Genomic DNA, 57,671 nt, shown 5'->3' with positions numbered 1-57,671 from the left:
TGACCGCCGTGAGGGTTGGTTTCCGTGGTGGCGACCGCGATGGTGGTTTCCGTGGTGGTGACCGTCGTGAGGGCGGGTACCAGGGTGGTGACCGCACTCGCTCCGGCCCGCCGCGCGAGGGTGGCTTCCGCGGCGGCGACCGCGACGGCGGGTTCCGTGGCGGTGACCGCCGTGAAGGTGGTTTCCGTGGCGGCGACCGGGACAGTTCGCGTTCCAGCGCCCCGCGTGAAGGCGGCTTCCGCGGCGGCGACCGCGACGGCGGGTTCCGTGGCGGTGACCGCCGCGAGGGCGGTTTCCGTGGCGGCGACCGGGACAGTTCGCGTTCCAGCGCCCCGCGTGAGGGCGGGTACCAGGGTGGCGACCGCACTCGCTCCGGCCCGCCGCGCGAGGGTGGCTTCCGTGGCGGTGACCGCCGTGAAGGTGGTTTCCGTGGCGGCGACCGGGACAGCTCGCGTTCCAGCGCCCCGCGCGAAGGCGGTTTCCGTGGTGGTGACCGCGACGGCGGGTTCCGTGGCGGCGATCGCCGTGAGGGCGGGTACCAGGGTGGTGACCGCACTCGCTCCGGCCCGCCGCGTGAGGGTGGCTTCCGCGGTGGTGACCGCGACGGTGGCTTCCGCGGCGGTGACCGCCGTGAAGGCGGTTTCCGTGGCGGCGACCGGGACAGCTCGCGTTCCGGCGACCGCCGTGAGGGCGGGTTCCGGGGCGGTGACCGTGAGGGCGGCTACCGGGGCGGAGAGCGCACCGGCGGTTCCCGGGCCGACGAGCGGCCACGTCGCGAGGGGGAGTTCCGTCGGGACGACCGCGCGGGTGGCTCCGAGTCGTTCGAGGGCGGGCGCAGTTCGGCCCCGGCGTTGCCGGACGACATCGTCGCGACCGACCTCGACAAGGACGTCCGCGCCGAGTTGCTCTCGCTGAACAAGCCGGTCGCCGAGACGGTGGCCCGGCACCTGGTCGCGACCGGGCAGTTGATCGACGAGGATCCCGCCGAGGCGTTGGCGCACGCACTGGCCGCCCGGCGGTTGGCGTCGCGCATCTCCGCCGTCCGTGAGGCGGTCGGTCTGGCCGCGTACCACGCGGGGGAGTGGCAGTCGGCGATCGCCGAACTGCGCACGTACCACCGGATGAGCGGGTTGCAGAGTCACCTGGCCGTGCTCGCGGACTGCGAGCGGGCTCTCGGCCGGCCGGAGCGGGCCATCGACCTGTTCCGGGGCGCGGACCGGGAGAAGCTGGACCAGGCCGTGGCGATCGAACTGTTGATCGTCGCCGCTGGGGCACGGGGCGACCTCGGGCAGAAGGACGCCGCGGTCGCGATGCTCCAGGTCCCGGACCTCACCAGCGAGGCCACCGTGCCGTGGACGGCCCGGCTGCGGTACGCGTACGCCGACGCGCTGCTCGCGGTGGGTCGGCGCGACGAGGCCCGCGAGTGGTTCTCCCGCGCCGCTGACGTGGACACCGAGGGCGAGACCGACGCCGCCGAGCGGCTGCTCGAACTCGACGGTGTGGTCATCGAGGGTGACGACGAGGACGAGGCCGCCGAGGAGATCGCCGCGGGCCCGGGGGCTCCCGGCGCGGTGCCGGCCCGACCCGACGCCGACCTGACCGGTGACGACGAAGACGACGACGACGACCAGGACGACGACGACGACCAGGACGACGACGAAGACGACGACGACCAGGACGACGACGAAGACGACGACGACGAGGACGACGCGGACTTCGACGACGACGAGGACGACGCCGCTGTCAGCCGTCCCGGCGACGACGAGGACTTCGACGACGAGGACGAGGACCGTCACCCGAGCGGAAGCGGCAACGCCGACGCGGGCACCGCTGGCGACAGCGGTGTGACGTCCGGCGACGCGGACGGGGACACAGCGGACGGGGACACGGCGAACGCCGCCGGGACCGTGCCGGCCGAGGGCGACGAGTCAGGGTCGACGCGGCGGTGAGCGCGGGCGTGGGGGAACGGCTGGTCGACGGGTACACCCTGGTCGTCTTCGATCTGGATGGCGTGATCTACCTGATCGACCGGCCGATCCCCGGCGCCGTCGAGGCGGTGGCCCGGCTGCACGCCGAGGGACGGGCGGTGGCGTACGCGACCAACAACGCGTCCCGCCGCTCCAGCGAGGTCGCGGACCTGCTGACCGGAATGGGTGTGGCGGCCCGGCCGGAGGAGGTCCTCACCTCCGCCGCGGCCTCGGCCGAGTTGCTGCGTGACCGGCTGCCCGCCGGCGCGTCGGTGCTGGTGGTCGGCGCGGAGGCGCTGCGCGCGGAACTGCGCGCGGTCGGTCTGACCCCGGTCACCCAGGCCGACGAGAAGCCGGCGGCGGTGGTGCAGGGGTACGGCCCGCAGGTCGGCTGGGCCGAGTTGGCCGAAGCGTCGATCGCGGTGCGGGCGGGTGCCATCTGGATCGCCACCAACACCGATCGGACCCTGCCCAGTGGGCGGGGTCCGTTGCCGGGCAACGGTTCGCTGGTCGCCGTGCTGCGGACGGCGCTGGAGCGGGACCCCGACGTGGTGGTCGGCAAGCCGGAGCCGGCGCTGTTCGAGACCGCCGCTCGCCGCAGTGGCGGTGGGCGGAGCCTGGTGGTGGGTGACCGGCTGGACACCGACATCGAGGGCGCCTGTCGGGCGGGTTTGGACAGCCTGCTCGTGCTCACCGGCGTGCACGGCGTACCGGATCTGCTGGCCGCCGAGCCGCAGCGGCGTCCCACGTACGTCGCGAGGGACCTGGCGGGGCTGTTCGACCCGGCTGCCGCCGTGCGGGTCCCGGGCCCGGCGGACGCCGGCGGCTGGTCAGTGACCGACCGGGACGGCACGCTGGAGCTGGCGGGGACCGGTCGACAGCTGGACGCCCTGGCGGCGCTCTGCGCGGTGGCCTGGTCGGCGCCGGTGCCGGCGCTGCCGAAGATCCGTCCGGTGGGCCCGGACGCGGCCCAGGCGATGGAGAGCTTCGGTCTGACCGCTGCCGAGTGACGGCAACAGTTCAGAGCAGCTTGCGCAGCTTCAGCAGGTCGAACGGGTTGGCTTTGATCGACACCCGGCGGGAGGTCACCGCGTTGGTGACGTCCAGGTCGCCGCGGACCAGGGCGAGCAGGTCGTCGCTGGACGTGCTCAGCGCGATCTTGGCCTTGGGGTCGTCGCCGTCGGTCAGCTCGACCAGCCGGCCACCGGTGATCCGGCCGTGAAACGCGGTGTCCAGGTCGGTGATCCGGCAGGCCAGCGTCCGGTCCAGGTCGATCCGTTCGCGTACCGTCTCGGCGTTGCGGTCCAACCGGGCGGCCAGCTCCTGCAACGCCTGGCGGCACTCGTCCACGCTGGCCACATCTCCCCCTCGCTGATCGCCACGCCGTCCTCGGCACCGTACCGCACGGACCGGTCCGGGGTGCCCGGTAGCGTGACACCTGCACACCCCGCCCCGTGGAAGGACTCAGGCATGCAGGACGCGTGGCGCGCCTACCTCGAGCTGGCCATGGGCCTGACGGAGGCGCCCCGGAAGAAGGCCCAGGACGTGGCACGTCGCCTCGTCGGCTCCGGCGGCGCGACCGCCGCCCAACTCCAGGCCCTCGGCGAGGAACTGCTCACCACCAGCGCCGCCAACCGGGAGGCGTTGACCAAACTGGTCCGCTTCGAGGTCGACCGGGCCCTCGGCGCGGTCGGTCTGGCCACCGCCGACGAGGTGGCCGAGCTGACCCGACGGGTGCACGACCTGGAGCGGCAACTGCGGGAGGCGCGGTCCGTCGACGCGTCGACCGCCGGCCCGACGGCAGCACCCGACCCGACTGCCGCCGCGCGGCCCGGCACCGGCCTCGTGCCGTCCGACGCCCCGGCCGGTGCGCCGGTCTCCGCGCCGGTGGCGAAGAAGGCGGTGGCGAAGAAGGCGGTCGCCAAGAAGGCCATCGCGAAGAAGCCTCCGGCGACGGTCAGCCGGACCGCCGACGAGGACGTTCCGACGCCGGCGGCGATGCCCGCCAAGAAGGCGGTCCGCAAGCAGCGGCCGGACGACGCCGAATGACCCGGCCCGGCCCACCGGCGGGCGGCTCTTTCCCGGCCCGGCCCGGCCCACCGCCCGGCGGGTCTTTCCCGGCCCGGCCCGGCCCACCGGCGGGCAGCTCCTTCCCGGCCCGGCCCGGGCCGCCGGCGGGTGCCCGCCCCGGGCCGCCAGCGGAGTTCGGGGACGACGACGACACGCGACACCCGGCGGTGGACGCCGCCGTGCAGTCCCTGGCGAACGCGGCAACGCTCGCCCCCGCCGACCAGATCGCCCACTACGAGGCGGCCTACGAGACGCTGCGGGAAACCCTCGCCACCATCGACCAGACCTGAGCGGGACGACCAGGCCTGAGCAGACCGGAGAACCACCCATGGCACGTCGTAACCGGCTGGACGCCGAACTCGTCCGGCGCGGTCTGGCCCGCTCCCGTGAGCAGGCCGCCGCGTTGGTGGAGGCCGGCCGGGTCCAACTGCGGGGCGTGGTCGCCCGCAAGGCGGCCGCGATGGTCGACCCCGCCGATCCGCTCCTGGTGACCGGTGCGGACCCCGCCGAGGAGTACGTCTCCCGGGGCGGGCACAAGCTCGCCGGGGCGCTGGCCGCGTTCGCCCCCGGAGGGTTGCGGGTCGCCGGGCGGCGCTGCCTGGACGCGGGCGCGTCGACCGGCGGGTTCACCGACGTGCTGCTGCGCGCCGGCGCGGCCGAGGTGGTGGCGGTGGACGTCGGGTACGGGCAGCTCGCCTGGCCGCTGCGCACGAACGAGCGGGTCCGCGTTCTGGAGCGCACCAACGTTCGTACCCTCGACGCGGACACCATCGGCGGTCAGGTCGATCTCACGGTGGCCGACCTGTCGTTCATCTCGCTGCGGTTGGTGCTGCCGGCGTTGGCCGGCTGCACCCGCGACGACGGTGACCTGGCGTTGATGGTCAAGCCGCAGTTCGAGGTCGGCAAGGAGCGGGTCGGCGCCGGCGGTGTGGTCCGCGATCCGGAGCTGCGCGCCGAAGCGGTGCTGGATGTGGCCGCGGCGGCCGCGCGGCTCGGCCTCGGCCTGGCGGATGTGGCGGCCAGCCCGCTGCCCGGGCCGAGCGGCAACGTGGAGTTCTTCGTATGGTTGCGCCGGGGCGCACCACCGGCCGACCCGCAGCGGGTGCGGGCCGTGGTGGCGGCCGGGCCGGACGGCCCGACGACGACCGGCGACGTGCCGGACGGGGCGGCGGAGGAGGTCGCAGGGTGAACGCGCGCAGCGAGGGCACCGCGACGACACGCGGGTGTGGCGGGGCGACGGTGTCGCGGTGCCGCCCGGTCCAGGATGGGCGGGCGACCCGATGAGCCGGACCGCGCTGCTGGTGACCCACACCGGTCGTCGGCGCAGCACCGAGCACGCCCGGTCGGTCGCCGCCGACCTGATCGACGCGGGTTTCGAGGTACGGGTGGTCGCCGATGAGGCCGAGGACCTCGACCTGCCCGGCGTGGTGCCGGTCGGCGGCCCGCAGGCCGCCGAGGGCGCCGAGATCGTCTTCGCGCTCGGTGGGGACGGCACCTTCCTGCGCGCCGCCGAGCTGGCCCGGCCGGCGAAGGCGCCGCTGCTCGGCATCAACCTCGGCAAGGTGGGCTTCCTGGCGGAGGCGGAGATCGACGACCTGGACACCGCCGTCCGGGACGTCGTCGGCCGCAACTACACCGTCGACGAGCGGCTGACCCTGGACGTCACCGCCGAGTTCGACGGCGGGCCGACCATCGAGTCGTGGGCGCTCAACGAGATCAGCATCGAGAAGGGCGAGCGTGCCCAGATGCTGGAGCTGCTCGTCGACGTGGACGGCCGGCCGCTGTCCCGCTACGGCTGCGACGGTGTCGTCTGCGCCACCCCAACCGGCTCCACCGCGTACGCGTTCTCCGGTGGCGGTCCGGTGGTCTGGCCGGAGGTGGAGGCGCTGCTGCTGGTGCCGATCAGCGCGCACGCGTTGTTCAGCCGCCCGTTGGTCACGGCCCCGACGTCCACCTTCGTGATCACCGTGGACCCGTTCACCACCCTCGCCGTGCTCTCCTGCGACGGCCGGCGGGTCTACGACCTGCCACCCGGCGCCCGGGTGACGGTGCGCCGCGGCGCCCTGCCGGTGCGCATCGTGCGGCTGCGCCCCCGCCCGTTCACCGACCGGCTGGTGGCCAAGTTCGACCTGCCCGTGCACGGGTGGCGCGGCAGCCGCCGGTGACCGCGGCACACACTGTCGGTGGATGTGCGGTGTCCACCTGACGACATGTCGCCGCTGCGGCGGCTGGCGACTAGTGACCTGGTGACGCGCGCCGTCGCAGACTCCGATCGGCCCTCATCTACGGATGGTGGGCCTGGAGGAGTAGAGGAGCGCATCGCATGCACTGGTCCCCCCGCTGGCTCGCCGTCGGCGCGGTCGGCGCGTTGGTGGTCGGCGTCGCCGCACCGGCGTCCGCCGACCCGCCCGCCCGGCCCACCGGCCCGACGTCGGGCACGCCCGCCCAGCACGCACCCGTCCGCATCACCCTGATCACCGGCGATCAGGTCGATCTGGTCCAGGCGGCACCCGGTCGGGTCGCCGCCACCGTCCACCCCGGCCCGGGGCGCAACCGGATCACCTTCCAGACCGTCGAGGCCGACGGCGGGTTGCGGGTGCTGCCCAGCGACGTCGTGCCGTACCTCTCCGCCGGGGTGCTCGACCCCGACCTGTTCGACGTCCAGGAGTTGGCGGCCGACGGGTACGGCGACGCCGCGCAGGCCACGTTGCCGCTGATCGTGCGCTACCAGGAGCCGGCCGCCGGACGGGTCAGGCCGCTGACCGGCGCCACCGGCGCGCGTCCCCTGGGGAGCATCAACGGCGCCGCGATGCGGGTCGGCAAGGGCGAGCTCGGCGGTCTGTGGACGTCGCTGCGCGGCGCGCCCGGGCAGCGGGTCACCGCCGGCTCACCCGCCCGGCTCGGCGCGGGTGTCGCCCGGATCTGGCTGGACGGGAAGGTCCGCCCGACGCTGGAGCACAGCGTGCCGCAGATCGGCGCCCCGGCCGCCTGGGCCGCCGGCCGCGACGGTGCCGGCGTGACGGTGGCGGTGCTCGACACCGGCGTCGACGCCACCCACCCCGACCTGGCTGGTCGGATCGCCGAGGCGCAGGACTTCTCCGACAGTGGCAGCGCCCGCGACGGGCACGGTCACGGCACCCACGTGGCCGCCACCATCGCCGGCAGCGGGGCGGCGTCCGACGGGCGACGCAAGGGCGTCGCCCCGGGCGCGCGGTTGCTGGTCGGCAAGGTGCTCGACGACGCGGGCTCCGGCTACAGCTCGTCCATCATCGCGGGCATGGAGTGGGCCGCCCACTCCGGCGCGAAGGTGGTCAGCATGAGCCTCGGCGGCGACCCGACCGACGGCACCGACCCGATGAGCCAGGCGGTGAACGACCTGACCGCCGAGACCGGCGCGCTCTTCGTGGTCGCCGCCGGCAACTCGGGTGCCGCGCGTACCGTCGGCGCGCCCGGCGCGGCCTCGGCGGCGCTCACCGTCGGCGCGGTGGACCGCGCCGACAACCTGGCGGAGTTCTCCAGCCGGGGCCCGCGCCTCGGCGACAACGGCCTCAAGCCCGAGATCACCGCGCCGGGTGTCGGCATCATCGCCGCCCGGGCCGCCGGAACCGCCATGGGTACGCCGGTGGACGACGCCTACACGACCGCGTCGGGCACCTCGATGGCCACCCCGCACGTGGCCGGAGCGGCGGCGATCCTCGCCCAGGAACACCCCGACTGGTCCGCCGTGAAGCTCAAGGACGCGCTGGTCAGCACCACGAAGGCGAACCCGGCGTTGACCGTCTTCGAGCAGGGCGCCGGCCGGGTCGACGTGGCCCGCGCGCTCGGCCAGCGGGTGTACTCCTCCGCCACCGCCGACTTCGGTCGGCTCAGCACCGGTGGCGCGACGGTCGAGCGGACCGTGACGTACACCAACGGCGGCACGACCCCGCAGACCCTGCGGTTGGCCCTGGAGCTGCGCAACCTGGACACCCGCGCGGCCGAGACCGACGGGGTGGCGGTCGGCGGCACCGAGGTGACGGTGCCGGCCGGCGGCAGCGTCGCCGTGCCGCTGCGGGCGGACCCGGCGAAGCTGGACCGGGGGGTGCACGGCGGGTGGCTGGTGGCCACCGGCGCGGACGGCGTCGCGGTGCGTACCGCCGTCGCGCTGACCCTCAGCGGCCCGCTGCACACCGTCACCGTGAAGGCGCTGGACATGAAGGGTCAGCCGGGCCTCGCGTCGGTGCTCACCCTCTTCGGTGAGCAGCCCGAATCCGACTGGCTCGGCTGGGTCGGCGGCGAGGTGCAGCTCCAGGTCGAGGAGGGCCCCTACCTGGTCGAGGCGTTGATCGAGCACGGTGCCCCACTGGACGAGCAGATCACCCTGGTCACCGACCCGGAGCTGCTGGTCGACCGGGACCTCACCGTCGTGCTCGACCCGCGCAAGGGCACCCCGGTACGGATCGAGACGCCGAAGCCGACCGAGCAGCGGTCGACGATCAGCTTCTACGAGCACCGGGTCTTCGGCAACGGCCGGCAGGTCGACCACGGGGTGATGACCTACAGCACCATCCAGCAGGTCAACGTCACGCCGACCCGCCCGGTCCGTCAGGGCGAGTTCGAGTTCGCGTCCCGCTGGCAACTGGTCGCTCCGATGGTGGACGCGAAGATCAGCGGGGTGTCCGGACCGCTGGACATCAACCTACTGGGCTACTCGCCGGCGCCGGCCGACCGACGCAAGCTGCCGCTGGTCTGGGCCGGCACCGGCACCCCCGCCGAGCTGACCCGGGTACGCGGCGCCGCAGCGCTGCTCACCAGCAGCCCGGACGCCTCGGAGGAGGAGCAGATCGCGGCGGCGGCCGCCGCCGGCGCTGCCGTGGTGCTGATCGTCCGGCCGGCGGACTTCAGCGCGTGGACGGTGTGGCAGCCGCTCGGGGAACGGCTACCGATCCCGTCGATGGTGGTGGCCAACGACGACGGGCAGCGGCTGATCGCGGCGGCCAGGAAGGGCCGGGCGACGCTGGACCTGACGTTGACGGTGGACAGCCCGTACCTGTACGACGTGTGGCAGGTGTCGAAGGGGCGCGTGCCGGAGCGGATCACGCACACGGTCACCGGGAAGAACACGGCCGAGGTGACCGCCAGCTACGGCGACGTCGGCGGTACGCCGTGGGCCAGCGAGCAGCGGTTCGGCTGGCGTCCGTGGCAGGAGACCTCCTGGAACGACGACCAGCGCCCGGTGCGTACCGGCACCACCCGCCAGGAGTTCGTCAGCGCCGGGGACAACTGGTGGCAGCACCAGGTCCTGCACAAGGTCACCTGGTCCTGGGGGCGGCTGCTCGGCGGGCTCACCCAGCAGCCCCGGCAGTACGCCGCCGACGACCGGGTCGCCGAGACCTGGCACGCTCCGGTGATCCGACCGGCCGTGCCGGCCGGCGGCGGTGTCCCGGTACCGACCCGTACCGGGGACACCTTGAACCTGCGGGTGGCCGAGTTCGTCGACGCCGACGGGAACTTCAGGGAGGCCGGCGGCAGCGACGAGTCGGACACTGTCGCGATCCGGGTCAGCCGCGACGGGCAGCAGATCGCCGACCTCTCCGGCGGGTGGGCGCCGGTGCCCACCACCGCGAAGTCGGCCCGCTACCGACTGGACCTGACGACGCAGCGGTCCTCGGACGAGTGGCGCTACGGCACGCGGACCGACACCGCCTGGGAGTTCACCTCGGCCCGACCGGCGGGCGACGCCGCCACGCCGTTGTCGCTGCTGCAGGTGGACTACCGGGTGCCGGCCGACCTGTCCGGCACGGTCCGCGGCAACCGCTCACACCAGGTGGGGCTGACCCTGCGGCAGCCGGCCGGGGTGCCGGCGCCGACCGGCACCAGCGTCCGGGTGCAGGTCTCCTTCGACGGGGGCGTCACCTGGCGCACCGCGCCGACGAAGGGGTCGGGCACCCGGTACACCGCGACAGTGCCGGCGGGGCGCGGAACGGTGTCGCTACGGGTGCACGCCGCCGACCGGGCCGGGAACACCGTCGACCAGACCGTGCTCCAGGCGTACGGGCTGCGCTGACGCGGCGTGGGCGGGGCTGCCTGGCCGTCCCGCCCGGTCGGCGAGGGTCCGCCGTCGGGGTCGACGGCGGGCCCTCGCGGCGTCAGAGCCAGCCGCGGCGGGCGACCTGGAACGCCAACCCGGGCCGGGTGTCCACGCCGGCGGCGGCCATCAGGTCGGCGATGCGCCGTTGCACGGTCCGTCGGCTCACCCCGAGCTGGGAGGCGATGGACTTGTCCGGTACGCCCGCCACGAACAGCGACAGCAGCCGCGCCTCGTCGGCGTCGGGCTGGTAACCGTCGCCCGGATGGCACTCGGGCTCCGGCCGTCGACCCTCGGGGGCCGCGACGGCGAGCGGGTCGTCGAGCCGCAGCCGGGTGGCCACCCGCCAGTGACTCTCGAAGAGGGCGAGCAGGGCGTCGAGCAGTTGACTGCGCCCGATCACGGCGGCGCTCGGTTCGCCGCCGGCACGGTCGGGCACCAGCGGGCAGATGGCGGTGCGGGCGTCCACGATGGCCAGTCGGACCGGCAGCCGGTCCAGGACGCGGGCCTGCTCGCCGGCGGCGACGCCCTTGGCCAGGTCGGCCAACGCGCCCGGCTCCAGCAGCAGGTCACGCTCGTAGATGGCCCGGTAGCTCACCCCACGGGCCAGCGCGTCGAACTCCTCGACGTTCTCCGGGCCGGCCATGGCCAGGGGATTGGCCCGGCAGAACCAGAGCACCTCGGTACGCGCCGAGTTCTGCAGGTCACGCAGGCGGTCCCGGAGGACCCGGCCACCGGTGATCACCTCCACGAGGTGGTCGACGTGGTGCCGGCGCAGCCCGGAGCGGTACTCCTCGGCCAGTTGGGTGACCAGCCGGCGGGCCGCCTCCAGGTCCTCCTGGCGGCGCAGCAGCGTCCCGCCGAGGGCGACGTCCGGGGCGGTCGGGCGCAGCGGGGCGTCCGGGTCGTTGTCGGTGGGCTGCACGAGGCCCTTGCCGCGCAGCGCCTCGACCTGGGCGACGACCTGCTCACGGGGGCGGTGCAGGCGATGGACCAACTCGTCGATGCGGGCCGTGGTGAGCTGGAGCAGGCAGCGGTAGAGCTCCTCCTCAGCCGGGGTCAGGCCGATCACGTCCAACACGGGGCAGAACTGTACGTCGGCCGGGTGCGGGCCGTGCCCGGGCCCGTCGGCTGGTCAAGTGTCGGGCCTCGCGTCTACTGTCGGTGGCTGTGCTGGAAGAGCTGCGCATCACCGGGCTGGGCGTCATCGAGGACACCACGCTGCCGTTGACCGGCGGCATGAACGTCATCACCGGCGAGACCGGTGCGGGCAAGACGATGGTGGTGACCGGCCTCGGCCTGCTCTTCGGCGGCCGGGCCGACGCCGGGCGGGTCCGCGCCCAACCAGGCCGGGCGGTGGTGGAGGGGCGGTTGCGGCTGCACGGGCGGGTCGCCGACGCCGTGCACGCGCGGATCACCGAGGCCGGTGGCGAGCCCGACGAGGACGGCACGGTGCTGCTGAGCCGCACGGTCACGGTGGAGGGGCGCTCGCGCGCCCACGTCGGCGGCCGGAGCATGCCGGTGTCGATGCTCGGTGAGGTCGGCGAGCAGGCGGTGGCCGTGCACGGTCAGTCCGACCAGTTGCGGCTGCTGCGCCCGGCCGAGCAGCGGGCCGCACTGGACCGGTTCGCCGGCCCCGCGCACGAGAAGCTGCTCGACGCGCTGCGGGAGGCGTACACGGGGTGGCGTCGGGTGGTCGACGACCTGGCCGACCGGCGGCGCAACGCCCGTGAGCGCAACCAGGAGGCCGACCTGCTGCGGCTGGGCCTCGACGAGATCACCCGGGTCGATCCGCAGCCCGGCGAGGACGACGAGCTGAAGACCGAGGCGCAGCGGCTGGAGCACGCCGAGGGCCTGCGGACGGCCGCGCAGATCGCCCAGCAGTGCGTGGCCGGTGGCGCGGAGGCCACCGACGAGACCCCGGACGCGGCGGCACTGCTGGGCACCGCCCGGCGGACCCTGGAGGCGCAGTCCGGCACCGATCCGGCGCTCGGTGAGCTGGCGGCCCGCCTGGAGGAGGCGGCCACCCTGGTCACCGACGTGTCCGCGGAGCTGTCGACGTACCTGGCGACGCTGGACGCGGACCCGGCCCGGTTGCAGCACGTCTACGAGCGGCGGGCGGCGCTGCGCGCGTTGACCCGCAAGTACGCCGACGACGTGGACGGGGTGATCGCCTGGGCTGACCGGGCGCGCACCCGACTGTCCGACCTGGACATGTCCGACGACGTGCTGGACGAGTTGGAGCGGGAGGGTCAGCGGCTCGCCGTCGAGGTGGCCGACCTCGCCGGCCGGGTGTCCGCCTCCCGGCAGGAGGCGGCGATCCGCTTCGCCGACCAGGTCACCGTCGAGCTTGCCGGGCTGGCCATGCCGCACGCGCGGATCGAGGTGGCGGTGCTGCCCCGTCCGGCCGGTCGCGCGGAGCCGACGTTGGCGGTCAACGGCGTCGAGGTGGGTGTCACACCGGACGGCGGTGACGAGGTGGAGCTGCGGTTGCTGGCCCATCCGGGCGCGCCGTCGCTGCCGTTGCAACGCGGCGCCTCCGGCGGTGAGCTGTCCCGGGTGATGCTCGCCATCGAGGTCGTGTTCGCCGGCTCGGGCGGCCCGCCCACACTGGTCTTCGACGAGGTCGACGCGGGGGTCGGCGGTCAGGCGGCGGTGGAGATCGGCCGCCGGTTGGCGCGGCTGGCCCGCAGCCACCAGGTGCTGGTGGTCACGCACCTGCCGCAGGTGGCCGCTTTCGCCGATCGGCACCTGGTGGTGGCGAAGGACACCGGCGGCGCGGTGACGACGAGCGGGGTGCGGGTGGTGGAGGACACCGAGCGGGCCCGGGAGTTGGCGCGCATGTTGGCGGGTTTGCCCGATTCGGATCTGGGTATCGCCCACGCCGAGGAGTTGCTGGCGGTGGCCGCCAAGGAAAGGCGGTTGTGACGCCGCGTATTGTGAGCGCAAGCACACCGGCTTGTGCCGGTGTGTGCTTCCCTGGGTAGGCGGCCCTGCTCAGGCATGTCGCGACAGAAAAGCCTGCCTCACATGCCAGGATGGTCACGATGCGTCTACCCACGTTGCGCCGGAACCGGAACTCCGAACCGGGCAGAGTCCTCGGCACCGCGCGCCTTGATCGCCGGACGAAACGCCTGGTCGGTCGGCTGCGACCCGGTGACATCGCGGTCATCGACCACGTCGACCTGGACCGGGTGGCGGCCGATTCGCTGGTCGCCGTCGGGGTCGCGGCGGTGCTCAACGCCAAGCCGTCGGTCTCCGGCCGTTACCCGAACCTCGGCCCGGAGGTGCTGGTCGCCGCCGGCATTCCGCTCCTCGACGACCTGGGTGAGGGCGTCTTCGAGCGGATCCGCGAGGGCGACCAGGTGCGCATCGAGGGCAACACGGTCTTCGCCGGTGACGAGCCGGTGGCCCACGGCAGCCTGCAGGACGCCGAGACGGTCGCCAAGGCGATGGCTGACGCCCGGGAGGGTCTGTCGGTGCAGTTGGAGGCGTTCGCCGCCAACACGATGGACTACCTGCGCCAGGAGCGCGACCTGCTGCTCGACGGTGTCGGGGTGCCCGACATCGAGACCCAGATCCAGGGTCGCCACTGCCTGATCGTGGTGCGCGGCTACGACTACAAGGCCGACCTGGACGTGCTGCGCCCGTACATCCGGGAGTTCAAGCCGGTGCTGATCGGCGTCGACGGTGGCGCGGACGCGCTCGTCGAGGCCGGCTACACCCCCGACATGATCATCGGCGACATGGATTCGGTCACCGACGACGTGCTGCGCTGCGGCGCCGAGGTGATCGTGCACGCGTACCCGGACGGTCGGGCGCCCGGCCTGCCCCGGGTCAACGGCCTCGGTGTGCCGGCGATCACCTTTCCGGCCGCGGCGACCAGCGAGGACCTGGCCATGCTGCTCGCCGACGAGAAGGGCGCCTCGCTGCTCGTAGCGGTCGGCACCCACGCGACACTTGTCGAGTTCCTGGACAAGGGTCGAGGCGGGATGGCCTCGACGTTCCTGACCCGGCTGAAGGTCGGCGGCAAGCTGGTCGACGCCAAGGGGGTGAGCCGGCTCTACCGGCAGAGCATCTCCGGCTCGTCGCTGCTGCTGCTGGTGCTGTCGGCGATCGCGGCGATGGCGTCCGCGGTGGCCGTGTCGACAGTCGGGAAGGCGTACCTGGGCGTGGTCGCCGAGTGGTGGGACAATTTCGTGTTCCAGCTGTACCGGCTCTTCTAGTTCCCGACCGATCAAGAGGCTGCAAGCGTGATCAACTTCCGCTACCACGTGGTGTCCCTCACCGCGGTCTTCCTGGCTCTGGCGATCGGCCTGGTGGTCGGCACGGCCGCCCTCAACGGCCCGGTCGCCGACTCGCTCGAGGGGCAGGTCACCGGGCTGCGCAAGGACAACCAACACTGGCGCCAGACGGTCAGCAACATGGAGAAGCAACTCGCCCTGGAGGAGGAGTTCGCCGAGGAGATCTCCCAGGTCGTCCTGCCCGGCACCCTCACCGGGCGGCGGGTGGTGGTGCTCAGCCTGCCCAACGGCCGTGACCACACCGAGGGCGTGCTCAAGAAGCTCCAGCAGGCCGGGGCCACCATCACCGGTCAGGTCGACCTGCAGGACAAGTTCATCAACCCGGACAACAACTCCAACCTGCTGGAGTTGGCGGTCACCGCGGCCCGACCGACCGCGCAGACCACCGGCCTGCCGGGCAACGGGCACGGCGTGGAGACCTCCAGCGCGCTGCTGGCCAGCGTCCTGCTGGACCGGGCCCAGGGCGTCGCGCCGGTCAGTGACGCCGACCGGCGGGCGGTGCTCGCCGCGTACAACAACGCCGGTTACCTGACCACCGACAGCAACAAGGTCACCGCCTCGGCGGAGGCCGTCGTCGTGGTCAGCGGCCAGCCGTACGTCGACAAGGACTCCGACAAGCGGGACGAGTCGGTCGTCAAGATCGCCGAGCAGTTCGACCGCACCGGGTCGATAGTGGTGGCCGGCAACGGTTCCGTCGGGGGCAACCTGGTCGGCGTGGTGCGCGGCGACCCGGTGCTCACCCAGACCATCTCCACGGTCGACAACGCGAACACGGTGCAGGGGCAGGTGGTGACCACCCTCGCCCTGGTGGAGCAACTCACCGAGAAGAAGGCCGGACAGTACGGCGTCGGCGACAACGCCCCGTCGCTGCTGCCTAGACTGCCCCAGTGAGCGAACGACGTACCCCCGTGTCCGGATCCGACCAGGCGGCGCGTGACCGAGCGAGCGAGGTGGCGGCGTGAGCGCGCTGGGTCGGCTGTTGATCGCCGCCGCAGGTGCCGCGGCGGCCCGCTACGCGCTGCGTGAGGCGCGTACCTCACCGGCCGGGCCCGCGTTGGAGCGCACCAACTTCCGCGGCCGCACGGTCAGCCTGGCCGCCGGCCCGGCGCTCGCCGCCGGCGCTGCCGCCGCCGGCGCGTTCGGTGCCACCGGCGGTGCCGCCGGTGGTGCCGCACTGGTCGCCGGGCTCGGTGCGGGCGGCGTCGGGCTCTACGACGACGTGGTCGGCGCGCGCCCGGAGCAGAAGGCCGCCAAGGGTTTCGCCGGGCACCTCGCCGCGCTGCGTGAGGGACGCATCACCGCCGGTCTGGTCAAGGTCGTCGGGGTGGGCGCCGCCGGGCTGGGCGCCGCCGCGCTGCTCGCCGCCGACCCCCGGGTCGCCGCGCACCCGCGCCGGCAGCGGCACCGGGCGTTCGGCCGGGGGGTCGACGTGCTGCTCGGTGCCGGCGTGATCGCCGGCACGGCCAACCTGCTGAACCTGCTCGACCTACGACCGGGCCGGGCGATCAAGTCCGGTCTGCTGCTCGCCGCGCCGCTCACCGGCGGCCCGCAGGGTGGGATCGCCGCCGGTGCGGCCGGCGCCGCCGCCGGCCTGCTCCGCGACGACCTGGCCGAGGACGTGATGCTCGGCGACAGCGGCGCCAACGCGCTCGGGGCGCTGCTCGGCGTCGCGCTCGCCGCCCGCACCGGTCCACTGGGCCGCGCCGGTCTGCTCGCCGTCCTGGCCGGGCTGACCGCCGCCAGTGAGAAGGTCAGCTTCACGGCGGTGATCCAGCGGACCCCGGGGCTCCGCGAACTCGACGCACTGGGCCGACGCGCCGACTGACGTGAACAGACCGGCACCCCTCGCCGGCGCCGGCCGGCTGGCCGGGGCAGCCGCGCTCATCGCCGTCCTCACCGTGGCCAGCCGACTCGCCGGCTTCGGCCGTACCGCCGTGTTCACCTGGGTGGTCGAGCAGAGCGACCTCGGCGGCATGTACGTCATCGCGAACACGGTGCCGAACATCGTCTTCGAGATCGTCGCGGGTGGGGCGTTGGCCAGCCTGGTCGTGCCGCTGCTGGCCGGGGCGGTCGCGGCGCAGGACCGGCGGGCGGTGGCGGCGACCACCGGCGCCCTGCTCACCTGGACGGTGAGCCTGCTGGTTCCCCTCGCCGTGCTCGTCGCCGTGTTCGCCGACCCGATCATTTCGCTCATCAGCGAGGGACGATCGGCGGCGGAACTCGCCGCCGGCGCCCGGATGTTGCGCGTGTTCGCCCCGCAGCTGCCGCTGTACGGGATCGGCATCGTGCTCACCGGCGTCCTGCAGGCGCACCGACGTTTCGCCTGGCCGGTCATCGCGCCGTTGCTGTCCAGCCTCACCGTGGTCGTCGTCTACGTGGCCTTCGGCGCCGCCCAGGGGCGGGGGGTGTCGGTCGCCCAGGTCGGCCGCAGTGGCGAACTGCTCCTGTCCGGCGGCACCACGCTGGGCGTGGTGGTGCTGTCGCTCTCGCTGCTGATCCCGCTGCGGGGGCTGCGGCTACGGCCCCGGTTCGGGTACGCCTTCACCGATGACGCCCGGGCGCGGATCGGCGGACTCGCCACGGCCGGCGCGGTGACGGTGGCCGCGCAGCAGGTGGCGCTGCTGGTGGTGCTGAACCGGGTCTCCGGCGGCCCCACCGGCTCCCCGCAGGTGTTCAACCTGGCCCAGGCGATCTACCTGTTGCCGTGGGCGGTGCTCGCCGTGCCGCTGGCGGTGGCGTCGTACCCCACCCTGGCCACCGCCAGCGCCGCCGGTGACGAGGACGGCTACCGGCGGACCCTGTCCAGCGCGGTGCGGGGCGTGCTGCTCTTCAGCTGCCTGGGCGCCGCGGCGTTGATCGGTACCGCGCGGCCGGTCGCTGCCCTCTTCTACCCGGACAATCCGGCGTCCACCGCGGCGGCCATCATCGGATTCGCGCCGGGTCTGCTCGGCTACGGCGTGTTCGCGATCCTGTCCCGCGCGCTGTACGCGCGCGGCGACACCCGGCCGGCGACCGTGGCGATCACACTCGGCTGGCTGGTCGTTCCGGCGGTGGCGCTGCCGTTGACGGCACTGCTCCCCACCGCCGACCGGGTGCTCGCGGTGACGTCGGCGAACTCGGTGGGGATGCTGGTGCTCGGTGCCCTGCTGCTCCTGGCGGTGCTGCGCGGCGCCGGCCGTCGCGCCCTCGCCGGCGCGGGGCGGGCCGGGGCGGCCGGTGGCCTCGGCGGTGTGCTCGCCGGGCTCGCCGGGTGGGGCCTCACCGGTTGGCTCGCCCCGTCGGACGGCGGCACCCCGACGATCGCGGCGGCGTTCGGTCAGGGCATGCTGTCCGGGGTTCTGATTGGGGTTGTGTTCCTCGCCGTGGTCTGGTTCGTCGACCGGCGGGACGTACAGCCACTGCTCGCCGGGGTGCTGCGGCGTCTGGGCCGGCGGGGGCCGTCCGGCGGTGCGCCGACACCGGGCGCGGACGCCGCGGAGCGGGGCGACGGGAAGGAGACGGCGACGCGATGACTGAGCCAGCTCTGCCCACCGGCTGGTCGGGCACCGTCGCGTTGGTGCTCGCGTCGAGCACCGGTGGCGTCGGCCAGCACGTCCGCTCGGTGGCCGGTGGCCTCGTCGCGGGCGGCACCAGCGTGCTGGTCTGCGGGCCCGCGGCGACTCAGGAGCAGTTCGACTTCACCGGTGTCGGTGCGCGTTTCGCGCCGGTGGAGATCCCGGCCAGTCCGACTCCGGCCGACGCCCGGGCGGTGCTCGCCCTGCGTAGGGTGCTCGCCGCCGCCAGCGTCGACGTGGTGCACGCGCACGGCCTGCGGGCCGGGTTGGTCGCCGTGCTGGCCCGCCCCACCGCCCCGCTGGTCGTCACCTGGCACAACGCGGTGCTCGCCGGGGGACTGCGCGGCGGGGTGTCCCGGCTCGTCGAACGGGTGGTGGCCCGGGGCGTGCGGGTGGCGCTCGGCGCTTCCATGGACCTGGTGCGACGGGCCGCCGAGGTGGGCGCCGCGGACGCCCGGCTCGCCCCGGTCGCGGCGCCGACGTTGCCCGCGCCGCGTCGACGCCCGGCGGCGGTACGCGCCGAGTTCGGGGTCCGCCCGGACCAGCCGCTGATCGTCTCGGTCGGTCGACTGCACCCGCAGAAACGCTACGACGTGCTGATCGACGCGGCGGCCCGCTGGCGTACCCGTACCCCGCCGCCGGTCGTGGTGATCGCGGGCAGCGGGCCGGCCTACCTGCCGCTCGCGGCACGGACCTCCGCCGCCCGCGCGCCGGTGACCCTGCTGGGGCACCGTACCGACGTGGCCGACCTGCTCGCCGGCGCGGACCTGGCGGTGGTGACCAGCGACTGGGAGGCGCGGCAGCTCTTCGCCCAGGAGGCGCTGCGCGCCGGTGTTCCGCTGGTGGCCACGGCGGTCGGTGGGCTGCCGGATCTGGTCGGTGACGCCGCCACGCTGGTCCCCGCCGGTGACGTGGACGCTGTCGACGCGGCTGTACGCGCGTTGCTGGACGACCCGGCGGCGCGGGCGGAGTTGAGCCGGCGCGGCGTCGAACGGGCGGCGACGTGGCCGACCGAGGCGGACACCGTCGCCACGCTCGTCGCCCTCTACGCCGAGCTGGCCGGGAGTCCGGGTGGCCCGACGGCCGCCCCGGGCTCCGACGCCCCGAGAACGGAACACCGGTGATGCTGCGCCGAATCGCCCCCGCCCTGTTGACAGTGCTCGTGGTGGCGTTGGGCGTCACCGCGCTCGCCGCCCGCCCACCCCAGGGCACCCCGCAACGCACCGCCGACTTCGTGGTGCTCGCCGGGATCGCCGGGCTGCGCTGGGAGGACGTGGATCCGCAGCGCACCCCGACGTTGTGGCGGATGGCCCAGGACGGGTCGATCGGCTCCCTGTCGGTGCGCTCGGCCCACCGGCCCACCTGCCCGGTGGACGGCTGGCTGACGGTGGGCGCGGGCAGCTTCGCCGCGTGGAACGGCAGCCGGGCGGCCGGTGGTTGCCCGGCGGCGGCGGTGACGGTGGAACAACCGGACGGCATCGGCGCGAACCTGCCCGACCAGGAGAGCGTGGTCCAGTACAACCAGCAGCGGTTGCCCTGGGGGGCGCTGCCCGGCTCGTTGTCGGAGTCGGTGCGGTGTTCCGTCGCGGTGGGCCCGGGCGCGGCAGTGGCCGCCGCCCGACCGTTCGGCCGCGTCGACCGGTACGCGTCGGCGCTGCCGGCCGATCCGCGGCCGCTGCTCGGCTCCTGTGTGCTGAGCATCGTCGACCTCGGCACGGTCGGGGGAGCCGACCCGGCGACCCGCGCCGCTGAGGCCCGCGCGGCGGACGCCGAGCTGGCCCGGGTGCTGGCGGCGCGACCCCCACGGTCGTTGGTGCTGGTCGCCGGGATCTCCGACACCACCCAGCCGTCGCGGCTGCACGTGGCGGTCGCCGACGGGCCGGGCTGGGAGCGGGGGTGGCTCACCTCGGCCAGCACCGGCCGCGACGGGTACCTGCAACTTGTCGACCTCGCGCCGACCGCCCTCGCCGCGTTGGGCCGGCCGATGCCGGAGCGGCTCTTCCTCGGCCGCCCGGCGATCAGCACCGGCGACCGTCCGACCGACCTGGCCGAGGCCATCGCCGCGCCGGCGAACGCCGACCGGGAGGCCGCCGCCCAGCGTGCGGTCTCCGGTGGGTTCTTCGCGCTGCTCGCCGGGGTGCAGGTGCTGCTGGCGCTCGCGATCCTGCCGCTGCTGCGCCGGGCCCGTCCGCATGCCGGCCCGGCCGGTCCGACGCCCGTCTCCGGACGGATCGTGGCGGTGGTCGAGCTGCTGCTGGTCGCCGCGGCGTTGACGGTGCCGGCGGCGCTGCTGGCCGACGCGGTGCCCTGGTGGCGCGGCGAGCACCCCGGGTGGATCTTCGCCGGGGTGACGGCGTTGCTGGTGGCCGCCGGCACCGCGGCGGTGCGGTTCGCCCCCGGGTACGCGAACACCCTCGGGCCGGTCGGCGCGGTGGCCGGCCTCACCACGCTCGTGGTCGGGCTGGACGTGCTCACCGGGGCTCGACTCCAGCTCAACGGCGTGGTCGGCTACTCGGCGTTGCAGGGTGGCCGCTACGCCGGGCTGAGCACCGTGGGGCTGGGGGTGTTCCTCGCCGGCGCGTTGGTCACCGGCGGCTGGCTCGCTCAACGGGTGCACCGGGGTTGGCGGCCAGCGGTGATGGTCGCGGTGGGTGGTCTCGCCGTGGTGGTGGTCGGCAGTCCGTACCTGGGTGCCGACCCGGTCGGCGCGATCGCGCTCACGGCCGGGGTGAGCGTCGCCGCCGTGATCAGCGCCGGCGGCTGGTTGACGATCAGCCGGTTGGCCTGGGCCACCATGGCCGCGCTGGCGGTCGGTATCGGGTTCGCCGTGGTGGACCTGCGGCGTCCGGCGGGGGAGCGGGGCAGCCTGGGCCGGTTCCTCTCCGCGCTCGGCGACGGCACCGGCGGGTTCGCCGTGCACCGGTCCAGCACGGAGAACTTCGAGACGTTGGTCAACAGCCCGCTGACGGTGCTGGCGCTGGCCGGCGGGTTGCTGGTGTGGTTCGCCCTGTTGCAGCCGTGGGGTGGGCTGATGCGGCTGTTCGGCATCTACCCGGCGGTCCGGGCGGCGCTGGCCGGCACTGTGGTCGCCGCGGTGCTCGGTGGGGTGCTCGACGGCGCGGCACTGGATGTGATGGGTGCTGCCGCCGCCCTGGTGGTGCCGATGGCGGCCCTGGCGTCGCTGCGGGTGCTCGGGCACGCCGCGGACCGGACCCGCCCGGCACCGGCCCGTTCCCGGGCCAACGGCGCCGAGGACGAGTCGGGGCCGGGTGGGGTGGGCCCGGTCGACGGGGGCGACGGCCCGACCGGCGGTGGCGGACCCCTGGGTGCCGCGCACCCCGCGCCGATCGGCGACCCGCCGACGGGCACGCCGGCGACCGTCACCCGAGCGGGCTCGGACGCTCCGGGGGAGCACGGTGGGGACGCCGACGACCCGGCCGGGCCGACCGCGAGCGGGTCGACGCCGGACGGCACGCCGCCGGTGCCCGTGCCGCCCCGGCAGGCCTCCCGGTCATCGACGGAGGTTGCCGCGTCCTGAGCGCCGGGCCTCGTCCGGATGTCCCGCAGGTGTCGCAGCCGGGGTGCGGCCTGCGGGTACCCGCCCGGGAGGTGTTACCGTCGAATCCCGTGGATCGCGTGATCACTTTGCTGATCAAGCACGGCGGTCTGCATGACCGCGACAGACGACACGGGAGCAGGCCTTGGCCCCATCAGCACGGACGACCAGGCACATTTTCGTCACCGGGGGCGTCGCCTCCTCGCTGGGTAAGGGCCTCACCGCCTCCAGCCTCGGCAACCTGCTGACCGCGCGCGGGCTGCGCGTGGTGATGCAGAAGCTCGACCCCTACCTGAACGTCGACCCGGGGACGATGAACCCGTTCCAGCACGGTGAGGTCTTCGTCACCGAGGACGGCGCCGAGACCGACCTCGACGTCGGGCACTACGAGCGCTTCCTCGACCGGGCGCTGTCCGGCAAGGCGAACGTCACCACCGGCCAGATCTACTCCGACGTGATCGCCAAGGAGCGCCGCGGCGAGTACCTGGGCGACACCGTCCAGGTCATCCCGCACATCACCAACGAGATCAAGTCCCGGATCGTGGGGATGGGTGACCCGGACGAGGACGGCCAGCTCCCCGATGTGGTGATCACCGAGGTCGGCGGCACCGTCGGCGACATCGAGTCGCTGCCGTTCCTGGAGGCGATCCGCCAGGTCCGCCACGACCTGGGCCGCGACAACTGCTTCTACCTGCACGTCTCGCTGGTGCCGTACCTGGCGCCGTCGGGCGAGCTGAAGACCAAGCCGACCCAGCACTCGGTGGCGCAGCTGCGCAACATCGGTATCCAACCGGACGCGATCGTGCTCCGTTGCGACCGGGAGATCCCGGTGAAGCTCAAGGAGAAGCTGTCGCTGTACTGCGACGTGGACGCCGAGGCGGTCGTCGCCGCCCCGGACGCACCGAGCATCTACGACATTCCGAAGGTGCTGCACCGGGAGGGGCTCGACGCGTACGTGGTGCGCCGGCTCGGCCTGTCCTTCCGGGACGTGGACTGGACCAGCTGGGACGACCTGCTGGAGCGGGTGCACCGCCCCCGGCACACGGTCACCGTCGCGGTGGTCGGCAAGTACGTCGACCTGCCCGACGCGTACCTGTCGGTGAGTGAGGCGATCCGGGCGGCCGGGTTCGGTAACCGGTCGCGGGTGCAGATCAAGTGGGTGCCCAGCGACGAGTGCGTCACCCCGGCCGGCGCGGCGGCGGCTCTGGCCGGCGTGGACGGCATCCTCATCCCGGGCGGCTTCGGCGTCCGCGGCATCGAGGGCAAGATCGGCACCGCCCGGTACGCCCGGGAGGCCGGCATCCCGCTGCTCGGCCTCTGCCTCGGTCTGCAGTGCATGACCATCGAGGTGGCCCGGCACCTGGCCGGTCTGGACGGCGCCAACTCGGTGGAGTTCGACGAGCAGGCGACCCACCCGGTCATCGCCACGATGGCCGACCAGGAGGACATCGTCGCCGGCCGGGGTGACCTGGGCGGCACCATGCGGCTGGGCGCGTACCCGGCGACGCTGACCGAGGGTTCGATCGTCGCCGAGGCGTACGGCAGCACCGAGATCAGCGAGCGGCACCGGCACCGGTACGAGGTGAACAACGCCTACCGGGACGCGCTGACCAAGGCGGGCCTGCACATCTCCGGCACCTCCCCGGACGGCCGGCTGGTCGAGTTCATCGAGCTGGATCGCGGCCTGCACCCGTTCTTCGTGGCCACCCAGGCGCACCCCGAGTTGAAGAGCCGCCCGACCCGCCCGCACCCGCTGTTCGCCTCGTTCGTCAAGGCCGCTGTGGCGTACTCGCAGGCCGACCAGCTGCCGGTGGACCTGGACGCGGCGGCGGAGGCTCCGACGACGCGCAAGGCCGCCCGCAACGGCGCCGCGACGAAGGCGGCGTCCCCGTCATGAGCGGGCGCAGCGAGCGAACCAGCAGGCTCAGCCGGGTGCCGCACGCCGGCGCCGCGCGCAGCGGGGCGGCGGCGTGAGCGGGCTTGAGCACCGCTACGAGGTGCGGTCCCGGCAGGAGCGGTACCAGGGGCGCATCTTCGACGTGGTCACCGACGAGGTGAGCATGCCGGGCGGTGGGACGGCGCTGCGGGACCTGGTCCGGCACGTCGGGGCGGTGGCCGTGGTGGCGCTCGACGACGCCGGCCAGGTGGTGCTGATCCGCCAGTACCGGCACCCGGTCGGGCGGCACCTGTGGGAGCTGCCGGCCGGTCTGATGGACGTCTCCGGCGAGGAGTTGCCGGCGGCGGCGCTGCGGGAGCTGGCCGAGGAGGCCGACCTGACCGCCGGGCGGGTCGACGTGCTGGTCGACCTGCACAGCTCGCCGGGGTTCACCAACGAGATCGTCCGGGTGTTCCTGGCCCGGGACCTCGCCGACGTGCCGGCCGACGAGCGGCACGAGCGCCACGACGAGGAGGCCGACCTCCAGGTCGTCCGGATCGACCTGGACGAGGCGGTCGCCATGGTCCTGGCCGGTGAGGTCACCAACGCCGCCGCCGTGGCCGGGCTGCTGGCCGCCGCCCGCGCCCGGGACACCGGCTTCACGCTGCTGCGTCGGGCGGAAGCGCCGCTGCCACGCTGAGGCGTCCCCCGCCGGTCCAGCCGGCGGGGGAGTACGCGCGAAAGGGGCCCCGCGGTCAGCCGCGGGGCCCCTTGTCGCTGTCCGGTCCGTCAGTCGCGCAGCGGACGACCCTGCGCGTCCGTGCCGCCGTTGACCAGGATGAGGATGCCGTCGATGAGGCCCCAGATGCTGCCGACGCCGCAGGTCACCACGCTCACGACGAGCTGCAGCACGCCGGTCTTGACGTCACCGATGTAGAACCGGCCGGCCCCGAAGAAGCCGAGCAGGATGCCGAGGACGCCCGCGACGATCTTGCTCTTGTCGGAAACGCCCTGGGGGTACCCCGGCTGGGGGTAGCCGGGCTGATAAGGAGGAGTGGTCATGGCGGGACACCTTAGTGATCCACTCGCCGGCTGTCCGCACCGCCACCCGGCAGATGGGACGATAATGGTGGAACACTGTCCTGTCGGCTGAGGTGACGCTCGACCGCTCGATCCGGGCGGTGCCCTGACACTTCGTCAGGACACCCGCGCACCGGATGCCACTGTGCTGGCTCTCGGCGGCGTCGGGCGCGCCTAGACTGCCGCCGCGGGACCGGTGTACCGCGGTGGCAAAGGGGCCGCCGCGGCACCGAGCAGTCGGGGGAGAGCAGCCCCGAAGAGAGGTGTCTGCATCGTGAAGGTCGGAATCCCACGCGAGGTCAAGAACCACGAGTACCGCGTGGCGATCACGCCAGCGGGCGTCAACGAGTTCACCCGCAGCGGCCACCAGGTCTTCGTCGAGTCCGGCGCCGGGGTTGGCTCCAGCATCACCGACGAGGAGTTCGCCGCCGCCGGCGCGAAGATCCTCGCCACCGCCGACGAGGTCTGGGAGACCGCCGAGCTGGTGCTCAAGGTCAAGGAGCCGATCGCCGAGGAGTACCACCGGATGCGTGAGGGGCAGGTGCTCTTCACCTACCTGCACCTGGCCGCCTCCAAGGAGTGCACCGACGCGCTGATCGACCGCAAGGTCACCGGCATCGCGTACGAGACCGTCGAGCTGCCCGACCGGTCGCTGCCGTTGCTCGCCCCGATGTCCGAGGTCGCCGGCCGGCTCGCCCCGCAGGTGGGCGCCTTCTACATGATGCGCACCGGCGGTGGGCGCGGTGTGCTGCCCGGCGGTGTCTCCGGCGTGTACGCGGCCAAGACCGTCGTCATCGGCGCCGGCGTCTCCGGCATGAACGCCGCCGCCATCGCGCTGGGCCTGCAGTCCGAGGTGCTGCTGCTGGACAAGAACGTCGCCCGGCTGCGGCAGGCCGACGCGATCTACCGGGGCCACCTGCAGACCGTCGCGTCCAACGCGTACGAGGTGGAGCGGGCCGTGCTCGACGCCGACCTGGTCATCGGCGCGGTGCTGGTGCCCGGCGCGAAGGCCCCGACGCTGATCTCCAACGAGCTGGTGTCCCGGATGAAGCCGGGCAGCGTGCTCGTCGACATCGCCATCGACCAGGGTGGCTGCTTCGAGGACTCGCGCCCCACCACGCACGCCGACCCGGTCTACAAGGTGCACGAGTCGATCTTCTACTGCGTCGCGAACATGCCCGGCGCGGTGCCGAACACCAGCACCTACGCGCTGACCAACGTCACCCTGCCGTACGCCCTGGAGCTGGCCAACCAGGGCTGGCGTGAGGCGCTGCGCAACGACCCGGCGCTGGCCCTGGGCCTGAACACCCACGCCGGTCAGGTCACCTACGGTCCGGTCGCCGAGGCGCACGGCATGGACGTGCTGCCGCTGGCCGACGCGCTGGCCTGAACGGTGGCGGCCGAGCGGTAGCGAGCCGAGGAGCATGGCACTGACCGACGACTTAGCCGGCGCCGGCGTGAGCACCGCACCCACGCCGGCGCTGCGCCGTGCCGTTCGCGGCTACCTCGACCACCTGACCGTCGAACGTGGCCTCTCCGCGAACACGCTCGCCTCGTACCGGCGGGATCTGGACCGTTATCTCGCCACCCTGGTCGACGCCGGCGTCACCGACCTCGCGTCGGTCGGCGCCGGCCTCGTCGAGACGCACCTGGCGCGGCTGCGGGCCGGCGACGACGCGCACCCGCCCCTCGCTGTCTCCTCCGCCGCCCGCGCCGCCAGCGCGGTCCGCGGCCTGCACCGCTTCGCGCTGCGTGAGGGCCTGACCGGGGCCGATCCGAGCCGCGACGTCCGCCCGCCCACGCCGCCGCGGCGGCTGCCCCGGGCGCTGCCGGTCGACGACGTGGTCCGGCTGCTGGAGACCGCCGGCCCGATCACCGCGACCGGCGACGACGCGCCCCTGGCGCTGCGCGACCGGGCGTTGCTGGAATTTCTGTACGGCACCGGCGCGCGCATCTCCGAGGCGGTCGGCGCCGCCGTGGACGACCTCGACACCGACGAGGGCACGGTGCTGCTGCGCGGCAAGGGCGGCCGGGTACGGCTGGTGCCCATCGGCGGGTACGCCGTCGACGCGGTCCGCGCCTACCTGGTCCGGGCCCGCCCCGGCCTGGCCGCCGTCGGCCGGGGCACCCCGGCGGTGTTCCTCAACGCCCGCGGCGGCGCGCTGTCGCGCCAGGGCGCCTGGGGCATCCTGCGCCGCGCCGCCGACCGGGCCGGGCTGCCCGTCGACGGGCCCGCCGCCGTCTCCCCGCACACCCTGCGCCACTCGTACGCCACCCACCTGCTCGACGGCGGCGCCGACGTCCGCGTGGTCCAGGAACTGCTCGGGCACGCCTCGGTGACCACCACCCAGGTCTACACGTTGGTCACCGTGGAGCGGTTGCGCGAGGTGTACGCCACCGCCCATCCCCGCGCCCGGGGCTGAACCGGTCGCGGTCGGCGCCGACACGCCGGGCCGGTGCCGAACCCCCTGCTGGTCGGTGGCGTACAGTCGGCATCGGCGCGGACCTCCTGGAGCGACACGACCGGGGTGCGCAGCGGCGCCGCGAAGGACGTCGGACGGCTCCGACGCCGGGTGGGTCGTCGGGAGGGGGCAACGAGCACATGGCTGGCAACGGTGACCGTGCCGAGACCTGGACGTCGGAGCTCCGCGAGCAGCAGGCCACGCTCGGCGCGGATCTCGGTCCTGCGGACCCGGCTGCCTACACGATGCGCAAGCCCATCCCCGAGCCGATGCCGACCGACCGGCACGGCCCCGCGCGCATCATCGCGATGGCCAACCAGAAGGGTGGCGTCGGCAAGACGACCACCACCATCAACCTGGGCGCGGCCCTCGCGGAATACGGCCGCAAGGTCCTGCTGGTCGACTTCGACCCGCAGGGCGCCCTCTCGGTGGGCCTGGGCGTCAACCCGCACAACCTCGACCTGTCCGTCTACAACCTGCTCATGCAGGACGACGTGACCGCCGAGGACGTCCTGATCAAGACCGACGTGGCGGGCCTGCACCTGCTGCCGGCCAACATCGACCTCTCCGCCGCCGAGATCCAGCTCGTCAACGAGGTCGCCCGGGAAATGGCCCTGGCCCGGGTCCTGCGCACGGTCCGCAAGGAGTACGACTACATCCTGATCGACTGCCAGCCGTCGCTCGGCCTGCTGGCGATCAACGCGCTGACCGTCGCGCACGGTGTGCTCATCCCGCTCGAATGCGAGTTCTTCAGCCTGCGCGGTGTGGCACTGCTGCTGGACACCATCGACAAGGTGCGCGAGCGGCTCAACTTCGACCTGGAGCTCGAAGGCATCCTCGCCACGATGTACGACAGCCGCACCACGCACTGCCGCCAGGTCCTGCAGCGGGTGGTGGAGGCGTTCGGCGACAAGGTCTACCAGACGGTCATCACCAAGACGGTGAAGTTCCCCGAGTCCACCGTGGCCGGTGCCCCCATCACGACGATGGACCCGGCATCCTCCGGGGCACGTAACTACCGTCAGCTGGCCCGCGAGGTGATCGCCGCCCAGTCGGAGCGGTAGCCGGAACGCCCGGTGCCCGCCTCGTGGACTACGGTCGTCCGGTGACCGCGCCACCCATCGACCCACCCGAGACCGCCACCGCGGCCGTGGTCGACGGTGGGCAGCCCGCCGACCCGGCCGCCACCGGCTTCACGGTGCGGCTGGCCAACTTCACCGGCCCGTTCGACCTGCTGCTGCAACTGATCGGCAAGCACAAGCTCGACGTCACCGAGGTGGCCCTGCACACGGTCACCGACGAGTTCATCGCCTACATCAGGGCGATGGGCGACAACTGGGACCTGGACGAGGCCAGCGAGTTTTTGCTCATCGCCGCGACCCTGCTCGACCTGAAGGCGGCCCGCCTGTTGCCCGCCGCCGAGGTCGAGGACGAGGACGACCTCGCCCTGCTGGAAGCCCGGGACCTGCTCTTCGCCCGACTGTTGCAGTACAAGGCGTACAAGGAGGCGGCGGCCCACATCGCCGAGCTGGAGGCCGTCGGCGGCCGACGGTATCCGCGCGCGGTCAGCCTGGAACCCCGCTACGCCGAGGCGTTGCCCGACCTGGTGCTCGGCATCGGCCCGCAGCGGCTGCTGAAGCTGGCCGTGAAGGCGATGACCCCGAAGCCGGTGCCGGAGGTGTCCATCGCCCACGTGCACATGGTCCGGGTCAGCGTCCGGGAACACGCGGCCATCCTCACCGCGCGACTGCGCCGGGCCGGCACGGCCACCTTCTCGCTGCTCTGCGCCGACTGCGAGGCCACCCTGGAGGTGGTGGCCCGGTTCCTCGCGCTGCTGGAGCTGTACCGGGAGGGCCTGGTGTCGTTCGTGCAGGAGCAGGCCCTGGAGGAGCTGACAGTGCGCTGGACCGGCCCGGCCGACGGCGACACCGAGCTGCACGTCGACGAGTACGCCGGCACCCCGGCGGACGACGCGGAGCCGGCGGGGATTGCGGTTGCGCCGGCGGCGGGTGGGCCCGCGCCGGTGCTGGCCGCGCCTGAGTCGGCGGGCGTTGGGCCCGGGTCGGTGGGGGAGGCCGGCGGGCCGGACGGGACGGAGACGACGGAGGGTGCGCGGGATGAGTGACGAGGAACGCCGGGACTCGCTGGCCGACCAGGCCGCCGCCTGGGTGCCCCCGTGGGCCCGCCCGCGCCCGCCCGCCACTGACGCGCCCGCGCCGCCGGACGAGCCGGCCGCGGACACCGACGAACCCGGAGCGGCACAGCCCCGACCCGAGGTCGAATCCGCCGCCGGTCCCGGCGAGTCGGATGCGGTCGGCTCGGCCCCGGCGCCGGGCGATCCGCATGAGCGCGGCCCCGACGACCCGCGCCCGACTGAGCCAGACCCGGACGGGGCCTCCAACAAGGTGGACCTGACGGCGCCGGACCTCGGCGCGGTGACGGAGGACACGGCGGGGGAGTCGAGCGCGGCGGGGGACGTACCCCGGCGGCAGTCGGCGGGGCGGCGGCGGGCGACGGCCGCGCCGGAGCCCGCGCCCGAGCTGTCCGACGCCGAGCTGCGCGGCGCGTTGGAGGCGATCCTGCTGGTCGTCGACGAGCCGGTCAGCGAGCTGGTGCTGGCCCAGGTGCTGGACCAGCCCGCCGAGCGGGTCGGGCCGATGCTCGACGAGATCGCCGCCGGCTACACCACGGCCGGGCACGGGTTCGAGCTGCGCCGGGCGGCCGGCGGGTGGCGGCTGTACACCCGGCCGGAATACGCTACGTACGTTGAGCGGTTCGTGCTGGACGGGCAGTCCGTGCGGCTGACCCAGGCGGCGCTGGAGACGCTCGCCGTGGTCGCCTACAAGCAGCCGGTGACCCGTTCGCGAATCTCAGCCATCCGGGGTGTGAACTGCGACGGGGTCATCCGTACGCTGGTCACCCGTGGCCTCGTCGAGGAGTGCGGCACCGAACAGGACAGCGGGGCGTTCCTCTACCGGACCACCACGTTGTTCCTGGAGAAGCTCGGGCTGAACACCGTCGACGAGCTGCCGCCCCTCGCACCCTTCCTGCCCGACGACGTAGAAGAGCTTGCTGATGCGACCCGATAACCGTGTCCCCAAACCCGACGCCCCCGTGTTCGAGGGGGCTGAGCGCCTGCAGAAGGTGCTCGCCGCCGCCGGCGTGGGTTCCCGGCGCGCCTGCGAAGACCTGATCTTCCGCCGCCGGGTCACGGTGGACGGGCGGGTCGCCAAGCTCGGCGACAAGGTCGACCCGGCCAAGGCCGTGATCCACGTCGACGGAGAGCGCCTCCAGGTCGACACCCGACTGGTCTACGTGGCGATGAACAAGCCGCGCGGGGTGGTCACCACCATGGCGGACGACAAGGGCCGCAACGAGCTGGCCGACTTCATCGGCAGGCGGCTGGATCAGCGGGTGTACCACGTCGGGCGGCTCGACGCGGACAGCGAGGGCCTGCTGCTGCTCACCAACGACGGCACCCTCGCGCACAAGCTCATGCACCCCTCGTACCAGGTGCTGAAGACCTACCTCGCCGAGGTGGTCGGCCCGATCCCGCGCAACCTGAGCAAGCGGCTCCTCGCGGGCGTCGAGCTGGAGGACGGGCCGGTCACTGTCGACTCGTTCAAGGTGGTCGGCACCCTGGGCAAGAGCGCCCAGGTGGAGCTGAGCCTGCACGAAGGGCGCAAGCACATCGTCCGGCGGTTGATGGACGAGGTCGGGCACCCGGTCACCCGTCTGGTGCGTACCTCCATCGGTCCGATCCGGTTGGGCGACCTGCGCACCGGGCGTCTGCGGCGCCTGACCAACGCGGAGGTCGCGGCCCTGTTCCACGCGGTGGGTGACTGACCCCCGAGTTCGGGGTACGGCAGCCGGTAGGCTCCACCGACGGCCGAGACGCGGTCGCCCGGGTGGCGTGGGTCGCCTCCGGCGGCGTCGCGCGCGGGTTCGCCAGACGACCCGGGCATGATTGATGACGATTGAACAACCGCTTGCGGCGCCAGCTCACCGGGCGATCCGTGAGGTACGGGCTGAGGAGGACACGGTGGAGGAAAACGTACGGTTCGGGCGATGTGTGGTCGCTGTGGATGGGCCGTCCGGTTCGGGGAAGTCAACCGTGTCGCGGCGGCTCGCCGCCGCCCTCGGTGCGCGCTACCTGGACACCGGGGCGATGTACCGGGCGATCACGTGGGCCGTGCTGCGCTCCGGCGTGGACCTCACCGACGCCGCGTCGGTGGCGAAGGTCGCCGGCGAGGTCGACCTGCGCATCGGCACCGACCCGCAGGGGTACGGCGTGACCGTCGACGGGGTCGGCGTGGACGCGGAGATCCGTGGCGCCGAGGTGACCGGAGCGGTCTCCGCCGTCGCCGCCGTACCGGCTGTTCGTGAGCTGCTCGTCGGCCGGCAGCGCGAGATGATCGCCAACGCCGGTCGGATGGTGGTCGAGGGCCGCGACATCGGCTCGGTCGTGGCCCCGGACGCCGACCTGAAGGTCTTCCTGACCGCGTCCGAGGCGGCCCGTGCGGCCCGGCGCAGCGCCGAGGACGCCGCCGACGTGGCGGCCACGGCCGCCGACCTGGCGCGGCGGGACCGCCTCGACTCGACCCGCAAGGTCAACCCGCTGGCCCAGGCGCCCGACGCGGTGGTGCTGGACACCACCGAGCTGGGCATCGACGAGGTCGTGGCGCGGATGCGCGACCTGCTCACCGAGCGGGGCGTGGCATGAGTAGCGCGGTCGTGTCTCATGACGGTCCGGAGCGAAGCGGAGGAGCGGCATGAGCGAGCGGAGCGAGCGAATCATCGGGCTCGGCGTGGTTGTGCCTCATGGCGCTCCGGAGCGAAGCGGAGGAGTGGCATGAGCGAGGGTTCCTGGGTGGAGCTGCGTGAGCCCGACGTCGCCGTCGAGGAGCCGAGCGGCCCGCAGCCGGTGGTGGCCGTGGTCGGCCGCCCCAACGTGGGTAAGTCGACGCTGGTCAACCGGATCATCGGCCGCCGGCAGGCGGTCGTCGAGGACGTTCCCGGCGTGACCCGCGACCGGGTCCCGTACGACGCGCAGTGGAACGGCCGGGCGTTCACCGTGGTGGACACCGGCGGTTGGGAGCCGGACGCCAAGGATCGGGCGGCGGCCATCGCGGCGCAGGCCGAGACGGCTGTCGTCACCGCCGACGTGGTGCTCTTCGTGGTCGACGCGATGGTGGGCTCCACCGACGTGGACGAGGCCGCGGTGAAGATGCTGCGGCGCAGCGCCAAGCCGGTGATCCTGGTGGCCAACAAGGCCGACAACAACTCCATCGAGATGGAGGCCACCTCGCTGTGGTCGCTGGGTCTCGGTGAGCCGTTCCCGGTGTCCGCGCTGCACGGACGCGGCTCCGGCGACCTGCTGGACGCCATCCTCGCCGCGCTGCCGGAGGCACCGGCGATCGTGGAGAACCGTCCGCGGGGGCCGCGCCGGGTGGCGCTGGTCGGTCGGCCGAACGTGGGCAAGTCCAGCCTGCTCAACCGGTTCTCCGGTGAGGAGCGGGCGGTCGTCGACTCGGTGGCCGGCACCACTGTGGACCCGGTGGACAGCCTGGTCGAGATCGGCGGTCAGACCTGGCAACTGGTGGACACCGCCGGGCTGCGCAAGCGGGTCGGCAAGGCCAGCGGCACCGAGTACTACGCCAGCCTGCGTACCGCCGGCGCGATCGAGGCCGCCGAGGTGGCCGTGGTACTGCTGGACTCCAGCGAACCCATCAGCGAGCAGGACCAGCGGATCCTGTCGATGGTGACCGAGTCGGGCCGGGCGTTGGTCATCGCGTTCAACAAGTGGGACCTGGTCGACGCCGACCGTCGGTACTACCTGGACAAGGAGATCGACCGGGAGTTGCGCCGCATCCCCTGGGCGATCCGGTTGAACCTGTCGGCGATGACCGGCCGTGCCGTCGACAAGCTGGCCCCCGCCCTGAACAAGGCGTTGGCCAGCTGGGAAACCCGCGTACCGACCGCGCACCTCAACCAGTGGCTGACCGCGCTGGTGCAGGCCACCCCCCACCCGGTGCGTGGTGGACGGGCACCGCGGATCCTGTTCGCGACGCAGGCCGGGGTGGCACCGCCACGGTTCGTGCTCTTCACCACCGGCCCGCTGGACGCCGGCTACCAGCGGTTCGTCGAGCGCAAGCTCCGCGAGGAATTCGGGTACGAGGGCAGCCCGATCGAGATCTCGGTCCGCCCGCGCAAGAAGCTCGGCCCCGGCGGCCGAGGCAAGGCGCACGGCTGACCCTTCCAGTTCTCCCTGAAAAATGCCGGATGGCCTCCCGCCATCCGGCATTTTCCTGCCCACCCACCACCCCACCCTCCTAGGAAGCTTTAGGGGTTGTGGGGTGGTTCGCCTGCCCCGCAACACTGATGGGGCCTGTGTGGGGGACCCGCAACCGCTGCGCTAAGCTGTACCGGCTGCCGCGGGGGAAACCACGCGGGGGCGGGACGTGGCGCAGCTTGGTAGCGCACTTGACTGGGGGTCAAGGGGTCGTCGGTTCGAATCCGGCCGTCCCGACAGACAAAAAGCCCTGACCAGCGGAAACGCTGGTCAGGGCTTTAAGTTTGTCTATGGGGTTTTGAACCGTCCCCCGAAAACCCCCCGTTTACCGGGGTCGGGAACCAGGTTCGTCATCCCTGTGCATCGTTGGGCAAGCCGGTTGGGGGATCTTGCCGCGTCCCGTGGTCGATGCCGAGTCGCTCGAGGATGTCCGAGACGTCCGGGGCTTGGGCTGGCTTGGCGATGTAGTACGTGGCGGTGACCTCCTCGCTGGAGTGTCCGAGCTGTGCTGCGGCGCTTTTCGTGTCGGTCTCTTCCTTGATGAGGGTGGCGACGGTCTTGCGGAAGGTGTGGGGGGTAACCCAGGCGAGGTCGGTGTCGGCGCGGGCCTCGCGCCACTGGCGACGGACGTTGTTGGGTGAGAGCCAGGTGCCGCGGCGGGAGGCGAAGATCGCGTCGTGGGGGTTGTCGGCGGCGACGAGCTTGCGGGCCATGATCATGCCGACGGCGAACCGGGGGAGGACGACCATTCGCCAGCCGGCGTCGCTCTTGGTCCAGGGTTGGCGGAAGAAGCCCTGGCCTTTGACGAAGACGAGCGTGCCGCAGATCGTCAGGGTGGGGCGTACGGCGACGAGGTCGAGGTCCTCCCACCGCAGGGCGAGGATCTCGCCGATGCGGGCACCGGTGGCGAGCATCAGGTCAACGACGTCCGCCAGATCGCCGCTGTGCCGTGGTCCAGGCTTACCGGGGATCGGCCGCTGCCAGTCACGGATAGCCGTCCGGACGGCCTGGAGGTTCTCGTCGGTGAGGGCGACGACTGTGCGGCGGGGTTTGCGGAGCCGGCCGGTGTCGCGGACGGGGTTGGTGGGGATCGCGCCGTGGCGAACGGCCAGTGCGAACATCTGGCTCAGGACGACTTTCGCGCCTTTGGCTGCCGAGGCACGGTCCTTGGCGATGTCACGCAGGAACCGATCCAGGCGCCCGACGCTGGCTTCTCTGATCCGGAGGTTGCCCAGGGCGGGCAGGATCGCGTTGCGGGTGCTGGTCTCGTATCGCTGGATGGTTTGTGGCGCGATCCGCTCCTCGGTGGTGATCTCCTCGATCCACAGATCGGCGAGTCTGCTGACGCGGGTCTCCCGGGTGATCTCGTCGTCGTTAGGGGTGGTGCGGTCACGCAGCTTGACCTTCAGCGCCCGTTCTGCGGCGGGTCCGGTGGTGCCGGTGGCCTCGATGTCGCGGGTCTTGCCGTCGTAGTCGCGGAAGCGCGCTCGCGCGCGGAACCGATTGGGTCCGAGTTGCTGGGTGCGGATCTTGCCCCAGGTGCCCAGCGGTAGTTCGGGTCGGGCCATGAGGTTCAGCGCTCCACGTCGGTGTGGTCGTCGAGCCAGCGTTCGACTTCGCTGCGCCGGTAGCGCAGGGTGTTGCCGACGCGGATGGCGCGGGGTCCCTTACCTCGGCTGTGCCAGGCGTAGAGGGTGTTCTTGGGCTTGCCCAGCCAGGCGGCGACGTCGTCGATGCTCAGGAGGGGGTCTGGCCGCCATTGCGGGGCGGCGGGGCCGGTCATCGACGGCCCAGCGTGGTGGTGGAGCCGGGCGGTCGGCGTCGCGTGGCGCAGCCGGCAGGTTGCCGGCCATCTGGCGGCGCGGAACCGGGGGCGGTGCGGGGGTGCGGCGGGCATGGGTCAGGTGTCCTTTCAGGATTCCAGTCTGATTGGTGTCGGGGGTTATTGACGCTGTCGCCGCCATATACGGTCGTCGGATTTATCGACTGTGGATGTTTATCCACTCTCTTCGTTCGTATGGTGTCAAGCCTCTCGTTGATGGCTGTCCGCGTAAGATGCTGCGGGCAGTGCGGCTCGGCATGGCAGAAACCATTGCCGTGAAACTCGATCCTTGACGCCGGCACGTGACGTGTGTTTGCCGTTTCTTCGCCCGGTGGCCGTGTGGCATTGCGGGACTTCGTGCAGGGCTGAGGTGCGTAGTCGTTTGTTGAGCAGGTTGTGGGGCGCATCGGCTTGGCCTGCTCGGCATCACTGCTGATGCGGAAGGTCTGAAGCGTTTCCATGTTGTGGCCCTTCGGTGAAGTGTGGTAGCCGCGTTTGACCCGGTAGAGGTGTGGTCGATAGCGGCGTTGTGGTGCTTGTCAGCGCGTCCGAACTTGAGGTCTTGAGGTCGCACCGCTGGGCGATTGCCGGCCCGTGTGTTTGGGAGGACTGTCCGGCTCGCAGTCTCGTGGCGCCTGGCTTACTGGAGGTTCTTCGATTTCGGGCTCGGCTAGCCCTCATGTGGCCGGTCTAGATGGCCGGGATTGTTGATACTTCGGCGATTTTGAGCTCCTTCCGAAAAGGCGAGTGCCGGTTGAGCCTTCGCTCAACCGGCACTCGCCTTGCTGTACGTATCGCTGTTTATTGGCGTGGCATTTCTGCTGCCTCCTCGATCGGCTGGCGTATCAGGATTTCTCTGGTCGTTTGGTGACGTTGGTGGACTGCCGACTCAGTTCCCTTGTGGCAGGTAGGGAAGCGTGGACGGGCGATGGGTCGCGTTGGGGCAGGGATCTGCTGCTCGCCGACGTAGACCTGCACGGCTGGGTGGATTCGAATGGCCTCGTTGTCATCGCCGCTGTCTGTGCGGTGGTAATGGCCCGGACGGCTTGGGGGTCCCTCAGTCGCCTGTGCGGTCGACGCGGCGGCGTAGCGCCGTTCCTGGCTGGGGGAAGGCCAGCCGCAGGGTGTGTGCGGTGAGCCGGATACCCCACCAGGTGAGGGCGGCGAGGTAGCCAACGATGAGGGCGCCGGTGGTGTCGACGGTGAAGACGAGGGCGTAGCCGATGGCGAGGCCCGGTGCGGTGATAGCGCGGATCGTGCGGCGGCGGCTGATGGTGAGGGCGGTGGCGATGCCGACGAGGGCTGCGCCGATGCTGCCAGCGATGGGGGCGACGGCGTTCGTGGAGATGGGTGTGGTGAGGGTGATTGCGGCGCGCATGAGGTAGATGCCTGCGGTGGCGGTGAGCGCGTGGGTGACGGCGGGGCGGGTCATGGCGAGCCACGTGGGTAGTGCGTCGGCGGGGATGCGGGGTGCGGTGGCGGCGATGACGGCGGCGCAGGCGGCCAGCGGTAGGGCGGCGCCAAGGGTCCATCTGAGGTACGGGGTGTAGTCGTATTCGACGGCGGTGCCGGTGGCGAGGCCGTAGAGGGCTGCGGTGATGCCGCCGCCGACGGCGGTGGTGAGGTATCCGCGTCGAATGAGGCTGCCTGTGGTGGGTTCGGGGGTTGATGCGGGGGGTGTCCCGGCGAGCAAGGTGGTGGGTGCGAGGTGCGCAACAGCGAATGCGGTGAGCATGACGAGTGCGCCGGCGGTGCCGAGTTGCGGTAAGGAGGTGCGGACGCCGACGACCCAGGTGCTGAAGGTGGTGATGTAGGCGGTGAGGACGGCTTGCAGGAGCAGGACCAGGGAACAGGCACCGAGGAGCAGGGCACCGGTGAGGTCGCTGATACGTAGGCGCACGCGGGGTAGCCGTGCGGCGGCTGCCGGGCCTGATTGGTGCGTGGTGGTGAGGGAGAGGGCGCCGTCGGCGAGGGCGTGGGGGTGGTCGATGAGCGTGGGGGGTTTGCCGGTGGCAGCGGCGAGCGCTTCGGCCAGCGCGGGTACGCCGGTGGCTGGTCTGAGGACGACGTCAGCGAGGTGCGTCTTGTCGACGTCGGCCGCGTCGAGGAGTCCGTCGACTGTGCCGGGGATCTGGTCGAGGAGGGGCTGTGCGCCGGCCGTGACGTCGTCGCGGGTGAGGACGGCGGGTTGGCGGGGCGCGGGCAGCAGGATCGGGACTCGGTCTTGGGTCGCGAGTAGCTGCCTGGCGGTGCGGACAGATTCCAGAATTGCACGTCCGACGTCCGACCGGTCGCTACCGGGCGCGGCGATCATCGCCTGGAGTGGGTCGGAGTCTGTGGTGGCCGTCTGGACGACGTGGTGGGCGATGAGGTGGTCGAGGCCGTGGGCGAGGCTGATCTGCTGGGTCGCCAGTTCGCGGTAGCCGTTGGCGACGGTTTGCAGGACGGTGAGGGTTGCCGGTTCGCGGTCTGCCTGGCATATGAGCACGCAGGAGCCTCCCGGCGCGGTGACGCCGAGGACTGTGGCGTAGGCGGCGAGGGCGGCGGGTGCGGTGACCAGGGCAGGAGGCGGAAATCCCGCGCGGGTTGCTGCCTCGCTGACGTGTCCGCAGCGGCGTGGTCCCCAGCTCGGTGGCACGGTCAGGGTGAGCGCGTTGATCGGCCCGTTGACGTGGACGGCAGCGTGATGGGTGACGTGCCGCAGCACGGTGGCGAGTAGATCCACCGGATCGGGTCGGGCCTCATTAGCGGTGTCGATGGGCCGGCCGAGAAGGTCCGCCGGATTGTCGACGAACTGGTGATCTGCCGGCAGCGACGTCGCGGTCATGGTGTCGAGACCGACGTAAATCTCCCCTGCGGGTCCGATGACGATGCCAGGCGGCATGACGAGGCGACCGTCGATGAGGACGGGGACCTTGAGGCCCTGCCGGCTGACGGTGGCCGCGATGGCCGACGAGCTGAGGTCGATCGACAACACAGTGCCCCCGCTTGGCATGAGGGGCAGTCTCGCCTCTGAGGGCAAGGTGTCAACCATGATCCGCGGAACGTGACTCGTTGTACGCGGATGGTGAGAATCTCTCCCGATGGGATAGTCGCAGACACTCGCGATCGTGTATTTGATGAGGATTCGGGGGATCGACGGCAGGGGGACAGGTGCCGCAGCCGCACCGAGGCAGAGACGACAAACTCGCCGAGTACGGTGCACGAGCCACCGTCCGCATCCCATCAGATTCTCGGCCGCGCCGCACAAGACCGTCCCTCGGCCGGGCTGTACGCGGCGCCATCGGTGCCGGACTCTTCTTGGTCGCCATTCCGGTGCTGCTGTGGGCCGCAGGCGGGAACCCGCTCCGTCGACTGCCGTCCTGGTCGCAGATCCCCGACTGGTTCGCGCGCTCCAGCGGGCGGTTCACCCCAGACTTCCTCATCGGCGCGGCCCTCTGGGCGATGTGGCTGCTGTGGGGCCTGTTCACATTGTTCCTGCTCGCCGAGATCCTCGCGGCGGTGACCCGGTGGCGCATCCCCATACCCGGGCTGCCGGCCCCATTGCACCGGCTCGTGTTCGGTCTGGCCGGCACCGCCGCGCTCGCCGTCACTCCCGCCGGCTCTCTCGCGGCAGTGCACGCGGATCGGGCGTCCACGCCCGTCGCTGCGACCGAGAGGGCCGATGTTCCCCGGCAAGCTGCAGCCCGTGGACCCGCCGTCATCCACGTCGCCAACCAGCGCTACCTCTACACGGTCGAGCGACACGACACCTTGTCCAAGGTCGCGAAGGAGTGGCTCGGCGACGCGGGTCGGTGGCCAGAGGTCTGCCGCCTGAACAAGCACCGCCACTTTCCCGTCGGCGGTGTCCTGCGCGACTGCGACCTCATCTATCCCGGCTGGGAGCTACGCCTCCCTGCCGACGCCCGCCCACCACATGCCGCCACACCCGCCACCCCCCGGTCAGGCCGGCCCGCGACATCAACCGCAACGCCGAGTGCCGCACCGGATCCGCACGATCCCGTCGTGCCGCCACCCGCGCCCCAGCCATCGGCCGCCACTCCCACCACCACGCAGTCCGCAGTCCCAACCGGGTCCGCTTCGTCGCCAGCGCCGTCGTCGGGCATCCCCAACCCCGCCACATCGCCGCCCGCCATAAACAGTCCTGCGGCGGACACAGACGACCAGGGGGGTGTTGATCTGTCGGACTCCGGTTGGCTGACATGGTCGCTCGCCGCCGCGATCAGTGCCGCAGTAGCAATGCTCTGGCTCCAACGCCGCCGTCGATACTCCGCCGAGCCGGACGATTATCCGCCCACCGAACTGCCCCCGACCGTGGTCCAGGTCCACCGCGCCGTGGCCGCCCGCAACCCCGAGCCCTCGGATACCAGCAGCGATGACGGCGTGCCGTTTGCTCCTCTACCTGACCTTGGCCTCCTGCCCGACGGTGGAACGGGAATCGTCGGAGACGGCGCACATGCTGCCGCCCGCGCCGCCCTCGTCGCCGTGCTGACCTCCGGCAACCCGCACCACCCTGACGCCCGCAGCGAGGTCGTCATCGACGCCGCCACCCTGACCACGCTGCTCGGCCCGGACGCGGTGACGCTCAGCCCATGGCCGCGACTGCACGTGACCGACAGCATCAACGACGCGCTCACCGTCATCGAGTCCCAGCTGCTACACCGCAGCCGCACGCTCGACGAACACACCCTCACCGACCTTGACGAGCTGCGGCGGACAGCGCCCGACGAGGAAGCGCTACCACCGGTCATGCTCATCACCGCGACCCCACCTGCCAATGCCGGAACGCGTGCCAAGGTCGCCCTCGCCCTGGGCGAAGGCCTGCGCGTGTCCGCGCTGCTACTCGGCGAATGGGACCACGGACCCACCCTCCAGGTCACCCAGGACGGACACAGCACGCTTATCTCCGGGCACCCCGCCGAACCAGTGCCACCGCGACTGCCCGTACTCGAACCCGCCGCCGCCATCCAAATCCTGACCACGCTCCGCGAGGCACAGACCGGCGAACCGCCTGCCATCCCCTCACCAGCCCTACCGGTCACGATCGTGCCCCTACACGCGAGCCGCACCGAGACCACACCCACCACCACGAACCCGTCTACCTCGACCGCCGTCAAACCCGACCTGCTCTCGGGACGGGCGCGGCTGCGCGTGCTCGGCGCACCGCGCATCGAAGGCATCACCGCGGAAGGCCGACCGCTGCGAGCCAAAGCCCTGGAACTCGCGGTATACCTCGCCGTGCACCCCGACGGAGCCGGCACCCGCGACATCGGCGAATACCTCGAACCCGACGCTCGCATCAGCCAAGCCGACCAACGCGTCCACACCAACGCCTCGAACCTGCGGCACGTCCTCGGCCGCGCCGGCACCGCTGAGACGAAGAACGCCTACGTCATCAAGTCCGCCGGACGGTACCTGCTCGACCCCGCGACCGTGGACGTCGACGTATGGACCCTGCGCGACCTGATGCGCAGCGCCACCATCGCCACCGAACCGCGCCGCCGCGAACTCCTCACCGCCGCCTGCGACCTCTACACCGCACCCCTCGCCGACGGCCAGGACTACGAGTGGCTGCAGCCCCACCGCGAGACGGTTCGCCGCTGGGGCACCGAAGCCCACCTCCTGCTCGCCGACGATCTGCTCGACACCAACCCGCAAGCCGCATCCGACCTGCTCAACAAGGCCATCGGACTCGACCACTACAACGAAGCCCTCTACATCAAGGCGATGCACGCCCGACACGCCCTCGGCGACCCCGACGGCATCCGAACCCTGCTACGCGCCCTGACTAAAGCCCTCGCCGACCTCGACGCCGAACCGCAGGAAGACACGATCGCGCTCGCCACCCGACTCCGCAACAGCCTGGGCGGGAACTGACCGAGTCCCGCCTGGTCGCCCCGCGCACGTTTCAACGCCGTCTGCCCGGTCCGGTGGCTGCACCTCATACCGTCTGCGCGTCGGCACCCCCCGTAAACCGTCGAAACCGCCACCGTGCTGGCCTCCGCCCTCCTGCTGCCGGGCCACCGCGATCGACCTCCGCTGCACCGGTCGCCTCGCAGCCGGAGCCTTCCCGCCGCTCAGATCGGTTTCTGGTTGCCGGCACCGGGCTCGTCCCGGTACCTCGTCAGTACTTCAGAGAGACGGCGACGGACCGGATCTTGCCCGCGATGACAGGAGGCAGCGTCCACCAATTGCCGATGTCAACGCGCGATCGACACCTCGATCATGGTGGCGGTCCCTACCGCAGGTCGGCCCTCGTGCATCGTGATCGTCATGCCCGGCTGCAGGTGACGCCAGAGGGCAGGGGACAGCGGGCCTAGGCGGACCGACCCGGTGGCACCTGGTGGCAACGCCGGCGCGGACTCCACCCAGACACGTGCCACGAGCAGATCCGAATCGCCCGCAGCCGTACACCGGCCGAGGTTCCACAGCGGTCGGAGGATGCCCTTGCCCGGGATTGGTGTTCGTCGGCCACCCTCCGTGGGCGACAGTAGCCGCAACTCGGCGCGGACAGTTCCGTGGATGCTCTCCCAGCGGCCCCACTGGCACCACGCGGCAGCGTCGGGCAGCCACATCAACTCGGCACTGTCGACCAGTAGATCCCACCAAGCGGTCGGCGGTCGCCAACCCGTGTGGAGGTCTGCAAGGAGGTCGAACGCGATCTCCCACTCGTCGTGGTCGAGGTACTCGCGTACGTCCACGACCGTCACGCCGGCTTCATTCACGACGTCCGCTGGGACCATGGCCGCAGCTCGACGGAGCAGATCGGCAACATCCACGCGCAGATTCTTCACCGTCGCCGCAGGATCAGCGCGACGGCTCCCACCGACGCATCGGCCTGCCGCTGATCGGGGCGCGTCAACAGCCGGTGCCCCCTCGGCAGATGTGCGTTCGCCGGGGCGAGTGCGGGTAGGGGCTGTGCCCAGGGTGGGATGTAGTGGCCGATGTAGTCCCGCGCATGTGGGCGCGGGTCACGCCAGTACTGGTTCGGCATGCGGTAATGGTGCTTCTGGCAGAAATCAGCGAGACCTTCGGTGATCTTGAGGCGCGTGAGCGGTTGGCCTTCGAAGTCCGTGTTGACCGCCAGCAGTTGTGGCTCGGGATTCCAGCCTGAGTGGTCGAACGCCCAGCCGTCCCAGGCCGCGTAGGTGTGGAAGACCTGCCGCTGACCCAGGAGGGGCACCCCAGCTATCTCGGTGGGCCTGTCTGAATAGGAGTCCCGGCAGACCCAGGCGAGGATGTGACAGGCTCCGGCAGCGAAAGAGGCCTGGTCTGCCCGGTCCCATGCGACCCGTTGGTCTGACCGCTCGATCGGCGTCCGACGAAACGCTCCCGCTGCTATGGCTGCCACAGCCCGGACGGTAGTGGATGAGCTGACGCACTCGATCATGCCGAATGGGGCGTCGCGGTGAGTAATCGGCAGTGGTCTCGAAGCCGTCCGGTCATGCCGAATTGAGTGCACTCGATCATGACGAGACAAGCGTGCGGCAGGCGTATTCGACGCGGTCGCCGCCCGCTTGTTGCATCGAGCGTTGCGCCGTCAGTGACGTCGTCGGCCAGTGCAGGCTTCTTGCGCAGCCAAGCAAGTTCGGCCAGTTCTTCGCGTAGATCGTCGTCCGTGGGAGCGCCGGTGCCGGTCATGCACAGACGTGAAGACAGGTGAACGGTGCCCTTGCTGCGAGTCTTAACGTCGATGGCGGCGTCCAGAGCGAGATCCGCAGCCCTTGGCCAAGTCTTCCGGCGCAACAGCAGGCAGCTGCGATCGCAGCGCGGCGCCTTGCCCGCGCCATTCGGCTATCGAGAGCCTTCCGCGGTAGGCATGGTCATCGGTCGATGGTGCCGAGCGGCCAGCCGAACAGAGTCTCGGCGGCGAGAAAGATCTTGCAGGTCCACCAGCGAAGTATGCGCCCCTGGCAACGTCCCTCCGAGGCTTGGTGACGGGCTCTCAATTGCTGTGCACCGAATTGTCTACCTGTGGTGCCTTTGCCGGTCCGGCGGTGCGGTTGGATTCGTGCTACGGGGCGGGCAGCAGTCTCGACGGCGTGGTGTCGACGCGGGGGTGGGCGTCGAGCGCGGTCATGAACCTGCTGCAGGTCGCTGCACAGCCGGCCATGGCAATGGCGGTGACCACGACCATGCCGTCGCGTACCGGAACGCCGACTGCGCGTACCTTTCGGGGAACGCCCCTGGCCTGCTGGTGCGCCGTGAAGCGGCCGAGCCCGTGAGCGAGCGCGTTACGGACCAGGATGTAAGCCTCGAGCCGGCTCCAGCCGGGTATGCCGGTCGCGTCGATCTGGTGGCGCTGTTTCAACGATCCGATGACGTCGGTCCAGCCGCGCGGCGCCGGATTCGGCCGTTCGGCGTCGAGGTGCTTGAGTAGGGCCTCGGTGTAGATCTCGGTGGTGCTGATCATTCGCATCCAGCATGCGGCCTGCTCGGTCGGGGAGCTGGTTACGCCGGTGCTGCGGTACCCCGGATTCTGCGTTCGAGGAAGGCTGGGGCGGCTGGCGGCGTGCAGAGAGTAGGTGCGATGCAGTTCCTCGAGGGCGTCCTCCGTGATCGTGAGGCGGGGCTGGTCGGGGTTCATGGCCGAGCCAGGATGGCCGCGTACAGGCCGCTCTCGTCGCGGACCGCGTCGTAGGCCTCCGGCGAGACGGTGCCATGTGAATGTAGATGCCGTAAAGCGACTAGATACCAGCTGGCCAGGGCCGAGGGTTCCTCGTCGAGGGCGCGGATGACCTCCGGCGCATCGATCTTGTTTGCTGCGGCCAGTACCAGGGCGGCCTCGGCGCGCACGGCAGGCTCGTACCGCTGGGCCCGGTGATCGGTGACCCAGGTGCTGAAGGGGTCGGCGTCGGTGAGGCCAAGTTCGTGAATTGCCCGCAGCAGGCACAGCCGCTGCCAGCCGCTGAGGCTGACGTCGGCGATGAGGGCGGTGAGGCTCGTCACGACCGCGGAGCGGTTGGTGTGGGCCATCGCCTGCAGGTAGGCCAGGGCGTACGGGGTGCTGGAGCTGACGAACGCGACGATGTTTTCCAGCTTCGGCAGGACCGTGATCGCCTGTGGCTCGGGCGGATCGGCGAGCCGGATCAGAGCGCGTCGGATTTTGCGGATCACGCCGCGGTCAGCCTCGTGCAACGGGATCTGCCCGGTGGCCGTGCTGCCCGCGGCGAGGTCTCGAGGTGTCACGGTGGCGTTGAGGACGTCGATGGCCCATTGCGGATCAGTGTCCGCGCTGTCGTCGTAGTCGGGGATCTCGTTATCTTCCCAGTAGGTCGCGAACGACGGCGTGCGGGTTTTGGACTCGTTGAGCACCAGGCCGTTGTCGCGGGCGGCCGCCGCCAGGTCGTCGAGCGAGCGTTTGACGTCTTCGAAGGTGTCGGTGGCGATCCGGAAGTCGTCGTTGTACCGCCACGCCGCCCACTGTTTACGGCGCAGCGCCCGGAGGATTCGTGCCGCGTACAGGTCGGAGAGCCGGTCGGAGGGCTCGAGTAGCTGCGGCAGGCCGTAGCGGCGGCCCTGCACCTCGAACAGGAGCTCCAGCAGGCAAGTGATGGCCGCGTGGTCCGCGGCACGCAGCAGCAGTTCCCGGGCGAGGATGTCGTGGTCGATGTAGTCGTAGAATGCGGCAACGTCAGCCCTCACCACGTACTGGACGGCGGCGCTGTGTGGCCACTGCTGCTCCTTCGGAGCGTCGGGGCGCCTGCCCCGGGTCAGGGCGTGCGCCAACGGTGCGTACGAGAACTCCGCGTGCGCTTCCGGGGAACGGCCGCCCTCGTACTTCGCTTCGCTCATGAGCAGGTCGGTGAGCGCCCGGTAGGTGACGCGTTCGGCGAGACCCCAGGCTGCGACCGGTCGTATGCCGGTGTCGGGTTTGGCGACCGCCACGATGAGACCACGGCACGGGACAAGACCGGCTTGAAGCTGTCCAGCAAGCCACGATGCGAACGGTGCGGCGTTCTGCGCAAGCTGGACCGTGCCCGGCGCCGTCGGCATCAGCGCTTCGGTGGCGCCGGCTTCCTGGCGGGCGGCCTGTTCCAGGTCGAGCCGGGACAAGACCGTAGCGGGCACCGGTTGCATAGCTCGTATCTATCACAGACGGCATCGGCTGGGTGCTGCGCCGAGGCGTAGGTACGTGACCGAGGCTCCAGGCCGGATGGCGTCTCGGGCAGGACGCATGCGGGCCGTTCGCGGTGCCGATGCATTACCGTGCATTACCCGGACGTCACCCAGCCGTCGCGCGGATCAGGAAGAGATCGTCTCGTGCACTTTGTCGTGGTCCCAGCCGGGCATGCCTTCCCCGAGGACGTTGCTGGCGCTGAAGATGATGCCGGGCCTGAGGCGTTCCTGGTGCATGACAACTGGGATGACTGGTTCCGCTTCGAGACGATGTACCTGCTGCTGGTCCGTGACGAGGCAGGCGAACTGACCCGTATCGGCGAGGTCAAGATCGGCCAGTTTGGTATGGGGTCGGACCAGCGGTCGCCGGCGCTGCCGGACTCCTTCGACCGGCTCGACGAGAACTTCTTCTCGGTGGGCCAGGATGGCACCTACTACGAGCAGCTGAACCGGCTCGGCGAGCATGTCCGGGCTGAGGTCCTGACGGCGTTGCACGACATAGCGGCCGACGAAGATCTGTATCCCCGGGCCCTGACGCAAGAAGTCACGACCGTGTCGCTGCTACGCGCGCTGACCCACACCAGCGTCCTGGGTCAGTTTCGGCGCCAGGCCCTCGGCGGTCTGCATCTGACCCGCTTCCGGTTCACCTATCGCACGCCGCCGTCTGCCGACCTTCCGGATCTGGGCGCCACGCTGGAGTTCGACGTGGTCCCCGAATCGGAACCGCCGACGAACATCCACGTGCTCATCGGGTCGAACGGCGTCGGCAAGACCCACCTGCTGCACCACCTGAGCCATGTCGTCGCGGGCGAGTTGGCCCCGGTCGCTGACGGCCAATCGGGCACCTTCACCTTCGACGCCGACGACGACCGGGCGGACAACTTCACGAACGCGATCTCGGTCAGCTTCAGCGCCTTCGACAGGTTCGAACCGATCGGCGGCAGCAACTCCCGATACGCCTACATCGGTCTCAAACGGGTGCGGCGCAACAAGACCAACGAGAAACCGCTCCCGCCGAAGGACCACCGCACGCTGGCCGGCGAGTTCGGCAGGAGCGTCCAGGCGTGCCGTCAGCCGGCACGCCGGGGACGGTGGCAACGCGCCCTGCAGTTGCTGGCCGGTGATCCGATTTTCGCGGATGCCGGGGTGATCGAGCTCGCTGACCTGGCGACCAGCGACGACGTGGGCGACACGGCACGGGATCTTTTCCGTGACCTGAGCTCCGGTCACAAGATCGTGCTGCTGACGATGACGCGTCTGGTCGAGACCGTCGAGGAGCGATCGCTGGTCCTGCTCGACGAGCCGGAGGCGCACCTGCACCCGCCGCTGCTGGCCGCGTTCGTGCGTGCGCTGTCGGATCTGCTGATCAACCGCAACGGGGTGGCGATCATCGCGACCCACTCGCCGGTGGTGCTGCAGGAAGTGCCGCGGGTGTGTGCGTGGAAGCTGCGGCGAGCCGGCGACGTGCTGGTCGCTGAGCGGCCCGAGATCGAAACGTTCGGGGAGAACGTCGGGGTGCTAACCAGGGAGGTTTTCGGTCTGGAAGTCACCCGCTCGGGTTTCCACAAGGTGCTGCGGGACGCGGTCGCGCAGGGTCAGTCGTACCCGGAGATCGTCGAGCGGTTCGACGGCCGGCTCGGCGGGGAGGCCCGCGCCTTGGTTCGTGGGCTGATCGCGGTCCGCGAAGCCGGCGGGGCCCTCTGATGTGGAGCCTTCCGAAGCCCCGGCACACCGCCCAGGAAACCTACGAGGCCGCCATCAGCCGGATGCGCGACAGGGACCTGCGCGCGGTGTACCGCTCGGCGACCGGCACGGTCACCGCCGCCGCGGCGAGCTATGCAGCCGCGGCAGAGCGGGGTCTGGCGCACGCACTGCGCGAGAAGGACTTCGAGGCCGACGCCGTTACCCGCAAACAGATGATCACGCTGTACGACGACCGGATGGCCCACCCGAAGGGGGCCGCCCGGCACATCTATGACGCGATCCGTGCCGCAGCCCCGCACAACCGCTGCCCGTCGTGCGGGCACCGGGACGCCCGGACCCTGGATCATGTGCTGCCGAAAACGAAGTTCCCGGCGCTGGCCGTGACCCCGCTCAACCTGGTGCCAGCCTGTCACGAGTGCAACAAGAGGAAAGGCAACCAGGTCGCCGCGTCGGCGCAGACCGCTGCGGTGCACCCTTACTACGACCATTTCGACACCGACCGGTGGCTGCACGCGGCCGTCGAACAGGACCGGCCGCCGGCCGTGCGGTTCTTCGTCGAGGCGCCGCAGCACTGGGCGGCCGCCGATCAGGCCCGCGCCCGGCATCACTTCGACGGGTTCGGGCTGGGCGCGCTGTACACGGCGCAGGCCGCCCAGGAACTGGCAAATCTGGAGTACCGGCTCGGCCAGCTCGCCGCCACCGGCGGAGCCGACGGAGTGCGCGACTTTCTGCAGGAGAACGCCGACAGCTGCCGGCATGCGCGCCTGAACAGCTGGCAGACGGCCATGTACGTCGCGTTGAGCGAGTCGGACTGGTTTTGCGACGGCGGATTCGACCTGGGCTGAATCCACCGCCCTGCCGCCGACGGGGTCGTGCGGCGCGGCGGTAGCGCGCGGTCCGCCGGCTACAGCTCGAGGTCGAGGTCGTCTTCGTCGTCGGCTTCGGCGGCCGCTTCCGGATCCGCGGGGGCCTGCGGGCTGCCCTCGTCCTCGTCGTCGGCTTCGTCGTCTTCGGTGGGCAGGGCGTAGCGGGTGGTGAGCGTGGCCAGGTGCAGGATCAGCGGGACGCCGAGCGCCGAGGTGTAGTCGTCGAAGCAGGACCGCTGCTGGTGCAGGAACGCCGCCCAGAGAAGGCTAGTCTCGTCTTCGGGTTTGGCGACGACGGTGAACTGCAACAGCTCCGGGTTCCAGGCCGCGGAGCCGGGGTTGAAGTGATCTCGTTCTTTCACCTCTTGCTCGTCTGATGCGTCTAGCTTGGGTTCGATCTTGGTGTGATGCGGGGTCAGCTTGGCCAGCTCGACACCGATCTTGTTGTGGGTGACCGGCTTTTCGACGGTGCTGTAGAAGACACGGGTGGTGTCGAGGTCGAGGTGCTGGGCGTCGTACCAGAGGCCGGACGAGATGCCGGTGCTGTCGGGCTGGGCCGCCCACGCCTGCGGTGTTTCCATGCGGTCGTTCCCGCCGATCCGGACCAGCCGCATGCGTTCGCCGTACGTCGCCACGGGCTGGCTCACCCCGTCGGCGAACTGGATGCGTTCGGCCTCGAGGTGGGTGTTCTGCATTGAGGGCAGCCGGTTGCGGATGTTCTGGGCGTCGACCACCACCAGGGTGTGGTCGGCGCGCAGCGCGTTGAGCGTGCTGCGGACGAAGGCCGCGACGGCGGCGATCTGCTCCTGCTCGGTGCGGGGCATGTCCGGTTCGTGGTAGCCGGCGAGGTGTTTGAGTAGCTGCGGGTACGGCACCCAGCCGGGCATGCCTTTGGCGCGGCCCATGACGCAGGGGTTGCCGGGGCGGATCAGTACGGCGACGGGGATGAACAGCTTGCGGGTGTTGGTGTCGTCCCTGCGGCGTTTGACGATCCAGAACGCGATCTGGTTGAGGCCGTCGGGGATGTCGAGGCCGCGGGCTTCGGGCACGAAACGCATGCCGACCTGCCGGAACAGGTCCAACCAGGTGGCTTCGGCCCGGTGCTCGGCGGTGGCGTCCTCGCCGTCTTTCTCGGGGCTGATGAACTGGCTGACCGCGCCGGCGTCGGCGCAGCCCAGGCGGATTGCGAACTTCGGGTCGGTGGTGCGGCGCCGGAATTTCTCCCGCCCCTCCAAGACGACCAGCGCCGCATCGGCCGCGCCACCCTGCTCACGTCCCCAGGTAGTCAGGGCGGCCGCGACCTGGTCGCGCCGGGTGGTGACGGCGGCGTCGTGCTGGGCGCCTTTGCGGGGCGTGCTGCCGCTGCCGAGCGGGCCGCCCAGGTTGGACAGCACACGGGCGCGGACGGTGAGGGTGAACCCGTCGACGTTCCACGTCCACGTGTCCGTGTCGGCAGTGGTGCGTGGTGGCAGGTCGAGGAGTTCTTCGACCGTGTCGAGAAGCAGGGTCCGCATGGTCCGGGACGGCTGATCGAGCAGGGCCACGGTCAACCCTTCGGTGCCGGTGACCTCGGCGAGCCGTTGCCGGCGCAGCCGGGCGTTGGCCGCGGTCTCGGACCGGCGGGTGGCGCGCGCCTGGGCGAGCTTCGCCTCGTAGTCGGCTTCCGGCAGCTTGCCGCTGTTGCTGCGCGGGATGGGCGTCAGTTTGGTGAAGGTGGTACCGGCCCGTTTGATGCCCGGCACCTTGTGCAGCGGTTCCGCCAGTTCGAAGTGAGGCGCGACGACGCCCTCGACCCAGGCCAGCAGACGTCGCCGTTCGGCCGGCATGATCCCGGTGCCGACGTCGTGGGATCCCTGCATGGTGGTGTGGTAGACGACGGCGGCGGTGACCCCGTCACGTTCGGGAAGCCACAGGTCGGACTGGCGGCCGAGTTCCGCGGCGTCGGGCAGCTTCGCGATGATGTTCAGGCGCGATAGCATCTGCTCGGGTCCGGAGTTCACCCAGCTCAGCGCGTCGATCCTGGGGTTCCATTGGACGCGGGCGACCGCGAACTTGTCGGGCACGCTGGCGCCGGCCGCGAATGGGTTGGCCGACAGCAGATACACCGAGGCGGCGTTGAGGCCTTTCGGCCGGACCGCGTTCGAGGTCCAGCGGCGCACACCGACGTTGACGTGCAGGCGCGGTCGCGGGTCGAAGGGGACGGTGCGCAGGGCGATGCGCAGGTAGGCGCTGTAGAGCCAAGTACGCGGGTTCTTGCCTTTGGCCTGATAGGTCAGGGGTGGCCAGGACACCAGTTCGGCGCCGTCGGCCGACGGGTTGGCCGCGACCTGCCGGAACTTCAGCTGCCCGCCCTCGTGGGTGTAGGGGTCCCGGGCGGAATGCTGCGCGATCTGCCAGGCGATCGCGTCGGTCAGCAGCGTGTAGAGCCGCGCCTTGGGAACGGCGGTGCCGCCGTCCGAGGTGGTGCACTCGAGCAGGTCGATTTTTTCCGGCCGCCACTGGAGGTCGGCAGCATCCAGCGCTTTGATCGTGGGCACCACGAGCGGCTTGGCGATGTCCCTGCGGGCCAGGTCGTAGAGCCAGGCGTTGAACAGGGTGCGCAGCACCGGTGGTGGGCAGGCCGTCTTGGCGTACAGCCAGGGGTCGCCGTCGCGGACGCTGGTGTAGGTGGCCGCGGAGATCAGGTCGGGTGCGGCGACGCGTAGCAGGGCGTTGAGCCGGCGGATCGGGATCCGCCGGGTCGGGGACAGCGTTCGGTCCGGGTAGTTCGCCGCGTGCAGGCCGGCGATGCGTTCACGCCATTCGTCCGGGAAAGCCAACGTCTGGAACGTGGTGTGCATCGGCATGCGGGGCAGGAGCACGGCGGGTTGCTGACGGTCGTAGACCATGCGGGGTCCTTTCGGGGGCGTGCCGGGCTGGTCAGCCCATGGCGCGCAGCGCGTCGTACAGGGGCTGGTAGAGGGCCCGCACCAGGGAACGGTCGAGCGGGTCGACGGCGCTGGCCGGGTCGAAATACGGGTCGAGCTCGTGGATCATGCTGCGCAGCAGGCTGGTTTCCGGGGTGTCGGCGCCTTTGAAACCGGCCTCGCGGGGGGAGAACGCGCCGTCGACGAAGTAGACGCGGGCGGCGACGCCGCCGCGGACGAGCCGTCCGATGACCTGCCAGATGACGACTAGTTGGTCCCAGGTGAACGAGGATTTCTCGTCGGCGGGCAGGCTGGTCCAGGACAGGCGGCGGGTCAGGTAGCGGTGCCAGCGGCGGCTGGCTTCCTGTCGGAACCGGACGCCGGCCGCGTCCGGGGTGCCCTGGGCGAGGACGAGTTGCTGGAACGGGCGGCCGGCGCCGCGGTATTGGCGCACCGCCCAGTCGTTGATGGCCTGGGTCGCCAGGGTGATGTCGTCGGGCCGGTGGTGCGGGCGGGCCAGGAAGTAGACGCTGCCGATGGCGGCTTTCCCGCCGGGGGTGACGATGTTGTGGCCGCGTTCGACCGACAGCAGCGGAGCGATGAGCAGCTGCCCGCCGGCGTCGGGGAAGGTGGTGATCTCGCCGCGGCGCAGGTAGTGGCGTCCGTGCTGGGTGGACAGGGTGTTCCAGGAGTGGTCGAGGTCGCTGTCGTCGGCGACCAGCACGGTGACGTTGCCGGCCCACTCGGGCTGGCTGTTGAGGTAGGTGCCAGCGTGGGCGGCTTCGGCGTAGCTACCGACCAGCAGCAGGATCCGGCGTCGTTGCGGGTCGGGGATGGCGTCGAGTTCCTGCTGCAAAAGGGAGGTGGCGCCGCCGAGGGTGCGGTCGGGGACGGCCAGGGCGTGCAGCATCTGCTCGAGTTGCTGCGGGCGTCGTTGCGGGTCGACGCCGGATAGGCGCAGGGCTTCGGTGCTGTCGGGCCGGTACAGGAATTCGGTCCGGAACCGGCTCTGCTTAATCGCAGCGATTTCGTGGTCGTGCGGGCGCAGGATCGCGTCCACGGGGGCGTGCAGGTGGTAGCGGCTGGAGCTGCCGGCCCAGCTGGTGGCCGACATGAGCAGCACGTTGGGGCCGGGCCGGTCGTCGATGGCGGGGATGCCGGTCAGTTCCAGCAGCAGTTCCCGGCCGACTCCGTTACAGCGAAAGAACCGCAGCTCGCCGCTCTGCTCCCCGTCGGCGTTACGTTCGCCGGCCTGGAACTGGAAGCCCAGCACGTTACCCATCGGCGACTCGGGCACGATCGGCATGTAGTCCTTGGGCGGGCGCCGGGAGAGCACGTTCGAGGTGGCTTCCAGGTTCAGGGCGGCCTCGACCCGCGGCCACAGGGTGGTGACGAAGTTGAGCCGGTTGTGCAGCACAGCCAACACCAGGGTGAACTCGAACCGGTCGAGGTTGGCCTCCCCGGCGCCCAGCACCGGACTCTCACCGGGCGCGGGGCTGTCGCCGGGTACGAGCTCGCTGATGAGGGTGCGCAGCCGGTCGCGCAAGTAGCGGCGGCCGGTTTCGCCGCGTTGCGCGTGCAGCAGCTCGATGGCGGTGTTAACCAGCGAGTTGACCAGGACGGTGACCGTGTCGTCCGGGCCAGACGGCTGCACCGGGGAGAGCGGGTTGTCGCGGAACCGGTCGAGGACCTGGTCGACGCGGGCCATCGCCGCCCGCTGCCCGGCAAGGCCGGTCTCGTCGCTGTTCTGGTTGCGGCGCAGCTGGGGGAACCATTCGTTGAGCAGCCACTGGTGCAGGGTCATCGCGGAGAAGTAGTCCTGGGTAATCCAGCGGCGCAGCGGCTCGTTGGTGATCAGCATCGAGTAGATGCGGTCGGTGGCGGCGATGACGGTGTTGAGCGCGTTGCCCCAGTCGTCGATGTCGTAGCGCGACAGCTGTAGCCGGGCCTGACGGGCAAGCTCGGTGAGTTTGTGTTTCCCGACTTCGTCCAGCCAGGACTCGCTGCCCTGGGCGACCAGGGTCGCGGCCGGCGCGAACGCGGTGTCCAGCTGCATCTGGACCCGGTCGGCCTCGTCCACGATGATCAGGTCGCTGCGCCGACAGGCGAGCTCGGCGTAGCGGATGGTCTTGCTGGTCAGGTGGGCGGGCACCCGGCTGTGCACGAGCGAGGCCGGGGTGGCGACCCACACCCGGGCGGTGACCAGGTCCCGGGCGCCGTGGTGCCGCGGGCAGGTGTACCAGAGCGGGCACCCTTGCCGGGTCAGGCCCCGTGACCGGCCGCCCGACGGCGTGTCAGCGCCCCCGTCGTCGCTGTCGGGGTCGGGGTCGGGGTAGAGGCGGTCGCACGGGGCTTCGCCGATGCGCAGCGCGCGGCGGGCTTCGAATCCGCGCAGCGCATCCAGCGGGCAGGCGCTGGACAGGTAGGCGAATCCGGGATGCTGGTGGGCCAGCATCGTTTCCGCGCCGGCTTCGGCGCGCCGATGCAGGCGCTGGATGTTGCGTTCCAGGGTGGAATGCCCGAGCACGGGGGCGGCGGGCACGCCGAGCCGGTTGAACTGGGCGGTGACGGTGAGCATCTCGGCGACGTCACCGACGAGGATGGTGATGTGGCGCCGGCAGGCCGGGTCGGTGGCCAGGTGGTAGGTGAGGATGTCCCGGATGGTCGACTTCCCGGCGCCGACCATGCCGACCATGTGCATGAGCTGCTCGATGCGCAGGTCGCCGCTGGGCACGTACTCCCGGGCGGTATTGTCGCGGCTGAACAGCGCCACCCGGTCGAGGCGGCGGGCCCATTGGTTGGTTTTCCCTCTGGTGCGCTCTTCGATGTCGTCCATCGTTGCCGCGGCAGTGGTCAGCTGCTCCCAACTGGCGGTGATCGGCGCCCCTTTGCCCGGGGGCAGCGCGTCGAGGTCGTGGCGCAGCGGCGTGCTCTGTTCGACCAGCACGGCGGGGATCCGGGCTGAGTACCGCTGGTCGCGGACCTGGAAGACGTGCTCGCCCACGCCGGCGATGCTCAGCTGATGCCGTTCCAGCGGCGGCGGTGAGCTCAGCAGCCGATGGAACGTCTCGAACCGGCTGGCGGCGCGGGAGGGCTGCTGCCGGCGGGGCGGGGCGTCGAGGTCGTCGAGGTCGAAGCCGCGCAGCCGGATCTCGACCTCGCGGTAGAGCGCGAGTGAGTTGCGCCAGGTGTAGCGGCGGGCGCGGTCCCACAGGTAGTGCCGGGCCCGGCGGATCATCAGCCGGTCCCGCGGGCTGCGCACGTCGCCGAACGCTTCGCCGTAGGGGTAGCCGCTCAACAGCGTCCACGCGTCGCCGGCGGCCCGGTGCGGCATCACGGTGTGCAGCAGGTAGAGACCCAGCTCGACGTCGAGCAGGTCGCTCAGCTGCAGGCCGCTGCCGGTGCGCGGCCACACCGGGGACAGTTCGGCCATCAGTTCCTTGTGCCAGCTGCTGCGGTCACGCATCGGCGGTCTGCCCGTCGAGGCGGGCCAGGGTCCGCGAGACGTGCCGCAGGAACTGGGTGTCGCTCATCAGCCGCAGCCGAGAGGCCACCTCGGGCGGGCAGTAGTGCTTGAACACGCGCGCGTAATCCTCCCGGTCGGCGAAGCGATAGGCCGGGACCACGAGATACGCCTCGTCGTAGCGGGGCTGATGGCGCAGCGCGGTCGCGGTGTGCCCGAGCAGGGCGGGATTCGCCCGGTCCTTAACGTCGATCGCCCAGACCGCCTTGTTCGGAAGGGTGATCCGCAGGTCGTAGGCGTCGCAGCCAGGCCACATCTCCGCGTGAAGCCCGCGGCGGGCGAGCTCCTTCTGCAGGTCGATCTCGGCGAGGCCCGGCCCGGTGATGAACATCCGCAGCGGCGCCCGCAGCTGCAGGACCCCGCCGGTCGCGGCCGGGTTGATCCGCTCGCCCGGGGTGGGCCGCTGTTCGCGGCGGCATCGGTCGAGTTCGCACCGCCAACCGGTGCCGTACGGTTTGAGCAGGCAGCCGCAGCGGGCGCAGGTGGTGATTGTGCCGTCACCGGCCCGGAACGCCGCGGGGGCGGGCTCGTAGCAGCGCTTGACGGTTTCCATGACCAGCCCCAGCTCCGGCGCCTCACCGATCAGCATGGCCATCCGCACGCCAGTGAGCACCGGATGCTCGACCAGAAGCTGCCGGAACGCCGTGTAGGCGGCCGGCGCGCCCGCGGCCTCGCACTGGATGAACACGTCCCGGATGACCTCGTTCTCGAACAACTCGGCCGCGGCGTCCTGCGCGGGGACGTGCCACTCGTAACAGAGCTGGGTCGGGGTCCGGGTGCCGGCGTCGACGAGGTACTCCTCGACCGGTTCGATGTCGTCCGGAAGCTCCAGCGGCCACTGACCCAGCGGCTTCGTGGCGGCCCACTCGGCCAGCTCGGTCACGCTCGCCGGCGGCGCCGAGCCACGAAGCAGGCTCTGCACCACGACGTGGTTGTAAGCCTTCTGCACGTTGTCCGAGTACACCGGTTCCGGGGTTCGTGCATGCCGGGACAGGTCGATCACGGCAGTCGCGACCAGGCGCAGCAGTTTCACGCCGGAAAACGCGGACAGGTCGGGCGGTGCTGTGGCGGCTGCGGGCACACGGGGCTCCAGGGCTACTCCGGGGCGACGGCGGAGGGACACCATCTACGTACCGGACAGGTACGACAGTTTTCGCCGGGCCGCGCCGGAAAGTCCGTGTCGTCGCGCCAGGGCTGGGCGAGTTTGCGCAGCACCTCGCGCGCTTGTGCCAGATTCGCAGGCTCGTTCGGGTCGAACGGCACCAGATCGGAGGACTCCGGCCGCAACACCTCGAGCTCGATCCGGGCACGGCTGACCTCGCCGCCCAGCAGCCCGGCCGCCAGCACCGTTGTCGCCAACGCGAGCTGCGGGTACAGGTCCAGGAGTGGGCGGGTGCTCGTCGGCCGTTGCGTGGTCTTGGTTTCACGCCAGACCCAGGCGCCCCTGTCTTGATAGACCAGGTCAGGGGTGGCGATGACCATCGCCTGGGCCGAGGTGTCGTGGAAGGCTAAGGTGGGTTCGACGCGCAGCCCGGTACCGGTGTGCAGGGGGCAAACCAGCGCATGGTTGGCCAGCATCTTCACGCCCGCCCGCACCTCACGCTCGTCGAGGTCCCACTTCGCCCACGCGTCGCCCTCGGGCATGTTTGCCGCCGAGCACGGCCCGGTGGCGGCGGCGTGCCGCCGTTCCAAGACCTTGTGGACGGCCTTGCCCAGCCGCGCGTACCGGTCGTACTCGTTGATCTGCGGCAGCCACATCGACTGCAGCCTGTACCGGGCCGGGCAGCGCTCGTAATAGCGCAGATCGCTGACCGACACCTTCCGCAGCGGTGTCCGCGGCCGAGCCACGACGCCGAGCAGATCGCCGGCGCGAGCAACAGCCGGGCAGGCGGCCTTGAGCCTGCATTTCGGGCAGTCGCCGCCCGTCTGCACACCGGAGCCGTTCAGCAGGATAGGGACCTTTTGGCGGCCCTCGGCCTGGTACTTGTCGCGGGCCTGAGCCGCCGTGCCGTCGAACAGGATCTCCCGGGAACCGTCGAACAGCCCGATTTCCAGGACCGTCACCTGTTCGGGCGTCGGCCCGTCGTAGAGCTCGAAAGGCTTGTCCCAATACTCGCCCTTGCGGGCAGCCGAACCGAACGCGGTCACGTAGGCGGCGACCGCGACCTCCGCTTTGGTGCGTCGCGCCGGGTCGGGGCTTTTGGCCCGCAGCAACCGCAGTTCCCGCCGCGAGCCGTCGGCGGACTGGTACCGCCGTCCCCATGACCACAGTTCCCGGATGATGTCGGACTCGTGCTGGATTGCCCATATGTGCCGGTGCGGAAGCAGCGGTGGCCGGTCGGCGGTGGCCGTCAGGTAGGTGTCGACGGCATGGGCGATGTAGCGGCGCGGGTCGGCGTCCACCACCGACGAGAACGTCGCGTCCAGCAGGCCGAGCGCCGCATCGAGTGGCTGCCCGGACTCGACGGCATCGAGCACGTCCATGATCAGACCGAGTACCATCGGTGGTTCGTCGACATCGATGTAGTGCATCGCCCGCAGCCCTGGCCGGGCTTTGACTGCTCGGTGGGTCGGGCAGCTGCGGTCTGCGCCGCTCAGCTGCGACGAGGTGACCCTCAGGAGATTCGGTGATCCCCGCAGTCCCGGTGGCACCGTCCATCCGGGAGCCGGGTCGTCACCGGCTCGCGGCCCAGGCACCAGGCCGACCACCGCCTGGCCGGCTGCGGCTGCGGGCGCCGCCGTTTCCTCACTCACCAGTCCGCCCTTCGACTCCTCCACGCCGTCCGGCGTCGCATTCGAACAGGTGATCGCATAGAGTGAATAGGCAGTCGCTGCATGCGGTCAAGCTAGCAACGCCGAGGTGTCAAGTGAAGGCCGCGACCGTGGGATGGGCGTCAGTCGATTGGCTGATGCTGAACATGCGGCGCCCGCAATGCCGGCCATGCCGGACACGGGCTTCCGGCAGCCCTGCGGACCGTGCAGCTGCATGGCCCGGATAACTCGCAAATGGACTTGGCGTCAAGCAATGTCACCCGAATGCGTGACCCTCTTCTTTCGAGGTTCGCGTGACATTTGCGGAGGCGTGCGCGCGAAATGGTAAATAAACTTGCCACCTGAGTCGGGCCTGCAGGGACCCGCTCGACGCAAATGTGAACCGGGCCGAGCCATCCCACACCGTCACCGCATCGGCGTCGGTCGGCCCGACGATTGCCGGCGATAGGGCGGCACGGGCTTGGGGAGACCATTGATCCCGCTTCTCTGATGGCATGCAGTGAAGATGTCGCACCCCATGCTGGAGCGCATCCTCTGCGAGGCCGAAGTGGGCAACCTATCGTCCGAGATGTTCACTCTCATGCCGCTGATCGCGCGTTGGACAGCGTGGATCTCTGGTTGTCGTTACTCAACTTCCATGTCACGTTGACCGCACTGTGACGGCAGGCGTCGAGGTTGGATCCCAATGGTCCGACGTGATAAAAAAATGCCCCGGGCATCAGGGGGATGAC

The 57,671-nt window shown here is 71.4% G+C and carries 42 protein-coding genes and 1 tRNA gene; 28 read left to right on the top strand and 15 right to left on the bottom strand.

The window, feature by feature from the left end; all coding sequences use genetic code 11:
- Nucleotides 1–935: 935 nt before the first annotated feature.
- Both IF22_RS33290 and IF22_RS0121915 read left to right on the top strand, forming a co-directional pair.
- Entirely contained in the window at nt 936–1,949 is a 1,014-nt protein-coding gene (locus IF22_RS33290; RefSeq protein ID WP_245233706.1) for a tetratricopeptide repeat protein, read from the top strand.
- Nucleotides 1,946–2,977, top strand: a complete 1,032-nt coding sequence (locus tag IF22_RS0121915) for an HAD-IIA family hydrolase (RefSeq protein WP_030334916.1) — start codon at nt 1,946–1,948, stop codon at nt 2,975–2,977. The genes IF22_RS33290 and IF22_RS0121915 overlap by 4 nt, the downstream gene beginning before the upstream one ends.
- A 10-nt stretch (nt 2,978–2,987) precedes the next feature.
- Here the strand turns inward: IF22_RS0121915 and IF22_RS0121910 are convergent, their stop codons facing one another.
- Complete coding sequence (locus IF22_RS0121910) at nt 2,988–3,326, bottom strand: SCP2 sterol-binding domain-containing protein (protein WP_030334914.1); 339 nt, start codon at nt 3,324–3,326, stop codon at nt 2,988–2,990.
- 111 nt (nt 3,327–3,437) lie between these two features.
- On the opposite strand from IF22_RS0121910, the gene IF22_RS0121905 reads away from it, so the two are divergent.
- The 5 genes from IF22_RS0121905 (at nt 3,438) to IF22_RS0121885 (ending at nt 10,083) form a co-directional block, all read left to right on the top strand.
- Nucleotides 3,438–4,016 carry a phasin family protein gene (locus IF22_RS0121905; protein WP_030334912.1) on the top strand — a complete coding sequence of 193 codons (579 nt, stop codon included), beginning with the start codon at nt 3,438–3,440 and terminating at the stop codon, nt 4,014–4,016.
- Complete coding sequence (locus IF22_RS35465) at nt 4,013–4,327, top strand: hypothetical protein (protein WP_167337321.1); 315 nt, start codon at nt 4,013–4,015, stop codon at nt 4,325–4,327. Before IF22_RS0121905 ends, IF22_RS35465 begins: the two co-directional genes overlap by 4 nt.
- Before the next feature lie 38 nt (nt 4,328–4,365).
- Nucleotides 4,366–5,226 carry a TlyA family RNA methyltransferase gene (locus IF22_RS0121895; protein ID WP_030334909.1) on the top strand — a complete coding sequence of 287 codons (861 nt, stop codon included), beginning with the start codon at nt 4,366–4,368 and terminating at the stop codon, nt 5,224–5,226.
- 91 nt (nt 5,227–5,317) lie between these two features.
- Nucleotides 5,318–6,202 carry an NAD kinase gene (locus IF22_RS0121890; protein ID WP_030334907.1) on the top strand — a complete coding sequence of 295 codons (885 nt, stop codon included), beginning with the start codon at nt 5,318–5,320 and terminating at the stop codon, nt 6,200–6,202.
- Between the two features lie 158 nt (nt 6,203–6,360).
- On the top strand, nt 6,361–10,083 hold the full coding sequence (locus IF22_RS0121885; RefSeq protein WP_030334905.1) for a S8 family serine peptidase: 3,723 nt from the start codon (nt 6,361–6,363) through the stop codon (nt 10,081–10,083).
- 82 nt (nt 10,084–10,165) lie between these two features.
- On the opposite strand, the gene IF22_RS0121880 is transcribed toward IF22_RS0121885, so the two are convergent.
- The gene (locus IF22_RS0121880) at nt 10,166–11,185 is read right to left on the bottom strand and encodes a helix-turn-helix domain-containing protein (RefSeq protein ID WP_030334903.1); all 1,020 of its coding nucleotides are present in this window, start codon (nt 11,183–11,185) and stop codon (nt 10,166–10,168) included.
- Between the two features lie 89 nt (nt 11,186–11,274).
- Here IF22_RS0121880 and recN point away from each other — a divergent pair, with 89 nt between their 5' ends.
- From recN to IF22_RS0121835, 9 genes are all read left to right on the top strand, one after another.
- Nucleotides 11,275–13,032 carry a DNA repair protein RecN gene (gene recN / locus IF22_RS0121875; RefSeq protein ID WP_030334901.1) on the top strand — a complete coding sequence of 586 codons (1,758 nt, stop codon included), beginning with the start codon at nt 11,275–11,277 and terminating at the stop codon, nt 13,030–13,032.
- A 119-nt stretch (nt 13,033–13,151) separates the two neighbouring features.
- Nucleotides 13,152–14,330 (top strand): putative cytokinetic ring protein SteA, encoded by a 1,179-nt coding sequence (gene steA, locus IF22_RS0121870; protein ID WP_030334899.1) that lies wholly within the window; start codon nt 13,152–13,154, stop codon nt 14,328–14,330.
- Between the two features lie 27 nt (nt 14,331–14,357).
- Nucleotides 14,358–15,299: a copper transporter gene (locus IF22_RS0121865; protein ID WP_030334897.1), complete on the top strand. Its 942-nt coding sequence runs from the start codon at nt 14,358–14,360 to the stop codon at nt 15,297–15,299.
- A gap of 67 nt (nt 15,300–15,366) precedes the next feature.
- Nucleotides 15,367–16,233 (top strand): hypothetical protein, encoded by an 867-nt coding sequence (locus tag IF22_RS0121860; protein WP_030334895.1) that lies wholly within the window; start codon nt 15,367–15,369, stop codon nt 16,231–16,233.
- Nucleotide 16,234: 1 nt separating this feature from the next.
- Nucleotides 16,235–17,920 carry a murein biosynthesis integral membrane protein MurJ gene (gene murJ, locus IF22_RS0121855; protein ID WP_030334893.1) on the top strand — a complete coding sequence of 562 codons (1,686 nt, stop codon included), beginning with the start codon at nt 16,235–16,237 and terminating at the stop codon, nt 17,918–17,920.
- Nucleotides 17,917–19,086 (top strand): glycosyltransferase family 4 protein, encoded by a 1,170-nt coding sequence (locus IF22_RS0121850; RefSeq protein WP_030334891.1) that lies wholly within the window; start codon nt 17,917–17,919, stop codon nt 19,084–19,086. Before murJ ends, IF22_RS0121850 begins: the two co-directional genes overlap by 4 nt.
- Nucleotides 19,086–21,500 carry a hypothetical protein gene (locus IF22_RS0121845; protein WP_030334888.1) on the top strand — a complete coding sequence of 805 codons (2,415 nt, stop codon included), beginning with the start codon at nt 19,086–19,088 and terminating at the stop codon, nt 21,498–21,500. The genes IF22_RS0121850 and IF22_RS0121845 overlap by 1 nt, the downstream gene beginning before the upstream one ends.
- A 163-nt stretch (nt 21,501–21,663) precedes the next feature.
- Nucleotides 21,664–23,415 (top strand): CTP synthase, encoded by a 1,752-nt coding sequence (locus tag IF22_RS0121840; protein WP_030334886.1) that lies wholly within the window; start codon nt 21,664–21,666, stop codon nt 23,413–23,415.
- 73 nt (nt 23,416–23,488) lie between these two features.
- A complete protein-coding gene (locus IF22_RS0121835) occupies nt 23,489–24,094 on the top strand; it encodes an NUDIX domain-containing protein (RefSeq protein WP_030334884.1) in 606 nt (201 codons plus the stop codon).
- A gap of 89 nt (nt 24,095–24,183) precedes the next feature.
- On the opposite strand, the gene IF22_RS33955 is transcribed toward IF22_RS0121835, so the two are convergent.
- Nucleotides 24,184–24,522, bottom strand: coding sequence for a TM2 domain-containing protein (locus IF22_RS33955; RefSeq protein ID WP_051708703.1), 339 nt, complete (start codon nt 24,520–24,522; stop codon nt 24,184–24,186).
- Nucleotides 24,523–24,748: 226 nt separating this feature from the next.
- Here IF22_RS33955 and ald point away from each other — a divergent pair, with 226 nt between their 5' ends.
- The 9 genes from ald (at nt 24,749) to IF22_RS0121785 (ending at nt 33,465) form a co-directional block, all read left to right on the top strand.
- The gene (gene ald / locus IF22_RS0121825; RefSeq protein ID WP_030334880.1) at nt 24,749–25,864 is read left to right on the top strand and encodes an alanine dehydrogenase; all 1,116 of its coding nucleotides are present in this window, start codon (nt 24,749–24,751) and stop codon (nt 25,862–25,864) included.
- 34 nt (nt 25,865–25,898) lie between these two features.
- Complete coding sequence (locus tag IF22_RS0121820; protein WP_051708702.1) at nt 25,899–26,897, top strand: site-specific tyrosine recombinase XerD; 999 nt, start codon at nt 25,899–25,901, stop codon at nt 26,895–26,897.
- A gap of 179 nt (nt 26,898–27,076) precedes the next feature.
- Nucleotides 27,077–28,000 carry a ParA family protein gene (locus IF22_RS0121815; protein ID WP_030334877.1) on the top strand — a complete coding sequence of 308 codons (924 nt, stop codon included), beginning with the start codon at nt 27,077–27,079 and terminating at the stop codon, nt 27,998–28,000.
- A gap of 41 nt (nt 28,001–28,041) precedes the next feature.
- On the top strand, nt 28,042–29,061 hold the full coding sequence (locus tag IF22_RS33280; protein WP_081883959.1) for a segregation and condensation protein A: 1,020 nt from the start codon (nt 28,042–28,044) through the stop codon (nt 29,059–29,061).
- On the top strand, nt 29,054–30,025 hold the full coding sequence (gene scpB / locus IF22_RS0121805; RefSeq protein ID WP_030334875.1) for an SMC-Scp complex subunit ScpB: 972 nt from the start codon (nt 29,054–29,056) through the stop codon (nt 30,023–30,025). Before IF22_RS33280 ends, scpB begins: the two co-directional genes overlap by 8 nt.
- A complete protein-coding gene (locus IF22_RS0121800; RefSeq protein WP_030334874.1) occupies nt 30,012–30,782 on the top strand; it encodes a pseudouridine synthase in 771 nt (256 codons plus the stop codon). Before scpB ends, IF22_RS0121800 begins: the two co-directional genes overlap by 14 nt.
- A 196-nt stretch (nt 30,783–30,978) precedes the next feature.
- Nucleotides 30,979–31,659: a (d)CMP kinase gene (cmk, locus tag IF22_RS0121795; protein ID WP_030334872.1), complete on the top strand. Its 681-nt coding sequence runs from the start codon at nt 30,979–30,981 to the stop codon at nt 31,657–31,659.
- A 129-nt stretch (nt 31,660–31,788) separates the two neighbouring features.
- On the top strand, nt 31,789–33,189 hold the full coding sequence (gene der, locus IF22_RS0121790) for a ribosome biogenesis GTPase Der (protein ID WP_030334870.1): 1,401 nt from the start codon (nt 31,789–31,791) through the stop codon (nt 33,187–33,189).
- 202 nt (nt 33,190–33,391) lie between these two features.
- Nucleotides 33,392–33,465: transfer RNA gene (locus IF22_RS0121785), tRNA-Pro, on the top strand.
- A 113-nt stretch (nt 33,466–33,578) separates the two neighbouring features.
- Here the strand turns inward: IF22_RS0121785 and IF22_RS0121780 are convergent.
- The 3 genes from IF22_RS0121780 to IF22_RS0121770 form a co-directional block, all read right to left on the bottom strand.
- The gene (locus IF22_RS0121780; RefSeq protein ID WP_030334868.1) at nt 33,579–34,796 is read right to left on the bottom strand and encodes a tyrosine-type recombinase/integrase; all 1,218 of its coding nucleotides are present in this window, start codon (nt 34,794–34,796) and stop codon (nt 33,579–33,581) included.
- 5 nt (nt 34,797–34,801) lie between these two features.
- Nucleotides 34,802–35,011, bottom strand: coding sequence for a helix-turn-helix transcriptional regulator (locus IF22_RS0121775; RefSeq protein WP_030334865.1), 210 nt, complete (start codon nt 35,009–35,011; stop codon nt 34,802–34,804).
- Between the two features lie 1,096 nt (nt 35,012–36,107).
- A complete protein-coding gene (locus tag IF22_RS0121770) occupies nt 36,108–38,045 on the bottom strand; it encodes an Hsp70 family protein (RefSeq protein ID WP_030334863.1) in 1,938 nt (645 codons plus the stop codon).
- A 476-nt stretch (nt 38,046–38,521) separates the two neighbouring features.
- Here IF22_RS0121770 and IF22_RS0121765 point away from each other — a divergent pair, with 476 nt between their 5' ends.
- Nucleotides 38,522–40,927, top strand: a complete 2,406-nt coding sequence (locus IF22_RS0121765; protein ID WP_245233700.1) for an AfsR/SARP family transcriptional regulator — start codon at nt 38,522–38,524, stop codon at nt 40,925–40,927.
- 323 nt (nt 40,928–41,250) lie between these two features.
- Here IF22_RS0121765 and IF22_RS0121760 read toward each other — a convergent pair whose 3' ends face one another.
- The 5 genes from IF22_RS0121760 to IF22_RS0121745 form a co-directional block, all read right to left on the bottom strand.
- Nucleotides 41,251–41,760 carry a hypothetical protein gene (locus IF22_RS0121760; protein WP_245233699.1) on the bottom strand — a complete coding sequence of 170 codons (510 nt, stop codon included), beginning with the start codon at nt 41,758–41,760 and terminating at the stop codon, nt 41,251–41,253.
- Between the two features lie 80 nt (nt 41,761–41,840).
- Nucleotides 41,841–42,233: a hypothetical protein gene (locus IF22_RS36015; protein WP_245233698.1), complete on the bottom strand. Its 393-nt coding sequence runs from the start codon at nt 42,231–42,233 to the stop codon at nt 41,841–41,843.
- Between the two features lie 203 nt (nt 42,234–42,436).
- A complete protein-coding gene (locus IF22_RS35130) occupies nt 42,437–42,691 on the bottom strand; it encodes a hypothetical protein (protein ID WP_156057799.1) in 255 nt (84 codons plus the stop codon).
- Between the two features lie 373 nt (nt 42,692–43,064).
- The gene (locus tag IF22_RS0121750; protein WP_030334847.1) at nt 43,065–43,637 is read right to left on the bottom strand and encodes a hypothetical protein; all 573 of its coding nucleotides are present in this window, start codon (nt 43,635–43,637) and stop codon (nt 43,065–43,067) included.
- A complete protein-coding gene (locus IF22_RS0121745) occupies nt 43,634–45,130 on the bottom strand; it encodes an RNA-directed DNA polymerase (RefSeq protein ID WP_030334846.1) in 1,497 nt (498 codons plus the stop codon). Before IF22_RS0121745 ends, IF22_RS0121750 begins: the two co-directional genes overlap by 4 nt.
- Before the next feature lie 183 nt (nt 45,131–45,313).
- Between IF22_RS0121745 and IF22_RS0121740 the strand changes: the two genes are divergently transcribed.
- Both IF22_RS0121740 and IF22_RS33275 read left to right on the top strand, forming a co-directional pair.
- The gene (locus tag IF22_RS0121740) at nt 45,314–46,873 is read left to right on the top strand and encodes an AAA family ATPase (RefSeq protein WP_209444586.1); all 1,560 of its coding nucleotides are present in this window, start codon (nt 45,314–45,316) and stop codon (nt 46,871–46,873) included.
- Nucleotides 46,873–47,718: an HNH endonuclease gene (locus tag IF22_RS33275; RefSeq protein WP_036412011.1), complete on the top strand. Its 846-nt coding sequence runs from the start codon at nt 46,873–46,875 to the stop codon at nt 47,716–47,718. The genes IF22_RS0121740 and IF22_RS33275 overlap by 1 nt, the downstream gene beginning before the upstream one ends.
- Nucleotides 47,719–47,777: 59 nt before the next feature.
- Here the strand turns inward: IF22_RS33275 and IF22_RS0121730 are convergent, their stop codons facing one another.
- The 4 genes from IF22_RS0121730 to IF22_RS33270 all read right to left on the bottom strand — a co-directional run bounded on the left by IF22_RS0121730 (nt 47,778) and on the right by IF22_RS33270 (nt 56,700).
- On the bottom strand, nt 47,778–50,579 hold the full coding sequence (locus tag IF22_RS0121730; RefSeq protein ID WP_245233705.1) for a pPIWI_RE module domain-containing protein: 2,802 nt from the start codon (nt 50,577–50,579) through the stop codon (nt 47,778–47,780).
- A gap of 79 nt (nt 50,580–50,658) precedes the next feature.
- A complete protein-coding gene (locus IF22_RS0121725) occupies nt 50,659–54,111 on the bottom strand; it encodes a pPIWI_RE_Z domain-containing protein (protein ID WP_030334834.1) in 3,453 nt (1,150 codons plus the stop codon).
- On the bottom strand, nt 54,104–55,201 hold the full coding sequence (locus IF22_RS0121720) for a pPIWI_RE_Y domain-containing protein (RefSeq protein WP_245233697.1): 1,098 nt from the start codon (nt 55,199–55,201) through the stop codon (nt 54,104–54,106). The genes IF22_RS0121725 and IF22_RS0121720 overlap by 8 nt, the downstream gene beginning before the upstream one ends.
- A gap of 62 nt (nt 55,202–55,263) precedes the next feature.
- Entirely contained in the window at nt 55,264–56,700 is a 1,437-nt protein-coding gene (locus IF22_RS33270; RefSeq protein WP_051708698.1) for a PD-(D/E)XK nuclease family protein, read from the bottom strand.
- Nucleotides 56,701–57,671 lie beyond the last annotated feature (971 nt).

The sequence above is a fragment of the Micromonospora parva genome (assembly GCF_000718515.1).
Classification (GTDB): Bacteria; Actinomycetota; Actinomycetes; order Mycobacteriales; family Micromonosporaceae; genus Micromonospora; species Micromonospora parva.
The sequence above is the reverse complement of the archived record's forward strand: the minus strand, read 5'-3'. Positions and strand labels throughout refer to the sequence as shown.

What these genes read in the sequence shown, in the direction of transcription:
- IF22_RS0121905 (WP_030334912.1), top strand. Translation starts at nt 3,438, where the DNA reads ATGCAGGACGCGTGGCGCGCCTACCTCGAGCTGGCCATGGGCCTGACG.
- IF22_RS35465 (WP_167337321.1), top strand. Translation starts at nt 4,013, where the DNA reads ATGACCCGGCCCGGCCCACCGGCGGGCGGCTCTTTCCCGGCCCGGCCC.
- IF22_RS0121895 (WP_030334909.1), top strand. Translation starts at nt 4,366, where the DNA reads ATGGCACGTCGTAACCGGCTGGACGCCGAACTCGTCCGGCGCGGTCTG.
- IF22_RS0121890 (WP_030334907.1), top strand. Translation starts at nt 5,318, where the DNA reads ATGAGCCGGACCGCGCTGCTGGTGACCCACACCGGTCGTCGGCGCAGC.
- IF22_RS0121885 (WP_030334905.1), top strand. Translation starts at nt 6,361, where the DNA reads ATGCACTGGTCCCCCCGCTGGCTCGCCGTCGGCGCGGTCGGCGCGTTG.
- steA (WP_030334899.1), top strand. Translation starts at nt 13,152, where the DNA reads ATGCGTCTACCCACGTTGCGCCGGAACCGGAACTCCGAACCGGGCAGA.
- IF22_RS0121850 (WP_030334891.1), top strand. Translation starts at nt 17,917, where the DNA reads ATGACTGAGCCAGCTCTGCCCACCGGCTGGTCGGGCACCGTCGCGTTG.
- IF22_RS0121845 (WP_030334888.1), top strand. Translation starts at nt 19,086, where the DNA reads ATGCTGCGCCGAATCGCCCCCGCCCTGTTGACAGTGCTCGTGGTGGCG.
- IF22_RS0121820 (WP_051708702.1), top strand. Translation starts at nt 25,899, where the DNA reads ATGGCACTGACCGACGACTTAGCCGGCGCCGGCGTGAGCACCGCACCC.
- IF22_RS0121815 (WP_030334877.1), top strand. Translation starts at nt 27,077, where the DNA reads ATGGCTGGCAACGGTGACCGTGCCGAGACCTGGACGTCGGAGCTCCGC.
- scpB (WP_030334875.1), top strand. Translation starts at nt 29,054, where the DNA reads ATGAGTGACGAGGAACGCCGGGACTCGCTGGCCGACCAGGCCGCCGCC.
- IF22_RS0121800 (WP_030334874.1), top strand. Translation starts at nt 30,012, where the DNA reads ATGCGACCCGATAACCGTGTCCCCAAACCCGACGCCCCCGTGTTCGAG.
- der (WP_030334870.1), top strand. Translation starts at nt 31,789, where the DNA reads ATGAGCGAGGGTTCCTGGGTGGAGCTGCGTGAGCCCGACGTCGCCGTC.
- IF22_RS0121780 (WP_030334868.1), bottom strand. Translation starts at nt 34,796, where the DNA reads ATGGCCCGACCCGAACTACCGCTGGGCACCTGGGGCAAGATCCGCACC.
- IF22_RS0121775 (WP_030334865.1), bottom strand. Translation starts at nt 35,011, where the DNA reads ATGACCGGCCCCGCCGCCCCGCAATGGCGGCCAGACCCCCTCCTGAGC.
- IF22_RS0121770 (WP_030334863.1), bottom strand. Translation starts at nt 38,045, where the DNA reads ATGCCAAGCGGGGGCACTGTGTTGTCGATCGACCTCAGCTCGTCGGCC.
- IF22_RS35130 (WP_156057799.1), bottom strand. Translation starts at nt 42,691, where the DNA reads ATGACCGGCACCGGCGCTCCCACGGACGACGATCTACGCGAAGAACTG.
- IF22_RS0121750 (WP_030334847.1), bottom strand. Translation starts at nt 43,637, where the DNA reads ATGAACCCCGACCAGCCCCGCCTCACGATCACGGAGGACGCCCTCGAG.
- IF22_RS0121745 (WP_030334846.1), bottom strand. Translation starts at nt 45,130, where the DNA reads ATGCAACCGGTGCCCGCTACGGTCTTGTCCCGGCTCGACCTGGAACAG.
- IF22_RS33275 (WP_036412011.1), top strand. Translation starts at nt 46,873, where the DNA reads ATGTGGAGCCTTCCGAAGCCCCGGCACACCGCCCAGGAAACCTACGAG.
- IF22_RS0121730 (WP_245233705.1), bottom strand. Translation starts at nt 50,579, where the DNA reads ATGCACACCACGTTCCAGACGTTGGCTTTCCCGGACGAATGGCGTGAA.
- IF22_RS0121725 (WP_030334834.1), bottom strand. Translation starts at nt 54,111, where the DNA reads ATGCGTGACCGCAGCAGCTGGCACAAGGAACTGATGGCCGAACTGTCC.
- IF22_RS33270 (WP_051708698.1), bottom strand. Translation starts at nt 56,700, where the DNA reads ATGCACTACATCGATGTCGACGAACCACCGATGGTACTCGGTCTGATC.